A 57671-nucleotide genomic window follows, 5' to 3' on the forward strand; every position below is an offset into this window, starting at 1 on the left:
GCGCGTCGAAGAGCAGCTACGGCGACGAGGACGTCGAACTCTGGACGCCCGGGGCGGTGGGCGATCGCGAGATCACCGACAAGAACCTGCGCAAGCGCGCGCGGGAAGCAGCCAGGGCCGCGGAGGGCGCGCGTCTCGCCGCCGCATCGCGCGAATCGGAGTCCCCGACGGAATAGACTGGAGCGCGTGCGTAAAACGTCCGCCGTTCTGGCCACCCTCAGCCTCGCCGCCCTCGCTCTGACCGGGTGCGCGTCCGCCCCGTCGTTCGCGGGGGAGACCTGCGACCGTGCCGCGGACTCGAGCGCGATCCTCGATTCCGTGAACGTCGACGGAGAGCTGGGCGCGAAGCCCGATGTCGAGGTGTTCGGCCCGGTGAAGGCGTCGAAGACGTCGTTCGCCGACGCGGTGGTCGGCGACGGCCGCACTCTCGAGTCGACGTCTCAGCCCTTCGTCCTCGACCTGACGTTCTTCGCCGGCGACAGCGGCAAGCCCCTCTACGAGACCGAGTACAACGACGACCTGAGCCGCGTGCACAGCATCTCCTACTGGTCGCAGAGGTCGGCGGGGCTCGAGAAGGTCCTGGAGTGCGCGACCGGCGGCAGCCGCGTCGTCGCTGTCCTGACGCCGGAGGACTTCGGTCAGGCGAACGTCGAGGCGTTCGGGCTCGACGACGACGAGAACGTGGTCGCCGTCATCGACGTGCTCGACGTGTCGCTCGCCCGCGCCGAGGGTGCGCCCCAGTTCAACGACGCGCAGGGCATGCCCACCGTCGTGCGTGCCCCGGACGGCACGCCGGGAGTGATCGTGCCCGACAGCCCTGCGCCGAAGAAGTCGGTCACGCAGACCCTCATCAAGGGAGACGGCGCTGTCGTCGAGAAGGGTCAGACGATCATCACGAACCTCACGGCCGTCGGTTGGGACGACAAGAAGGTCGCGACGAGCACGTGGGGCTCCGAGCCGAACATCGGCCCGGCGGCCAACGAGCTCGTCGGCGCCACGGTCGGCTCCCAGCTGCTGGTCGTCGTACCGGAGGCCGACGGCAACAAGGCGACGGCGATCGTCGTCGACATCCTGGGGATCGTCCCGACCCCGGAGCAGTGATGGCGGCCCGTATTCCCGCGGAGGAGCGCCTGACGAACCTCGTCGTGGCGCTCATGGCCACGGAGATCGGGCTCACGAAGCAGCAGATCCTCGACAGCGTGTCGGGCTACCGCCAGCGCGCGGATGCCGGCGCACGCTCGGACGCGCTCGAGAAGATGTTCGAGCGCGACAAGGACGAGCTCCGCACGCTCGGCGTGCCGGTCGAGACGCTGGGGGACCAGTCCGACCCGAACGACCTCCGCGAGGCTCGTTACCGCATCCCTCAGGCGGAGTACGACCTGCCGGGCGACATCGAGTTCACCCCGGCCGAGCTCGCCGTGCTGCGGCTCGCGGGCAGCGTCTGGAGCGCGGAGTCGGCGTCCGGCGACGCCCAGGCCGGCGTGCGCAAGATCCGAGCACTGGGGATCGACGGCGACGAGCCGATCATCGGCTTCGCCCCTCGCATCACGGCACGAGATGAGGCGTTCCCTATCCTCCAGGAGGCGATCGAGAAGAGCCGCGTCGTCGTGTTCGACTATCTGAAGCCGGGGGAGGATGCGCCGCGACGACGCAGCATGCGTCCCCTCGCCCTGGTCGACTACGAGGCGCGCTGGCACGTCTTCGGGATCGACGTCGCGATCGAGGAGGACCGCATGTTCCTGCTCAGCCGCATCGTCGGCAAGGTGAAGATGACGGGGACAGCCTTCGACCCGTCTCTTCGGGATGGGGCGGGGGAGCGGGCCCTGTCGGGACTCGAGGCCGTCGCCGCCCAGAATTCCGCGCTGCTCGAGGTGACGCCGGGGACCGAGGCCTCCCTGCGGCTCGGGCGTCGGGCCACGCCGGCCACCCAGGGGATCCGTGTCCCGTTCGTCGATCTGCACATCCTCGCCGACGAGCTCGCCTCGTACGGACCCGAGGTCCGCGTCGTCGAGCCCTCGCCACTGCGCGAAGCTGTCATCGCCCGGCTCACCGCCGTGGTCGAGGCCAACACAGACGCGGAGGGCGGCCGATGAGCGCACAGACCAAGCCGCTGCTCGCCGCCGACCGCGTGCGGGTGTACCTGACGCTCGTGCCGTACCTGCTCGAGCACGGTCAGGTCTCGCTGCAGGAGGCGGCGACGGAGTTCGGGGTGACTCCGAACGAGATGCGCCAGATGGTCGAGAAGCTCACCGTGATCGGCCTTCCGGGCGACTCGGGCTACTGGCAGCAGCCGCAGGAGATGTTCGACATCAACTGGGATCTCCTCGACGAGGAGGACGTCATCGAGATCACGAACGACGTCGCACTGCGTCGGGTGCCGAGGTTCACGGCCCGCGAGGCCGCCGCCCTGCTCGCCGGTCTGCAGATGGTCGCGGCCGTTCCCGCGGTGTCCGACTCCGGCCTCGTGGCCGGTCTGATCTCCAAGCTCTCCCGGGGTGCCGCCGATGCGCCGGCCGAGGTCGTCGTCGCGCCCAGCGCCGTCGACGAGGTGCGCCGCGTCGTCTCCCAGGGCGTCCGCGACGGGGTCGCCGTCTCGTTCACCTACCAGGCGCCCGATGCCGCACCGACCACGCGCACCGTCGATCCCGTGCAGGTGCTGATCACGAATGCCCAGTGGTACCTGCAGGGCTGGTGCCATATGCGCAAGGCGATGCGGACGTTCCACCTCGACCGCGTCAGCGATGCACGGCTCACCGACATCCCGATCACCCACGCCGGCGATCACGTTCCCGAGGCCTTCGCCGCGGCCGAGGACGAGGGCGAGGTGCGGGTGCGCATCCCCGAGAGGATCGCCCCGCTGCTCCGCGGATTCCTCACCGGCGACGAGGTGGAGGCGAAGGACGGCGTCGTCACGGCTCGGCTGCATCTCGCCGACCCACGCGGCATCAAACGCCTTGCCGCGCGGTTCGGCGGCGTGATGGAGGTCGTCGAACCGGGCATCGCCCGCACGGCGGCCCGTGAGTGGGCCGCGGCCGGACTCGCACTGTATAGCCACCCGGATCGCCCTGACGCCGGTTAGACTGGGGAAAACGACGAAGGAGAATCATGGGCGCTTTCGGTTGGCCACATCTGCTGATCATCCTCGCCGTCATCCTGCTGCTTTTCGGCGCTGCGAAGCTGCCGGCGCTCGCCAAGAGCCTCGGGCAGTCGGCCCGCGTATTCAAGGGCGAGATGAAGGCGATGAAGAGCGACGACGCCGGTGACGCGACGGAGCCCGCGGCGACCGCCGCTCCCGCTCCGAAGGCATCGGTGACGGAGAACACGGTGATCCGCGACGCGGACCCGGGTCAGCCGCCTCGATCCGCGTAGGTCGTGTCGGCACTCGAATCCGCCGATCAGGAGACTCCCGGTCGCGATAGGCGGATGTCTCTGGGCGCGCACCTGATCGAGCTGCGCAAGCGCCTCGTCATCGCCGCGGCCGCACTCGTGGTCGGCATGATCGTCGCGTTCATCGTGACCGGACCGATCATCGAGCTGCTGTCGATCCCCATCCGGACCATCGCGGAGGAGGCCGGCCGCGAGTACACCGGCCTCAACTTCACGACGGTCACGAGCGGGTTCGACCTCCGCATGCGGATCGCCTTCGCCATCGGCCTCCTGATCTCGGCGCCGGTCTGGCTCTGGCAGGTCTGGGCCTTCGTGATGCCCGGCCTGACACGGAAGGAGACCCAGTACACCTGGGGTTTCCTGGGCGCTGCCATCCCGCTCTTCTTCGGCGGCTGCACCGTGGCCTTCTTCGTTCTGCCGCACGTCATCGAGATCATGGCGTCCTTCGTTCCCACGGGGATGGCGCAGTTCTACGACTATTCCGGCTACTACGACTTCGTCTTCAAATTCCTGCTCGTCGTCGGCATCGCGTTCGTCCTGCCGGTCTTCCTCGTCGCGTTGAACCTCGCCGGTGTCATTTCAGGTCGGGAGATCCTCAAGGGATGGCGGGTGGCCGTGCTCGTGTGCACCATCTTCGCGGCTGTGACGACCCCGCCCGCAGACGTCTTCTCGATGCTCCTCCTGATGGCATCCATGATCGTGCTCTACTTCGCCGCCACGTTCATCTCCATGCTGTTCGATCGACGCAAGCGCAAGCTCGCGAGAGCAGCCGGTATCGACCCGGCCACCGCATGAGCTCGCCCGCCGAGCGCTTCGCCGCCGCGCGCGAGGCTGCGGGTCATCCGCAGACGACCGCTTTCGCGGCCCGTCAGCGGTTCGATCTCGACCCGTTCCAGGTCGAGGGATGCCATGCGCTCGAGCGAGGCCACAGTGTGCTCGTCGCCGCTCCTACCGGTGCGGGAAAGACGATCGTCGGCGAGTTCGCGATCCACCTGGCCATGCAGACCACGCGCGACAAGGCGTTCTACACGACGCCGATGAAGGCGCTGTCGAACCAGAAGTTCCGGGAACTCGTCGAGGTCTACGGCCCCGACGAGGTGGGTCTGCTGACGGGCGACACGAACATCAACGGCAACGCGCGGATCGTCGTGATGACGACCGAGGTGCTGCGCAACATGATCTACGCGGATTCCGCGGCTCTGCGCGATCTCCGCTACGTCGTCATGGACGAGGTGCACTATCTGGCCGACCGCTTCCGCGGCGCTGTCTGGGAAGAGGTCATCATCCACCTGCCGTCGCAGGTGCGGCTGGTGTCGCTCAGCGCGACGGTGTCGAACGCCGAGGAGTTCGGCGACTGGCTCGACACGGTGCGCGGCGACACAGAGGTGATCGTCTCTGAGATCCGACCCGTCCCGCTCGAGCAGCACGTGCTCGTCCGCGACGACCTGCTCCCGCTCTTCGACGACCGGGCCGGCCTCGCGACAGCGCAGGTGAACCAGGAGCTGATGCGCATCCGCTCCTTCACCGGCTCGCACTACGACCAGAATCGCGAAGCGCAGACGTATCGGAGCAATCGCCACGCCGGCAGGCAGGCTCAGCGCCCTCCGCGCGGCGGGCGGCGACCGGTGCGCTCCGCGAACGTGCGTCGCATCGAGCGGATGGACCGTCCGGATGTCGTGCGGTTGCTGGAACGGTCGAACCTGCTGCCGGCGATCTTCTTCATCTTCAGCCGCGTCGGATGCGACGCGGCCGTGCAGCAGGTGCGTCGGTCGGGGCTGCGGCTGACGTCGACCGAGGAGCGTGCGGAGATCCGCTCGATCGTCGAGGAGCGTACCCGTACGCTGCAGGAGGAGGACCTCGGCGTCCTCGGGTACTGGGAGTGGCTCGACAATCTGGAGCGGGGAGTGGCAGCCCACCATGCGGGGCTGCTGCCCGCGTTCAAGGAGGTCGTCGAGGAGCTCTTCCAGCGCAAGCTCGTGAAGGCCGTCTTCGCGACGGAGACGCTGGCGCTCGGCATCAACATGCCCGCCCGCACCGTCGTCCTGGAGAAGATGGAGAAGTTCAACGGCGAGGCGCGGGTCGCGATCACGTCGGGGGAGTACACGCAGCTCACCGGTCGGGCGGGTCGGCGCGGCATCGACGTCGAGGGTCATGCCGTCGTCCAGTGGACCGAGGGAATGGATCCGCAGGCCGTCGCGGCGCTCGCGTCCCGACGGACCTATCCGCTGAACTCCAGTTTCCGTCCGACGTACAACATGGCCGTGAACCTCATCGATCTCTTCGGCCGCGACCGTGCGCGGGAGGTCCTCGAGTCGTCGTTCGCCCAGTTCCAGGCGGACCGGGCCGTGGTGGGTCTCGCGCGGAAGGTGCGTGAGGCGGAGGAGTCGCTCGAGGGGTATCGCTCGGCGATGGTCTGCGACCACGGCGACTTCATGGAGTACGCCGCGATGCGCCGGGAGCTGAGCGACCTCGAGAAGAAGAACCGGCAGGACTCGAACTCGCCGCGCGTGGCGCGCGAGAAGCGGATGAAGCAGATCCAATCCCTGCGCACGCGGATGCAGCGGCACGGATGCCATCGCTGCCCGGACCGGGAGAAGCACGCGCGCTGGGCCGAGCGCTACTGGAAGCTCAAACGCGAGACGGACCGGACACGACGTCAGATCGAGAATCGGACAGGCACGGTCGCTCGCGTCTTCGACAGGGTCAGCGAGGTGCTCGAGACGCTCGACTACCTCCGTCGCGAAGACGGCGAGACGCGACTGACGGATGCCGGACGCACCATGCGTCGCATCTACGGAGAGCGCGATCTGCTCATCGCGGAATCGCTCCGACAGGGACTGTGGAAGGGCCTCGACGCGCCGTCGCTCGCGGCGATGGCCTGCTGTCTCGTGTACGAGCCGCGCCGCGACGAGGCGAACTCGGGCGAACGCGGGCTCCCGCGCGGAGCTTTCCGCTCCGCGTACGACCGCACGACGACGCTGTGGGCCGAGCTGGACGACCTCGAGAAGGAGCACCACCTGCCCGGGACCGAGCCGCTCGCCGCGGGTCTCGCCGGCGCGATGCACACCTGGGCACGCGGCGGAAGCCTCGATCGGGTCCTGATCGACGCCGACATGGCCGCCGGTGACTTCGTGCGGTGGGCGAAGCAGACGATCGACCTGCTCGACCAGCTGTCGATCGTCGCCGAGGACGGGACTCTCGCACGGAACGCGCGCACGGCGCTCGACGGGGTACGCCGGGGCATCGTGGCGTACTCGTCGATGTGAGCGGGCGATCGGTGTCGGACTCCCCGGCGGCACCCTCCGCACCGCGCCCGCTCCTTCCTCTCTGGGCTGCCGTCCTCAGCGCGATCGCGGCCGCGATCCTCATGGATCTGTCGTACCCCGAGGCTGCCCTCTGGATCCTTGCGTTTCCCGCGGTCGCCCTCCTGCTTCTCGCTCTGATCGGTCGCCGCTCGGGCGGAGCCCTTCTGGTCGGCGCCGTCTACGGAGTGGTCTTCTTCGCTCTGCTCGTGTCGTGGACCTCGCGCTATCTCGGACCCGTGCCCTGGGCCGCGCTCAGTGTCGTCGAGGGCGGCCTGACCGCTCTCGCGCTCATCCCGATCACCCTGGCGTATCGGTGGCTGCCTCGAGCCTTCCCGAAGTCCTCTGCGCGCCTTCTGCTGCTCCCGGCCGTGATCGCCGCACTCTGGGTCGGCCGGGAGCTCTTCGTCGGCTCCTGGCCCTACGGGGGCTTCCCCTGGGCGCGGCTGGGGATGACGCAGGCGCAGAGCCCGCTCGCCCCGGTGACCTCGTGGCTGGGGGTGAGCGGTCTGAGCTTCGTGATGGTGTTCCTCGTGGCCGTCGTCATCGAAATGGTCCGTGCGCGGCGCGAGATGGGGCGCGTGGCACTCGTCGTGCCGGCGGCTCTCGTCGTCGTCCTCGCCTTCACGCCGCTGTACCCGACGACGGGCACCGGATCGATGCGCATCGCCGCGGTGCAGGGCAACGGCCCGAGCGGCTACTTCGATGAGCGAGAACCGTACTCGCTGGTCGACGCGCAGGCGACGGCGACCGCACCGCTGTTCGGGGAGGACGTCGACCTCCTCGTCTGGCCGGAGGGGTCGCTGGACTACGATCCGTTCCAGACCGACGCCCTCGCCCGGCGGATGAGCTTCGTGAGTTCACGCATCGGGGCACCGCTCCTGGCGAACGCCGCGACGGAGCGCGACGGCCGCTACTTCAACACCTCGATGCTGTGGAGCGAGGACGGAGCGGCGGAGGAGACGCACGACAAGCGGCATCCGGTGCCCTTCGGCGAGTACGTGCCCGATCGCGCGTTCTTCAATGCCCTCGCTCCCGACCTGATCGGATTGATCCAGCGCGAATACACCCCGGGCACGAACAGCTCCGTGATCGACGTCGACGGCGTGCGGGTCGGACTCGCGATCTGCTTCGACGTCATCTACGACGACGTCGTCGACCAGGGGGTGCGCGACGGCGCAGAGGTGCTCGTCTTCCAGACCAACAACGCCGACTTCCGGGGGACGGACGAGAACCTGCAGCAACTGGCCTTCGCGCGCATGCGCGCCATCGAGACCGGCCGCAGCGTGGTGAACATCTCCACCGTCGGCACCAGCCAGATCATCCGGGCCGACGGCACCACCGTCTCGAGCCTGGACGCAGATGAGGCCGGAGCGATGCTCGAGAACGTCGAGCTCCGATCCGGCCTCACGGCGGGTGTCGTCTTGGGCCCGTGGATCCAGCAGCTTCTGCTGTGGGGCGGGCTGGGCGCGCTGATCGTCGGGTGGTGGCGCGCCCGGAGGCGCTAGGCGCCGATCTTCTCGCGCGTGGGGTCTTCGCCCGCTCCGCGACGGGCGCGGATGAAGGCGAGGCGCTCTTCGAGGAGTTCCTCGAGCTCAGCGCGGGTGCGGCGCTCCATGAGCATGTCCCAGTGGGTGCGGGCGGCCTTCTCATCGGCCGTGTCGAGCGTGACGGCCTGGCCGTCGACGTTCAGGCGGGCCTCGGCTCCGCACGCACGGCACTCCCAGGTCTGCGGAGCTTCTGCATCAGCCGCGAACATGAGGGTCGTGACATGTCCGCACGTGTCACAGGTGTAGGTGGTCTCGCGGCGCTCCATGAAGACGACGCCCTCTTCGCTCTGTAGGCTCTGGGCGCCGAGTCGGATGCCGCGCAGGCTGCGATCTGCCATTGTGTGGTCCTCTCGTCTCTGCCAGGTATAACGTTCCGACCTGTGCGCTTCATCCACGCGAGCGCTTTCCCCGAGCGATTCACAGCGGAATCCCAGCGCGCTCGCGCCGCCTCGCGGCGGTGCTCAGCGGCGCAGCGCGGCGAGGGCGAGATCCGCGCGATCGGAGACGACGCCGTCGACGCCGAGTCCGACCAGCCGGACCATATCCGCGGGCTCGTTCACGGTCCAGACGTGCACTTCGACGCCATGTCGATGAGCGGTTCTGAGCAGTGCCGGTGTGAGCACGCGAAGGGCACCGTGGCGCTCCGGGATCTGCAGGGCGTCGATGTCCCGGAGCACCCGGCCGGCAGGGAGACGGAGAGCGGAGAGGGTGCGCAGCGCTGCGATCGAGCGACTGCCCCCCGAGGTCGCCGGCCGGAGTCCGGCCCCTGCCCGCAGCACGGAGGCGATCGTCGCGCGGCGATTCCGATCGTCGAAACTCGTCACGAGCACGCGATGCGTGTGCTCCACGAGGATGTCGCCGAGCGGGTCGACGGCCTCGGCGGTCTTGACGTCGATGTTGAAGCGCGTCGAGGGAAAGGCCGCGAGTGCCTCGCCGACCGTGAGCAGCCCGCCGTGGTCGGCGAACATGCTCGCGAGCTCTCTCGTGCGCACCTCGCGCACGAGGCGAGGGTCTCCGAGGAGCCGCTGCAGCGACGGGTCGTGGAAGAGCACGACATCGCCGTCCGCGGTGACCTGACAGTCCGTCTCGATGTACTCGGCCCCGGCGGCATGGGCGGCGGCGAAGGCCGCCGCTGTGTTCTCCCAGACGCCCGAGTCCTCGCCCTCCGCGGTGAGGAGGCCGCGGTGGGCGAGGACTCGCGGATGCGCGGCCTTGTCGAAGTAGGGGTGCGTCACGCGCCCGGCGTGCCGAGGGGCGGCTGACCGGGCTTCGGCGTGAAGGCGGTGCCGATGCCCTTCAGTGCCTCGGTGAGCTCACTCGGGATGATCCAGAGCTTGCTCGACTCGCTCTCGCTGATCTTCGGCAGCATCTGCAGGTACTGGTACGCCAGCAGCTTGTCGTCCGGCTGTCCCTGGTGGATGGCGCTGAAGACGTTCTGGATGGCCTCGGCCTCACCCTGCGCCCGCAGCACCGCGGCCTGCTTGTCGCCTTCCGCGCGGAGGATCTCGGCCTGACGACGACCTTCCGCCTCGAGGATCTGCGACTGCTTCGAGCCCTCGGCGGTGAGGATCGCGGCTCGCCGGTCACGCTCGGCGCGCATCTGCTTCTCCATCGAGTCCTGGATGGAGACGGGCGGGTCGATCGCCTTGAGCTCCACGCGTCCCACCCGGATGCCCCACTTGCCGGTCGCCTCGTCGAGCACGACGCGCAGCTGGCCGTTGATGTTGTCACGGCTGGTCAGCGCCTCTTCGAGGTTGAGTCCACCGACGACGTTTCGCAGCGTCGTGGTCGTCAGCTGCTCGACCGCGCCGAGGTAGTTGGCGATCTCGTACGTCGCAGCGCGGGCGTCCGTGACCTGGAAGTAGACGACGGTGTCGATGGAGACGACGAGGTTGTCCTCGGTGATGACCGGCTGCGGCGGGAACGACACGACCTGCTCGCGCATGTCGATCAGCGGTCGGAGACGGTCGATGAACGGCACGAGAATGTTGAGGCCCGGTGTGAGCGTCTTGTGATAGCGCCCCAGTCGTTCGACGACACCGGCCGTCGCCTGGGGGATGATCCGGATGGACCGGGCCAGCGTGACCACCACGAAGATGATCACCGCGACGATGAAGATCCAGAGGATGGCGGTCGGGATGAACGAGGTGTCGTCCACGGTCTCTCCTAGTCGTTGACGGGGCGAACGGTCGCGGTGGCGCCGTTGATGGCGAGGACGGCGACCGGCGAGCCCTGGGGGATAGGCATCGAGGTCGCCGTGCGGGCGGTCCAGGTGTCGCCGTTGCTGAGCTTCGCCTGCCCCGAGATCTGGGTGATGTCCTGCAGCGCGATGCCGCGGAGGCCGACGAGTGCCTCGACGTTCGACTTGGTCGGGTCTTCACCGCGATGGAGTCGCCGAAGAAGTGGCGGGCGAAGGAGAAGGATGAACGCGGCGGCGGCGACGGCAGCGATGATGATCTGCGCCCAGGCGGGGAGCCCTATGAGGTCGCCGACCAGTCCGATCGCGCTGCCGAAGCTCAGCATCAGGAACGTGAAATCGAGGGTCAGCATCTCGATCACGAGGAAGAGGGCGATGAGAACGAGCCACCCGATCCAGGCCCAGTTCTCGACGATGTCGATGAAGACGGAGAAGTCGTTCATGCAGCCTCCCTTTGCGGTCAACCTATCACGCGGCGGTCTGGCCGTCCCGCCCTGGATGGGCCCCCTTGATAGTCTGAGCGAGCCGTGCGATCACGGCGTTCCACGCACTTGAGGAGTCACCGTGACCGACGTTCTTCCCGCAGGTTCTCTCGACGGCAAGGTCGCCCTTGTCACCGGTTCGTCCCGGGGTATCGGAGCCGACACGGTGCGGTACCTCGCCGAGGCCGGCGCCGACGTCGTCATCAACTACCGCAACAAGGCTCCGCGCGCCGAGAAGCTCGCCACGCAGCTGCGGGAGCTCGGGCGTCGCGTCCTGACCGTGGGCGCCGACCTGACCGACCCCGCGTCGGTGGGGGAGATGTTCGAAGCCGTCAAGGCGGAGTTCGGGCGCCTCGACGTGCTGGTGCTGAACGCGTCGGGCGGCATGGAGTCGGGCATGGCGGAGGACTATGCCCTCACCCTCAACAGGGACGCGCAGCTCAACGTGCTCGACGCCGCGACCCCGCTGCTCGACGACGGCGCCCGTGTCGTGTTCGTCACGAGCCACCAGGCGCACTTCATCCGCACGACGCCCACCATGCCCGAGTACGAGCCGGTGGCGCTCTCGAAGCGCGCGGGAGAGGATGCTCTGCGCGAGCGCATCCCTGAGCTCGCCGAGAAGGGCATCGGCTTCACGGTGGTGTCCGGCGACATGATCGAGGGCACCATCACCGCGACGCTCCTGGAGCGTGCGAACCCGGGTGCGATCGCCGAGCGGCGCGAGTCGGCCGGCAAGCTGTACAACGTGTCGGAGTTCGCCGCCGAGGTCGCACGCGCGGCCGTCGATCCCGTGCCTGCCGACAACACCCGCCTGGTGGGCGACGTGAGCGGCTTCGCCGCCGAGTGACGCTCCTGATGTGAGAGAGGGCCCCGTCCGTGCGGACGGGGCCCTCTCTCACATGCGTGGCGGCCGGGGTGCGGTCGTCAGCTCACCGTCTCCGACCGGAAGGCGCCGGCAGCATCCTTCGCATCCTTGCCGATCGTGATCGCGCGGACGATCTGCACGATGCCCAGGGCGACGAGCGAGATGCCGAAGACGAGCCACAGCACCGCCGCCGCGTACAGCGGCGAGAACAGCACGACGATGCCGGCGATGATGCTCAGCAGAGCGTAGAGCAGCGTCCACACCCGGGATCCGTCCTGGCCGAGCAGCGACAGCGAGACGACGCCGTCGACGATCCAGCTGATGCCGATGAAGATGACGACGACGAGAGCCAGGGTCGCCGCAGCGACGCCGAGATTGGCGAACGCGATGACGCCCGCGGCGATGTACAGCAGCCCGAGGACGATGTGGCCGACACGCGCCCACCCGCCCTTGCGGTGCGAGAAGATTCCGAGGCCGATGTAGACGAGGCCGGCGATGATCAGGTACGAGGCGAAGATGCCCGTCACGATCACGGCCGACTTCACCGGCCACACGAGCAGAACGATGCCGGCGATGAGCGCGAGGGCGCCCGACACGGCGAGGGTGATGCGGATGGACTTGAACAGCGATTTCGCGTTGTTCGCGAGTGTTTCAGACATGGTTGGGGACCCTTTCTGAGAAAACCCTGTGAGGGGTGGTCACAGAATATCGCTGCCTGCTCGCAAATGGGGGAGGAGTCGTGGTCGGCGACGCGGGAGTTCACGCGGAGGCACACGGCGTCATGGCACTATCGAGAGGTGACTCACGATGAGGACGCCAGACTCCGCGAACTCGTCGTCATGCGCAGGGTACGCGACCGCATCGACAGGGAGTACGCGAAGCCCCTCGACGTCGAGGCGCTTGCACGCGGAGTGCACATGTCGGCCGGTCACCTCAGCCGACGATTCCGTGATGCCTATGGCGAGTCGCCGTACTCGTACCTCATGACCCGGAGGATCGAACGCGCCATGGCGCTGCTGCGCCGCGGCGATCTCACCGTCACCGAGGTGTGCTTCGAGGTCGGCTGCTCGTCGCTCGGCACCTTCAGCACGCGCTTCACCGAGCTGGTGGGTGTCTCACCCCGGGTGTACCGTGAACGCGCCGCCAACGTCGACGGCATCCCGACCTTCCATGCCAAGCAGGTCATCCGACCGATCAGGAATCAAGAAGCACCCCGCACCGACGCGAACCTAGCCTGAACCCATGAACATCAGCATCCACTACGCATTCCTCCCGCACACGGATGCCGAGGCGGCCCTCGGCTTCTACCGCGATGCCCTCGGATTCGAGGTGCGAGGCGACGTCGGCTACGACGGGCTCCGCTGGCTCACCGTCGGACCCGAAGGCCAGCCGGGGACGTCGCTCGTGCTGCACCCGCCTGCCACGGACCCCGGACTCACGGACGATGAACGCCGTACCATCAACGAGCTGATCGCCAAAGGCAGCTACGGCGCGCTCACGCTCGCGAGCGACGACCTCGACGGTCTGTTCGAGCGACTCGTCGAGAAGGGCGCCGATGTCGTCCAGGAGCCGATGGATCAGCCGTACGGCGTCCGCGACTGCGCCTTCCGTGACCCGGCGGGCAACCTGCTCCGTATCAACCAGGCCGGCTGAGCCCGCCCGACCGTTCGAGGAACCCATGACCCACGCCGCCGACGCCCACGACCTCATCCGCGTGCAGGGCGCACGCGAGAACAACCTGAAGGAGGTCAGCGTCGACATCCCGAAACGACGCCTGACCGTGTTCACCGGCGTCTCCGGCTCGGGGAAGAGCTCGCTCGTCTTCGACACCATCGCCGCCGAGTCGCGGCGCATGATCGACGAGACGTACAGCGCCTTCGTGCAGGGGTTCATGCCGTCGGTGCCCCGTCCCGACGTCGACGTGCTCGAAGGGCTGACCACCGCGATCATCGTGGATCAGGAGCGCCTCGGGGCGAACCCGCGCTCGACGGTCGGCACGGTGACGGACGCGAACGCCATGCTGCGCATCCTCTTCAGCAAGCTGGGGCAGCCGTACATCGGCGGACCGACCGCGTTCTCGTTCAACATCCCGACGCAGAGGGCCAGCGGGGTGATGACCGGTCCGAGCGGCGAGAAGAAGATCGTCAAGGATGCGATCTACCTCGGCGGCATGTGTCCGCGATGCGAGGGCAGGGGAGCGGTCTCCGACCTCGATCTCTCGCAGATCGTCGATGAGTCGAAGTCGCTCGACGAGGGGGCCATCATGGTCCCCGGGTACACGGCCGACGGATGGATGGTGAAGGGCTTCTCACAGTCGGGCTTCTATCCGGGCGACAAGCCGATCGCGGAGTTCACGGAGAAGCAGAGGCACCTGTTCCTCTACGGAGAGGTGACGAAGGTCAAGATCTCGGGGATCAACATGACCTACGAAGGACTCATCCCGAAGATCACGAAGTCGATGCTGTCGAAGGATCTCGAGGCTCTGCAGCCGCACGTCCGGGCGTTCGTCGAACGGGTCGCGACGTTCGCCACCTGCCCGGAGTGCGACGGTACCCGTCTCACCGAGGGAGCCCGGTCGTCGAAGATCGAGGGCATCAGCATCGCCGATGCGTGCCGCATGCAGGTGACCGACCTCGCGGAGTGGGTGCGGGGGCTCGACCTCCCCGGTGCCGGACCGCTGCTCGAGGCGCTGCAGGCCAATCTCGACGCCTTCGTCACGCTCGGACTGGGCTATCTCAGCCTGGAGCGCCCGTCCGGCACCCTGTCGGGCGGAGAGGCGCAGCGCATCAAGATGCTGCGGCATCTCGGCTCATCGCTCACCGACGTCACGTACGTGTTCGACGAGCCGACCATCGGGCTCCACCCCCACGACATCCAGCGGATGAACAGCCTTCTGCTGAGGCTGCGAGACAAGGGCAACACCGTACTCGTCGTGGAGCACAAGCCCGAGACGATCGCGATCGGCGACCATGTGGTGGACCTCGGTCCCGGCGCCGGAAGCGCCGGTGGAGAGATCTGCTTCGAGGGCACCGTCGAGGGGCTGCGGTCCAGCGGCACGCGCACCGGATCGCACCTCGATGACCGCGCGCAGGTGAAGGAGACCGTGCGCGAGAGGTCGGGGGTCATCGAGATCCGCGGTGCGAAGGAGAACAATCTGCGGGATGTCGACGTCGACATCCCGACGGGAGTGCTCACCGTCGTCACCGGAGTCGCCGGATCGGGCAAGAGCTCGCTCATCCACGGCTCGGTGTCGAAGCGCGACGGCGTGGTCTCGATCGACCAGTCGGCGATCAAGGGGTCGCGGCGCAGCAACCCCGCCACCTATACCGGACTGCTGGAGCCGATCCGCAAGGCCTTCGCCAAGGCGAACGGCGTGAAGCCCGCACTGTTCAGCGCGAACTCAGAGGGCGCGTGCCCGACCTGCAAGGGGGCCGGCGTGATCATCACCGAGCTGGGGTTCATGGACACCATCGAGACGCCGTGCGAGGACTGCGGTGGCAAGCGCTTCCAGGCCGCCGTGCTGGAGTACAAGCTCGCGGGCAAGGACATCACCGAGGTGCTCGCCCTGCCCGTTTCGGAGGCCAGGGCGTTCTTCTCCGACGGGGAGGCGAAGTTGCCGGCCGCTGCGGCGATCCTCGGGCGGCTGGAGGACGTGGGACTCGGATATCTCGCCCTCGGACAGCCTCTGTCGACCCTGTCGGGTGGCGAGCGTCAGCGCATCAAGCTGGCGATCCAGATGGGGGAGAAGGGCGACGTCTACGTGCTCGACGAGCCGACGACCGGGCTGCACCTGGCGGACGTGCAGAACATCCTCGGGCTGCTGGACCGGCTCGTCGAATCGGGCAAGACCGTCATCGTCATCGAGCACCACCAGGCCGTCATGGCCCACGCCGACTGGATCGTCGACATCGGCCCAGGGGCCGGGCACGACGGCGGACGCGTGGTGTTCGAGGGCACCCCCGCCGACCTGGTCGCGTCACGATCGACCCTCACGGGCCAGCATCTGGCCGAGTACGTCGGCGCCTGAATCCGCAGAAGGAGAACCGATGTCCCTGGTGCGCGTCCACAACTTCACGATCTCTCTCGACGGCTATGGGGCAGGGGAGGGGCAGACCCTGGATGCTCCCTTCGGCCACGCGGGCCCGCGCCTCATGCAGTGGGCGTTCGGGACGCGCACGTTCCGACGGATGGGGCTGCCCGGGGACGGACACGGTTCCGAAGGCGTCGACGATTCGTTCGCGCGACGGTGGAACGACGGGATCGGCGTCGAGATCATGGGGCGCAACAAGTTCGGTCCGCAGCGGGGACCCTGGACCGACGACGACTGGAAGGGCTGGTGGGGTGACGAGCCGCCGTTCCACACGCCGGTGGTCGTCCTCACGCACCACCCGCGGAACCCGATCGTCATGGGAGGCGGCACGACCTTCCACTTCCTGGATGCCGAGCCGGCCGAGGCGTTACGTCGGGCCCGGGAGCTCGCGGGAGACGCAGACGTGAGGATCGGTGGCGGCGTCGACACGGTGCGCCAGTTCCTCGCCGCCGACCTCATCGACCGCATGCATCTGGTCGTCGCGCCGATCGTTCTCGGACGAGGTGAGCGTCTGTGGGACGGACTGGAGGGACTCGAAGAGCGCTTCGAGATCGAGGCCACGCCGTCACCGCTCGGTGTCGTGCACCTCAACCTCTCCCGGCGCGAGCGCTGAGAGGCGTCCTCAGGCGCGATCTTTACGAGCGACGATCGTATACGTGGTCGGCACCAGGTCGCGCTCTGCTTCCGGCCAGGCGTATCCGCCGGGAACCTCGACCATACGCGGGCTGAACCGCCAGGGGAGAGTCCGGCCCTCGTCGAAGTGGACGAGGCGGAGTCCTGAGCGGAGCAGCGCGCCGAGGATCTCGCAGAGCGGATGCGGCCACTCGTAGGTGCGAGCGTGGGCGACGGTACCCTCGCCGGCGTACGTCGATGCGTCATCCCATTGCTGCGCATGACCGTCGCCGAAGTACGGGTATCGGATGGTCGGTCCTGGTGCGTTCTCATCCAGTGCGTACAGAGCCGGGTGACCGTCGCGGATGAAGAACGTGCCGCCTTCTCTCAACAATCCGGAGATCTGTTCGGCCCATCGATCCAGATCGTCGAGCCAGCAGATCGTGCCGATACTGGTATAGACCACGTCGAAGTCACCGCTCACGAGGGACCGGGCGTCGAGGACGTCCGTCTGCACCCAGGTGGCTGTGGTGCCCGTGCGTCGAGCGAGGTCTGCGGCGGCCGCCAGAGCCGGTGCCGAGAAGTCCACGCCGGTGACGTGCGCTCCGGCTCGCGCCAGAGAGATCGTGTCAGTGCCGATGTGGCACTGCAGATGGCAGAGATCGAGCCCGGACAGACTGCGATGCGGAAGGAACCGTTCCAGCACCGGGATATCGTCGCGGACGACGTCGCTGAGATGCGTCGGGTCATCGAACGCCTCGAGCCCGTAGGCGACCTGATGGAGAGGCACTCGGTCGTCCCAGTTCTGCTGGTTGGCGGTGCGGGCGTCAGCCCACGTCACGTCTACGGAGTCGCCGTTCACAGACCGAGCCTATCGATCGGCGTGCGCGAAGGGAGAGCAACCGATAATGCACATTATGTCAGATTACGGATGAACCGCTCCGTGGCTAGGCTCGGTCCATGCTCCGCCCCCGCTCCCTCGATCTGCACGTAGACCGTGACAGCGTCGCGATGGGAGACGACGCGATCCCGCACGCCGGTGTGCTCACCGTCACGCGCGGCACGCTGCTCAGCGCGGCCATCGAGCAGGCTGCACCCGAGATAAGATCTCCGGGATGGTCTTGGGTCGCTGTCGTCGACGGCGAGACCGCCGCGGTCTGGTCCGTCGACCACGGCGTACAGCTGCTCGTCGCTGACCGCCGACTCAGGCGCGGACCGGTCCGTGTCTTCTACCGCTACTTCGCTCAGATCGACCCGGCGTGGTTGTTCGACCGCCTCTCGGGCGGAGAGAGGCCCGACCGGCGGGCACTCGAGGAGCAGTACGCGCCGATCGCTCGCGAGAAGTACCGGGCAGAGCTGCGTCGCCGGGAACGCGAGCTCGACGGACGGCTGCTGAGCACCGCCTGCGTCGATGCCCTTCGCCGGTTCGGGGCCGACATCACCCTGCACGCCGATGTCGCCTGCGAGTTCACGCACGGCGATGACGACTGGGTCGTGCGTCGCGCCGACACCATGTTCCAGGTCTTCCGAGGGCGCGGTGGGCCGATCGCCTCTCTCCGACCCCACGCCTTCGGGGAGGTGTGGCTCGTCGGCATGCTCGGCGCGGCCGTTCGCGCCGCTGAAGGGTGGGAAGCCCTCCCCGACGCCCACGTCTCCCCCGACCTCGAACTCACCCGGTCCGGCGGCCGGTGGACGTCGAGCGGAGCGACGGTCGTGCAGGTGCACTCCGAGCTCGCCGCTCGTGTCGCACAGCTCGCCCACGGGCGTTCGGTCTCGCAGATGCTCGAAGTGTTCGAGGTCTGAGGCGGCGACCGGAGCCGTCTGCGACCAGGAGTAGCGTGGAGGGGTGACTTCGGCTGCCCACTCCCCTGCTTCGAGCCCGGGATGGAAGGCCTGGCTGATCTGGTCGGTGGGTGTCGCCGCCTACGTCCTCGCGATCACGAACCGCACGTCTCTCGGCGCCGTCGGCGTCGACGCGGCCGATCGATTCATGGCGGATGCCTCGACGCTCGCGCTGTTCGCCGTGGTGCAACTCGCGGTCTACGGCGGGATGCAGATCCCCATCGGCATCCTGCTCGATCGTTACGGCTCCCGACCGATCATGACCGCGGGCATGCTGCTCATGGCTCTGGGGCAGCTGACGATGGCCCTCTCCCCCAGCATCGGCATCGCGATCTTCGCTCGTATCCTGCTCGGCGCAGGCGACGCCGCCGTGTTTCCGGCCGTCCTGCGCCTCGTCGCCACCTGGTTCCCTGCGCAGCGCGGCCCGATCATGGTGCAGTTCACCGGGATCATCGGGCAGGCCGGTCAGCTCATCGCGCTCGTGCCGCTCGCAGCCCTTCTGCACGCGACGACGTGGACCGTGACGTTCGGCAGCATCGCGGGCCTCGGCGCGCTCTTCACGGTGCTGGTGGCCGTCGTCATCCGCAACCACCCGCCGGAGCGGGACGCCGATATCTCGGTCAACACCGACACCGGTGTGGTGCGGGTCGTTACGTCCGCGATCGACACCGGCGTCGGCATCCGCGCCGCATGGGCGCACCCCGGCACCCGCCTCGCCTTCTGGTCGCACTTCACGACGCCCTTCGCGGGCACGGCCTTCATCCTGCTCTGGGGCATGCCGTTCCTCACCGCGGCGCAGGGACTCGACACGTCCCACGCCGCCGGCATCATCTCGGTCTACGTCGTCGCGGGGATGGCACTGGGGCCGGTCATCGGAGAGCTGTCGCGTCGGTTGCCGAACCAGCGCTCCTATGCTCTCGTCCTCCCCGCTGTGGTGCTGCAGATCATCGCGTGGACGACCGTGATCGCGCTTCCCGGGCCGGCCCCGGTCTGGCTGCTCTACGTGCTGGCGGTGGCGCTGGCCACGGGCGGCCCCGCCAGCATGATCGCGTTCGACCACGCGCGTACACACAACCCCACGCACCGCCTGAGCACCGCGACCGGTGTGACGAACGCGGGCGGCTTCATCGCCGCACTGATTGCGATCTTCCTGATCGGTCTCGCGCTCGATCTGCAGGGCGCGGGTACGCCCGAGACGTACTCGCTGGAGGCGTTCCGCGTCGCGTTCCTGATGCCGATCCCGCTCTGGCTCCTCGGGGTGACGTTCATCCTCATCGAGCGCAAGCGCACCCGCATCCGGATGGGTCTGGATCCCGAACGTCGTCGCTGAGGTCCGTGCCCTTCTCAGCGGAGCAGGTGCTGGACCGTCTCGATGATGAGCTCGAGGCTGACCCGCTCCGGCACCTCGACGTCGCCGGCTTCGAACTCCGCCAGTTCGACGCCCTTCACGGCGTCGACCGGCAGGGCAGCGAAGATCGCGGCGATCTGATGAGGCAGAAGGCCGCCTCCGACGCGATACGCCGCGGGGATGTAGCCCGGCTCGAGCACGTCCCAGTCCACGTGGATCCACACCGGACGGCCGTCGACGAGTTCGAGCACGCGCTCCGGGGTGCTGTCCACCGGAGCGAGCACCGTCGCACCCGCATCCGCGAGGAGATCGGCCTCGGCGGGATCGATGTCCCGTCCCCCGACGATCACGACGCGTGACGGATCGATCCCTGCGCCGTGCCCGCTGTCCCAGAGACCGCTCGCGGCGGCGAGCACCATCCCGCCCAGGTACCCTGACTCCGTGGTGTCCGGGGTGTGGAAGTCGCCGTGCGCGTCGATCCAGAGCACGACGACATCGGGATACCGCTCGGCGACCGTGGGCAACGTGCCGAGGCTCGCGGCGCACGTGTTCGTGGCGAGCAACGGCAGCTGTCCCCCGTCGATCGCCGCGCTCACGGCATCCCGGAGTCCGTGCAGCGTCTCTTCGGCCTCGGGCAGCGCTCTCGTCCAGTCGTCCGTCCGCGCCGCGCTGGGAGAACCGATCGTCTGCGGCACCGTGCCGACGAGTTCGGCGAGCCGCTCCCCCACGAGACGGGCGCCCACGAGCGCGCCATCCGTGCGATCGGCGACGCGGCCCTGGGAGACGATGAGCGAGAAGTGGGAGGTCATCCCCTCAGCTTCGCACCTATCCGGTATACCGGGCAAAACGGCGCCGAGGCCGCCCCGGTCAGCCCTGGGAGCGTCGCAGCGGTGTCCAGCCGAAAGGGATCGGGCCGTTCGAGAACGATCGCTCTCGATCGTCCTGAGCCGACCACCCCTGTGCAGCCCGCGGGCCGTCGAACTCCCTCGCGCGACCCGGAACCCGATGTCGTCCTGGGCGGTGCGCGGAGATCCGCCGCGGCGCACGGAGGCCCGGACGCTCCATGCCTCATCGGCGAACCCGCCGCCGCGGAAGACCCGGTACTCGCCGTACCGCTCAGGATCGAGCAGGTCCCAGCACCACTCCCACGTGTTTCCGAGCGTGTCGAAGAGGCCGAAGAGGTTCGGGAGCTTGCCGCCGACGTCTCGTGGTGCGCGGATGCCGTCGGCAGTCGTCCACGCGGCATCCGAGAGCGGCGCATAGTGCGGTCCGATCGATCCCGCGCGGCAGGCGTACTCCCATTCCGCCTCGGTGGGCAGCCGGTAACCGCCCGCGGTGACGTCCCACTCGACGTCCTCGCCGTCGAAGTGATACACCGGGTCGAGCCCCTCCCACTCCGACGCCGCGTTGCAGAAGTGCACGGCTCGCAACCAGCTCACCTCGACGGCCGGACGCCGGGGATGCCGCGACGGCACGGGGAGGATCTCCGCCAGCTGCTCCTCGGTCACGGCGAACACGCCGATCTCGAAGCTCTCCAGTTCCACGGTGCGCTCCACCTTGCGTCGCGCGTCGTGCAGCGTCACGCGACCCGCCGGCAGACTCCGCATCTCGATATCGGTCACGCGCCGGGCGCCCGCTCGACCCAGGTCGGGTACTTCGCCGCACGCCCGTCGCCCGACGAGGTGCGCGTGAGGCGCCGACGCACCCACGGACCGACGAATTCACGGTAGTAAGCCAGTCCCGACGGCCCGGCCATCGCTGCAGCGGTCGGAGACCACCAGGCAGCAGGTGGCTCGAACCCCAGCGCGTGGAGCACCCGCGCCCCCACGCGATGGTGCCCGGCCGCATTCATGTGGAGGCGATCCTCCGACCAGTACGGCGGTCGGGCGAGCTCCCGGTCGGGCCAGTTGAGCGCGCGGACGACGTCGAGGCGGTCTTCGACACGCCGCAGGACAGCCTCGGAGAGCAGATCACCGCGGCGCTGGACGACGGTGCCCATGGGCAGCTGGCCGCTGGGGTTCGCTCCCGAGAGCAGGATGAGAGTGACGCCCTCCTCATCGCACCGACGCAGCACGCGGCTGAAGGCGTCCGCGATGTGCTCGAGGTCGGATCGCGGACGAAGCATGTCGTTGCCGCCGCCGTTGAACGAGAGGTGCGTCGGACGCAGGGCCAACGCCGGCTCGAGCTGCTGCTCGACGATCGGCCAGGCGAGCTTGCCCCGGATCGCGAGATTCGCGTACTGGATCGGGTGCCCAGCGGCATCCGCCCATCCCTGGGCGACGAGATCAGCCCAGCCGCGCTCTCGTCCGTCGGGCAGGATGTCGCCGACACCCTCCGTGAAGGAATCGCCGATAGCCACGTAGCGCACATCTGTCACCTCGCCAGCATATTGGCGGAACGACAGCGCGCGGCTCAGCGATCGTCGAGCGCGACTCCCCCACGGTCGGCCAGACCCCATGCTGCGGCGGCCGCGATCACGAAGCACGCTCCGAACACGACGAACAGGGTCGGCACTCCCCCGGAGACGAGCAGCACGGGGACGGCGAGCGGCGCGGCGATCGACGCGAGGCGACCGATGCCGGCCGCCCAGCCGGCCCCGGTTCCCCGCAGCGATGTGGGATAGATCTCGGGCGTCACCGCGTACAGCGCACCCCAGGCGCCGAGGTTGAAGAACGACAGCGCCGTCCCCGATGCGATGATCGCGACCTCGGTGGTCGAGGTGCCGAAGAAGACGGCGGAGGCCGCTGAGCCGACGAGAAAGACCGACAGCGTGATGCGGCGCCCCCAGACTTCGATCAGCCACGCAGCGACCGCGTAGCCCGGAAGCTGCGCGAGCGTGATGATGAGGGTGAAGCCGAACGAGCGCACGAGATCGAAGCCGGCGTCGACGAGGATGCTCGGGATCCAGATGAAGGCGCCGTAGTACGCGAAGTTCACGCACAGCCAGACCAGCCAGAGACAGGCGGTGCGGACTCGAAACTCCGTGCCCCACAGGGCAGACAGGCGCGCTCGCACGGTCACGGCGATCGGCTGCGTCGCCGGTTCCTTTCGGATCGCCGGGGTCCGCTCGATCTCCGCGTCGACCTCGAACGCCGAGACGATGCGGTCGGCCTCGGCGATGCGCCCCTTCGAGGCGAGCCAGCGCGGCGATTCCGGCAGTCCCCAGCGCACGACGAGAGCGTAGATCGCGGGGATCGCGCCCAGTGCGAACGCCCACCGCCACCCGTTCTCGGACGCCGGGATCACGACGTATCCGATGACCGCGGCCGCGGTCCACCCGAGCGCCCAGAACGCCTCGAGGAAGACGATGAGACGTCCGCGGATACGTGCGGGGGCGAACTCGCTCACGTACGTCGAAGCCACAGGCAGCTCCGCCCCGAGCCCCAGGCCGACGAGGAACCGCAGCACGAGAAGCGCCGCCAGACCGCCGACGAGAGCGCTGGCCCCCGTCGCGACGCCGTAGACGAGCAGAGTCAGGGCGAAGACCTGGCGGCGTCCGAATCGATCAGCGAGCAGGCCGCCGAGGGTGGCTCCGAGCGCCATGCCGATGAAGCCGACAGACGCCACCCACCCGGCATCCGTCTTCGTCAGGCCCCACTGCTGGGTGAGGGCGGCGAGGATGAACGAGATGAGCCCGACATCCATGGCGTCGAGCGCCCAGCCGACCCCCGAGCCCGTCAGCAGGCGCAGGTGCCGACGCGTGAACGGCAGGTCATCGAGACGGCCGGCGAGCGACTCACGGCTCGGCAGGACGGGTTGTGCCATGCCCCCATCGTAGGGGCGTCGGTGCGCCACTACGCCCGGTCGGGTCGGTCTCGGGGGTCCCGCCTCAGTCGTTCGCGGCGAGGAGCCTTCGCACGCGCGGCATGACCTCGGTGCCGTACAGCTCGACGCTCCGCATCAGGGCTTCATGCGAGATGGTGCCGGTGGAGTACTTCAGGTCGAAGCGTCCGAGACCGAGCGTGGTGACGGTGTCGGCGATCTTGGCGGCGACCCGATCGGGCGAGCCCGCGTAGATGGCGCCGGCGGGGCCGACGTCGTTCTGGAAGCGCGCCCGGCTGTAGGGCGGCCAGCCGCGCTCCGCGCCGATCGTGTTGTTCATGGCCTCGAAGCCGGAGTACGCGGCCTCCCAGGCCTCCTCGTCGGTCTCGGCGATGTGTCCGGGCGAGTGCACCGAGATCGGCTGTGCGGCGGTGCCGAACGACGCGACCGACCGGTGGTACAGGTCGACGAAGGGCTTGAAACGGCCTGCGGGGCCGCCGATGATCGCGAGCATGAGTCCGAGCCCGTGTCGAGCGACGCGTACCACGGACTCAGGGCTGCCGCCGACGCCGACCCAGGTGCGAAGTCCCTTCTCGGTCTTGGGGAAAACGTCGGCGTTCTCCAGCGAGGCGCGCATGCTCCCCGACCAGGTGACCGGCTCCTCCTCCAGGAGCTCGACGAACAGCTCGAGCTTCTGCTCGAACAACGCGTCGTAGTCGCGGAGGTCGTAGCCGAACAGCGGGAACGACTCGATGAACGAGCCGCGGCCGAGCACGACCTCCGCCCGCCCGCCGGACAGGGCGTCGAGGGTCGAGAAGCGCTCGAAGACGCGCACGGGGTCGTCGGACGAGAGGACCGTCACGGCCGTCCCGAGCCGCATCCGTTCGGTGCGCCCGGCGATGGTGGCGAGCACGATCTCCGGGGAGGAGATCGCGAACTCCTTGCGGTGGTGCTCCCCCACCCCGAAGTAGTCGACGCCCACCGAGTCGGCGAGCACCGCCTGCTCCACGACGTTCCGAATGGTCTGCGCGCCGGTGAGCAGCTCCCCCTCGGCGTCGCGGGTGATGTCTCCGAACGTGTCCAGCCCGAACTCGATGTCCATCTCAGCTCCTTCTATTCAGGTGAATGAACACCCGGCTGCGCGCGGACATTCCCGTCAGCGACTGAGCAGCGCCGTACGGAGAGTGTCGAGTCCGACGCCGCCCATGTCGAGCGCGCGCTTGTGGAACTCCTTGATGTCGAAGCCCGCGCCCTTCTCCGCCTGATACGCGTCGCGGACCTGCTCCCAGATCCGCTGACCGACCTTGTACGACGGGGCCTGACCCGGCCAGCCCAGGTAGCGGTTCACCTCGAACTGCACGAACTGATCGGACATGTTCACGTTCTTGCGCATGAAGTCGAGTGCATAGGCGGCGTCCCAGGTGCCTTCGCCATCGAGACGCGGCTTGCCGAGGTGCACGCCGATGTCGAGCACGACGCGCGCTGCGCGCATGCGCTGTCCGTCGAGCATGCCGAGGCGATCGGCCGGATCGTCGAGGTAGCCGAGCTGCTGCATCAGGCGCTCCGCGTAGAGCGCCCAGCCCTCGGCGTGGCCCGAGGTCCCCGCGAGCAGACGACGCCATGAGTTCAGTCCAGCGCGGTTGTACACGGCCTGCGCGATCTGCAGGTGATGCCCGGGGACGCCCTCGTGATAGACGGTGGTGAGCTCTCGCCAGGTGTCGAACTCGGTCACTCCCTCGGGGACGGACCACCACATGCGACCCGGACGCGAGAAATCGTCGGTCGGCCCGGTGTAGTAGATGCCGCCCTCCTGCGTGGGGGCGATCATGCATTCGAGTGTGCGGATGGCCTCGGGGATGTCGAAGTGCGTGGCGCCGAGCTCGGCCACGGCGCGGTCGCTCGTCTCCTGCATCCAGCGCTGCAGCGCCTCCGTGCCCACCAGCTTGCGAGCCGGATCCGCTTCGAGATGGGCGACGGCCTCCTCGACAGAGGCCCCGGGCAGGATCTCGTTCGCGATCGCGGTCTGCTCGGCGACCATGCGCTCGAGCTCTTCGCGGCCCCACTCATAGGTCTCGTCGAGGTCGATGGTGGCACCGAGGAATCGGCGCGAGTTCAGCGCGTAGAGCTCGCGCCCCACGGCGTCCTCCTCACCGGCGGCTGGGGCGAGCTCTTCCGCCAGGAAGCGTCGCAGCGCTCCATAGGCGACGCGTGCCGATGCCGAGTTGTCCGCGAGAGTGCGGGCGAGGGATGCCGGGAGGTTTCCGTCCTCCGGCGAGGCCTCGGCGACGAAAGCCGCGAAGAAACCGTCGTCGGCGATGTAACGGTCGATCTGCGTGGCGACCTCGACCACCTGGCGACGTGCGGGCGTCACGCCGGCGGCGATGCCCGCACGGAGGGTCTCGGTGTATCCCCGCAGCGCGTCGGGCACGGCGGCCAGGCGGGTGGCGATCACCGACCAGTCGTCCGCGGTCGCCGTCGGCATCAGGTCGAACGCGGAACGCACGTCCTGGGCGGCGGATGCGATGACGTTGAGGTCGCGAAGGTGCCAGTTCGCCTCGTGAAGCTCCAGATCGAGGGTGAGCTCCGCGGTGAGGTCGGCCTTCGTGACCTCGTCGATGGCGTCCACCGGCTCCAGCGACGACAGCGTGGCGAGCGTGGCACGCGTCGCTGCGGCGATGCTCTCGTGACCTTCGGGGCTCAGGTCGCCGAAACGGTCGTTGACCTCGTCGCGACCGATGTACGTGCCGAGCGTCGGCGCCAACTGCACCAGCGCGTCGACCCATTCATCGGCGACCTTGTCGATGGCGGTGGGAGTGCGGGGCTCAGAAGTCATCCCTTCAGCGTAGCTGGACGACGCCTGTTCCACCCACCCGGAGGCCGCCTCGTCCGTCAGTGCGCCGCCTCGTTCCAGTCCTGCCCGCGACCGACCTGCACGTCGAGCGGGACGGAGAGGTCTGCCGCGTCGCCCATGCGCTGGCGGACGATGCGCTCCGCTGCGTCCCACTCTCCGGGCGCGACCTCCACGACGAGTTCGTCGTGGATCTGGAGGAGTACGCGGGACGCGAGACCCTCGGAGCGCAGGTCGTCATGGATGTGGAACAGCGCGATCTTCATGATGTCGGCAGCGCTCCCCTGGATGGGTGCGTTGAGCGCTGCGCGCTCCGCGTTCTCGCGCAGCACACGGTTCGGCGAGGCCAGATCCGGGAACGGACGCCGGCGGCCGAAGATCGTTTCCGTGTACCCCACCTCGCGCGCCGCGAGCACCGACGCCCGGAGATAGTCGCGCACCGCTCCGAACCGGGCGAAGTACTCGACCATCAGCTGCTTCGCCTCTGACTGCTCGATGCGCAGCTGCTTCGACAGACCGAACGCCGAGAGCCCGTAGACGAGCCCGTACGACATCGCCTTCACCTTCGTGCGCATCGCTGCCGTGACGTCGGCGGGATCGACGCCGAAGACGCGCGCGCCGACGAACCGGTGCAGGTCCTCGCCGCTGTTGAAGGCCTCGATGAGCCCCTCATCGCCGGAGAGGTGCGCCATGATCCGCATCTCGATCTGCGAGTAGTCCGCGGTGAGCAGCGCCTCGTACCCTTCGCCGACCCGGAAGGCGCTGCGGATGCGACGCGACTCCTCGGTGCGGACGGGGATGTTCTGCAGGTTGGGATCGGTGCTCGAGAGCCGCCCTGTCTGGCTTCCTGTCTGCACGTAGGTGGTGCGGACCCGCTGGTCCGCACCGATCGCGACGTCGAGCGACTCGATGATCTGACGGAGCTTGGTCGCTTCGCGGTGCTGGAGCAGCAGACCGAGGAACGGGTGCGGATGCGATTCCTGCAGGTCGGCGAGGACCGCGGCATCCGTCGAATAGCCCGTCTTCGTCTTGCGGGTCTTCGGCAGCTGCAGGTCGTCGAAGAGCACCTCCTGCAGCTGCTTCGGCGAGCCGAGATTGAACTCGCGCCCGACGATGCCGAACGCCTCCTGCGCGATGCCGTCCGCACGCGTGGCCAGCTCGGACGAGAAGGTCGACAGCACCTCGTGCGAGACTGCGACGCCCGCGACCTCCATGTCGGCCAGGGTCAGCAGCGTCGGGAGCTCGATGTCGGTGAGCACGGTCGCGACCGACTCCGGGATGTCGTCACGCAGAGCAGCAGCGGCACGCAGTGCGAACCAGGCCTCCTGCGACGGCGTCGCGCCTTCGGTCTCGGGCACGAGCTGGGTGGGGTCCGCTTCCGGCAGCTTCTCGCCCAGGTACCGCTCGACGAGATCGCCGAGGGTCTTGTCGGGAAAGCTCGGACGCAGCAGCCAGCCGGCGAGGCTCGTGTCGTACGCGAGACCGGAGAGGCGGATGCCGAGCCGCAGGAGTGCCTTCACCTGCGGCTTGGCGTCGTGCATGATCTTCGGACGGTCGGACTCGAGCCAGCCGCGGAGCGCGGTCGCGGCGTCGTCGTTCCAGTGCAGCTCCCGCAGCTCGGTCTCCGTCGCGGCGCCGACCCGGGTCGGAGCGCCGCTCTGCAGAACCAGGCGAAGGGCCACTTCGCCCTGGGACTCCGCCCACGCGACGAACTCGGCGGCCGCGACCTCGACCGGGGCGGGCAGGTCGACGACGGTCGCCGGGTCGTCCGCGACCTCGCCGGCGCCGACGGCCTCGAACACCCGCGGCAGCAGGGTGCGGAACTCCAGACGGGCGAAGATGTCACGAACGGCCTGTGCATCGATCGGCGCGACAGCGAGGTCGGCCGGAGCGACGGGAAGCTCGACATCACGGAGCAGCCGGTTCAGCTTCCGATTCCGACGCACGTCCTCGATGTGCTCGCGCAGGTTGCCACCGACGACCCCCTTGATCTCGTCCGCCCGATCGAGGAGCTCATCGAGCGATCCGAACTGGGTGAGCCACTTGACCGCGGTCTTCTCCCCCACCTTCGGCACCCCGGGAAGGTTGTCGCTGGTCTCCCCCACCAGCGCGGCGATATCGGGGTACTGCTCGGGCCGAACGCCGTATCGCTCCTGGACCGTCGCCGGGTCGTACCGCTTGAGCTGAGAGACGCCCTGCACGTTCGGGTAGAGCAGGGTGATCTCGTCGTTCACGAGCTGGATCGTGTCGCGATCGCCCGACACGACGAGGACCTCGTACCCCTGCTCCGCTCCCTGAGTCGACAGCGTCGCGAGGATGTCGTCGGCCTCGATCCCCTCTTTCGTGAGCACCGGGATCGACATCGCGGCGAGGCAGTCCTGGAGCAGCGGGATCTGTCCGCGGAACTCCTGAGGCGTCTCGGAACGTGTCGCCTTGTACTCCGGGTACTCGTCGGTGCGGAAGGAGTGACGCGACGTGTCGAAGGCGATGGCCAGGTGCGTCGGCTGCTCGGCCTTGATGAGGTTCACCAGCATCGAGAGGAAGCCGTAGATGGCGTTCGTGTGCTGGTTGTCCTTGGTCGTGAAGTTGTCGACCGGCAGGGCGAAGAAGGCACGGTAGGCGAGCGAATGGCCGTCGACGACCATGAGGGTAGGCTTTGCGGAGTCCGTCACCCTGTCAGCCTAACGAGGACGACAGACACCCGCTGAGGAGGATTCATGAGCGACACCACCGCGACGAGTGAGGGACTCGACTGGGCGTCCGCTCGCGGCATGGGCGCCCTCGCCGAGAAGATGGGGATGGAGTTCCTCGAGTTCAGCACGGAGCGGTGCGTCGCGACGATGCCGGTCGAGGGCAACACGCAGCCGGTCGGCCTCATGCACGGCGGCGCGTACGTGGTGCTCGGCGAGTCCCTCGGGTCCATGGCCGCGAACCTGCACGCCGGTCCAGGACGCCTCGCCGTCGGAGTCGACATCAACGCCACGCACACCCGGTCGGCGACGTCGGGTGTGGTCACCGGTGTCTGCACGCCGGTGCATCTGGGCCGCAGCATCACCGTGCACGAGATCGTCGTCACCGACGATCAGGGACGCCGCTGCTCCACCATCCGGATCACCAACATGATCAAGGACGCACCCGCCTGACCCGGTCAGGTCGAACGTTCTCGGGCGTCACGCGAGTATCCGCTGGAAGAGGCGATGATCGCGCCACTCCCCCGCGATGTGCAGGTACTGCGGCGCCAGTCCGATCTCGGTGAACCCCGCGCTGCTGAGAACCCGCTGCGACGCGACGTTGTCGAGAAGCGTCGCCGCCTGGAGACGGTGCAACGACAGCTCTTCGCCGGCGAATCGGATGAGCTCCGCGACGCCTCGGCCGGCCAGACCGCGCCGCAGCCGTGATGCGTCGATCCAATAGCCGAGATCGGCGCTGCGGAAAGCGCCGCGCACGACGTTGTTGAGGTTCATCCGTCCGCGGATCTCTCCGTCATCCGACACGAGGACGAAGCGATACCCGCGCCCGGAGTCCGTGTCGGCGACGCTGTGCTCGACGTGCCGCTCCTGCCATGTCGCCGTGTAGAAGTCGACGCTCCGCACCGGCTCCCAGGGCGCGAGATGGTCCCGGTTCGTCGTATATGCGCGCGCGAGCGCCGCGCCGTCCCCCGGCTGAACGAGACGCAGGACGTGGTCCGCGTCGAGCCGGAGCACCGACTACTTCTTCGGAGCGAGCTGCTCGATGATCGCCTTCGCGACGTCCTGCATCGTGAGGCGGCGGTCCATCGACGCCTTCTGGATCCAGCGGAAGGCCTCGGGCTCCGAGAGTCCCATCTTCTCGTTCAGCAGGCCCTTGGCCCTGTCGACGAGCTTGCGCGTCTCGAAACGCTCCACCATGTCCGCGACCTCGGCCTCGAGCGTGATGATCTGCTCGTGACGTGCGAGCGCGATCTCGATCGCGGGCAGCAGGTCGTTCGGCGTGAAGGGCTTCACGACGTATGCCAGCGCGCCGGCCTCGCTCGCCCGCTCCACGAGCTCCTTCTGGCTGAACGCCGTGAGCAGGACCACCGGGGCGATGTTGCCCTTGTGCAGCTTCTCGGCAGCGCTGATGCCGTCGAGCTGAGGCATCTTGACGTCCATGATCACGAGGTCGGGTCGCAGCTCGGTGGCGAGAGCGACAGCCGTCTCGCCGTCTCCGGCCTCGCCGACCACATCGAAGCCGTTGTCGCGGAGGATCTCGACGATGTCGAGACGGATCAGCGACTCGTCCTCGGCGACGACGACGCGTCGGGGGGCGGATGCCGTGGGCTGCTCAGCCTGTTCTTGCTCTGTCACGCCCTCCATCCTAGTGGAGAGTCGCCCGGCCGACCCCGAAGGTCGCACGTCTGTGCACCTGCGCTGCGATACAGTCGTAGACGCGACACACGGGCCGGCGTGGCGGAATGGCAGACGCGGAGCACTCAAAATGCTTTGTCCGAGAGGGCGTGTGGGTTCGAGTCCCACCGCCGGCACCACGCGGGTCGCGCACCGTGCGGCGGGCTCTGTGCTCTGAAGCGCGCATGCGCTAGACAGGGTCCATGCGCGATCGCCCATCCGCCGACATCTGGAGACGCACCAGACCTCGTCGGCGAGGCCTCGTGATCGTCGTACTGCTCATCATGGCGATCGGAAGCGTCTTCGCCGTCGACGCGATCCGCCGGCACATCGAAGGCGAGGCCGACCTCGTCGGCGACAGGACCTTCTACCGGATCCCCGATCCGCTGCCCGAAGGCGAGCCGGGAGAGATCGTCCGCCTCGAGGAGATCGACAGCGCACCGCTCGGGTCCACAGCCTGGCGAGTGATCTATCACACGCGCGATCTCGCGGGATCCGACGTCGCGGCATCGGCGGTCGTGGTCGTGCCCGACATCCCGGCACCCGCGCGCGGGCGGGCCGTCATCGCCTGGGGGCATCCCACGACGGGTGCTGCGACGCAGTGCGCGCCGTCGCTCGACGTCGACCCCTTCCAGTTCATCGAAGGTCTGCACGAGTTCCTCCTCGAGGGGTACGCCGTGGTGGCGGCGGACTACCCCGGTCTCGGCATGGCCGGCGCGTCCTCGTACCTGCTCGGCGTCCCGGAGTCGAACAGCGTGCTCGACGCCGTCCGCGCGGCGCACGACATCGACGCCGCGAAGATCGGGACGGATGTCATCCTGTGGGGGCACTCGCAGGGTGGGCAGGCCGTGCTCTTCGCCGCAGAACGAGCCGACGGGTACGCCCCCGAACTCACGCTGCGCGGTGTGGCGGTCGCGGCTCCCGCGGCGGACCTCACCGAACTCATGAGCGATGACATCGTGAACGTCTCCGGGGTCACGATCGCCTCCTACGCGATCCCCGCGTATGAGGCGGCGTACGCCGAGCGATACGGCACCGCCGAGCTGACGGCGATCCTCACGCCGAGCGGAGCCGCGGCGACCCCGAAGATGGCCGACATGTGTCTGCTGTCGCAGAACAAGGAGATCCACGCGATCGCCGACCCGCTCATCGGCCACTACCTCACGAGCGACCCCGCGACGACCGAGCCGTGGAAGACGCTTCTCGAGGAGAACAGCGCCGGATCGTCGCCGATCCGTGTTCCGGTGTTCGTCGGGCAGGGCCTCGCCGACGAACTCGTGAAGCCGGCGGCGACCGAGGACTATGTGACCCTCCTCTGCCGACAGGACACGAGAGTCAGCTTCCATCGCTACCCGAGCGTGAATCACGGGTTGGCCGCCTACGCCGCTCTGCCCGACATGCTGGGTTGGCTCGCGGCGGTCAGTGCCGGAGAAGCTCCGCCGTCCACCTGCCGATGACCGGCGTTGGTCAGTGTTCAGCCATGGCTGCGATCTCCGCGATCACGCGCGGATCCGCCAGCACCCGGAAATGGCCTCCGGTGTCGAGCCGCACGTTGCGGCGCGCGCCGACGAGCTCGCTGCCCTCCGGGATGTGCGGGTCGAACCGGGCGTAGACGGAGACGATGCGCGAGTCCGCGTCGACGTGACGCGCGAGCGCCAGGATCGACGGGTGCGTGGGGGCGAGCGCGCGAAGGCCGCGTATCGGCATCCATCGCGCGTACCGCGATCCGCGGAAGGGCGTCGAGATCGCGACCATGCCCCGGATCCGTGAGCCGGCGCGTCCGATCATCGCGGTCTTCCCGGCCAATCCTCCCTTGCTGTGCGCGACCAGCACGACGTCGGTCGTCTCCGCCTCCTCGAGGAAGGCGGCGAGGATGTCAGCCGCCTCGTCGACCGGCCGTCTGTTGTGCCTCCAGGCGTCGAGCACATGAACCGGGTGTCCGCGAGCGTGCAGGGCGGCGATCATCGGCTGCATGAAGCGCCACGTCTCGTACACCCCGGGCAGGATCACGATCGGCAGGCCGGGCCCGTCTGCGAAGCCTCGGGGGTCCGAGCGGTCGAACGCCGCTCGCACCTGCCACGCCGCGGCGTAGGCATAGTCGGCGATCCACCAGGTCAAGCGCCTCACTGCGTCGATGTCGTCCGCCCCCTCTCGGACATCTCCGACGAAGCGCGACTGCCGATTCCTCGCGCGAAGCGCGTGATCTCCTCGGACACCTTCCGCGCAGCCGTGTACTGCACGTTGTGCGGCTGACGCGGGACCTCGACGATCTCCGCTCCTGTCGCAGCAGAGCGCAGGTGTCGCACCCACTGCTCCCCTGCCACGGGGTCGCGGCCGCCGCGCATCAGAAGAATCGGCTGTGCCGCTCGCGCGATGGCGGCTTCGGTCTCGTAGGAGGTCATATGACGCGCCTGCTTCAGATACCAGCGCGGCCCGCAGCGGAGATAGTCGGAGAACACGAGGGCGTTGGCCATCGGCGCCTCGCGGAGGGTGTCTACGGCAAGGGCGACGGCCTGCGACGGCAGGGATCGGTGCGCCTCGTCGACGACGGGACCGATCAGGACGAGGCCGTCGACCCGATCCGGCGCTGCCAGCGCCGCCTCCAGCGCCCACTGCACTCCCATCGAATGCCCTACGAGCACGACCCGGGTGAGATCGAGCACCCCGAGCGTCTGGGCGAGGATGTGCCCCATCGCGGCGACGTCGAGATCCTCTCTGGGAGTCGGGAGCCCGCCGAAGCCGGGGAGGTCGACGGTGATGACCCGGACACTGCGGCAGAGCGCGTCGCGCAGCGGCGCGAAGTACCGGTGCGACATGCCGATGCCGTGGACGAGGACGACCGTCGGCTGCGAGCGGGGTCCGCATGCGGCGACCCGGAGAGCATGACCGGCGATGACGATCCGCTGCCGGGCTGTGCTCATTCCCCCACGCTATCCAGAGAGGCGGAGGGCGGTGAAAGCCTTGACAACCGCGAGCATCGTCGGCAGACGACGAAGGGGTGGGACCGCAGTCCCACCCCTTCGTGACCGATGGATGCGGTCAGACCGTGGCTTCCTTGTAGATCGGAGCAGCGCCGTTCACGGCATCCCCGACCTTGTGCACGCGGATGTCGTTGGTGGATCCGACGATCCCGGGAGGGGATCCGGAGATCACGACCACCTTGTCGCCCTCGGCAGCGAGGCCGTTCGAGAGGAGGTAGTCGTCGACCTGCAGGTACATCAGGTCGGTGTGCTGCACCATGTCGACGAGCGTCGACTGGATGCCCCAGGTGAGGGCCATGCGACGACGGATGTCGGGCTCGGGCGTGAACGCCAGCATCGGGATGCGCGAGCGCAGACGCGACAGGCGGCGAGCCGAGTCGCCCGACTGGGTGAAGACGCAGAGGAACTTCGCCTCGACGAACTCGGCGACCTCGAGCGCTGCGAGAGTGATGGCACCACCCTGCGTACGCGGCTTGGCGGTGAGCGGAGCGATGCGCTCGAGACCGTGCTCCTCGGTGGACTCGATGATGCGAGCCATCGTCTCGACGACGACCACAGGGTAGTCGCCCACGCTGGTCTCGCCGGAGAGCATGACGGCGTCGGCACCGTCGAGCACGGCGTTGGCGACATCGGAGGTCTCGGCGCGCGTGGGCACCGGGCTGTTGATCATCGACTCCAGCATCTGCGTCGCGACGATGACCGGCTTCGCCATGCGGCGCGCGAGCTCGACGGCACGCTTCTGCACGATCGGCACCGCCTCGAGCGGCAGCTCGACACCGAGGTCGCCACGCGCGACCATGATCGCGTCGAACGCGTCGACGATCCCTTCGAGAGCGTCCACCGCCTGCGGCTTCTCGACCTTGGCGATGACGGGGACGCGGACGCCCTCCTCGGCCATGATCTCGTGCACGCGGGTGACGTCGGCCGCGTTGCGGACGAACGACAGCGCGATGAGGTCGGCGCCCGTGCGCAGACCCCAGCGCAGGTCGTCCTCGTCCTTCTCGCTGAGAGCCGGGACGTTGACGGCGACGCCGGGCAGGTTGATGCCCTTGTTGTTCGAGACGGCACCGGCCACGACCACGCGGGTGGTGACGGTCACACCATCGGTGTCGACGACCTCGACGCGGACCTTGCCGTCGTCGATGAGCAGGAAGTCTCCCGGTGTCACGTCCTGCGGCAGACCCTTGAAGGTCGTGCCGCAGATCTCGCGGTTCCCGATGATGTCCTCGGTGGTGATCTTGAAGATGTCGCCCACCGCGAGCTCGTAGGGGCCGTCCTCGAAGCGGCCGAGACGGATCTTCGGGCCCTGCAGGTCGACGAGGATGGCGACGGCACGACCGGCGTCCTCCGCAGCACGACGCACGTTGGCGTAGTTGTTCTCGTGCACGGAGTAGTCGCCGTGGCTGAGGTTCAGGCGAGCGACGTCCACACCGGCGTCGATGAGTGCACGCACGGTCTCATAGGTGGAAGTTGCGGGGCCCAGGGTGGCGACGATTTTCGCGCGTCTCAACTGATTCTCCAGGGGGAAGGGGGATAAAAATCGGGCGACGGTGCCTGGCTCAGCCTACGCGTGAGCGAGGCCGATCGCGACTTGATGCGGGCCCACCGGCTCGGGCAGCACGGTCTCTCCCATCAGGAAGCGATCGACGTTCGCGGCAGCGGCACGCCCCTCGGCGATCGCCCACACGATGAGCGACTGACCTCGACCCGCATCGCCCGCGACGAACACACCGGGGATGCTGGACTCATAGCCGCTGTCGCGCTGGAAAGCGCCGCGGTCGGTGAGCTGCGGACGGGTGTCGTCCGTGAAGCCGTCCTGCTCGGGGCCGGTGAAGCCCATCGCGATGAGCACCAGGTCCGCCGGGATCTCGCGCTCGGTGCCGCTCTTCGGCACACGGCGTCCGTCGATGTACTCGGTCTCCGCCACGCGCAGGGCGCGCACTTCGCCGACCTCGTTCGCGAGGAACTCGACGGTCGAGGCGAGGAACACGCGCTCACCGCCCTCCTCGTGCGCGGACGAGACCTCGAAGACCGTCGGCATCATCGGCCAGGGCTGGTGCGCGGGACGCTCGGTGCCCGGCTGCTTGCCGATCGCGAGGTTCGTGACGCTGAGAGCGCCCTGACGGTGGGCGGTGCCGATGCAGTCCGCTCCGGTGTCGCCGCCGCCGATGACGATGACGTGCTTGCCCTCGGCGGTGATCTGCTCGGGGACCTTGTCGCCCGCGACCGCGTGGTTGGACTCGACGAGGTACTCCATCGCGAAGTGCACGCCGTCGAGATCACGGCCGGGGATGGCCAGGTCGCGCGGAACGGTGGCGCCCGTGGCGATGACGACCGCGTCGTAGCGCGCCCGCAGGTCTGCCCAGGAGATGTCCTTGCCGATCTCCACGCCGGCACGGAAGCGGGTTCCCTCCTCCTGCATCTGACGCAGACGGGCCTCCAGCTGACCCTTCTCCATCTTGAAGTCGGGGATGCCGTAGCGGAGCAGGCCGCCGATGCGGTCGTCGCGCTCGAACACCGCGACCGTGTGGCCGGCGCGCGTCAGCTGCTGCGCGGCGGCGAGACCGGCGGGTCCCGAGCCGACCACGGCGACCGTCTTGCCGGTCAGGCGTGCGGGCGGCTGCGGCTCGACCCAGCCCTTCGCGAACGCCTCGTCGATGATCGAGACCTCGATCTGCTTGATCGTGACCGCGGGCTGGTTGATCCCCAGCACGCACGAGCTCTCACAGGGAGCGGGGCACAGACGGCCCGTGAACTCCGGGAAGTTGTTCGTGGCGTGCAGGCGGTCGATCGCCGCGCGACCCTCGCCGCGCCAGGTGAGATCGTTCCACTCGGGGATCAGGTTGCCCAGCGGGCACCCCTGGTGGCAGAACGGCACGCCGCAGTCCATGCAGCGGCCGGCCTGGCGCTTGAGCACCGCCTGATCGCCCGCCTCATAGACCTCTTTCCAGTCCATGATGCGCACGGGAACGGGGCGCCGCGCGGGCACCTCGCGCTCCGTGACCTTCAGAAAACCCTTGGGATCAGCCACCGGTCACCTCCAGGATCCGGTTCCAGACGACGTCGCCGTCGGGGTCGATGCCCTCGGCGACTGCTTCCTCGCGCATGCTCCGCACCGCGGCGTAGTCGCGCGGGAGCACCTTCGTGAACTGGCCGGCGACCTCGTCGAACCGCGCCAGGATGTCGGAGCCGAGCGGCGATGCCGTCCGCTCCACGTGCTCGGCGATCAGACTGCGCAAGACCTCGAGATCCGCCCGGTCGAGAGGCTCGAGCAGCAGCTCGCCGCTGCTGAGGGACTGCGCGTTGATCTTGCCGGTGTCGAGCGAGCGGATGTACGCCACTCCCCCGGACATGCCCGCACCGAGGTTCCGGCCCGTCGTGCCGAGAATCACCGCGACGCCCCCCGTCATGTACTCGAGCGCATGGTCGCCCACGCCCTCGACGACGGCCGTGGCACCGGAGTTGCGCACCAGGAACCGCTCGCCGACGACGCCCGACAGGAACATGGTTCCCGCGGTGGCGCCGTAGCCGATGACGTTGCCCGCGATGACGTTCTCCTGCGGGGCGATCTGCGAGCCCCGCGCCGGACGGATCGTGATGTCGCCACCGGAGAGACCCTTGCCGACGTAGTCGTTCGCGTCTCCCTCGAGACGCAGCACGATGCCGGACGGCAGGAACGCCCCGAGGGACTGGCCTGCCGTGCCGTGCAGCGTGACGTCGATGGTTCCGCGCGGGAGCCCGTCGGCACCGTGGCGGGACGTGACCTGGTGGCCGAGCATGGTGCCGACGGCGCGCTCGGTGTTCGCGATGGGGAGCTCCGCGATCACGGGCTCGCCGTTCAGCAGCGCCGGCCCGGCGATGTCGATCAGCTGGACGTCGAAGTGCTTGTCGAGCTCGTGGTCCTGCGCACGGCGGCTGCGGCGCGGCTCGCTCGCGGGGAATGCCGGCCCCTCCAGCACGGGGCTGAGGTCGAGACCCTCGGCCTTCCAGTGCTCCACGGCGGCATCCACCTCGAGCAGCTCGGCGCGTCCGATGATCTCGTCGAGCGAGCGGAAGCCCAGCTCGGCGAGGATCTCGCGCACCTCCTCGGCGATGAACTCCATGAAGTTCACGACGAACTCGGGCTTGCCCGTGAAGCGCTCCCGCAGAACCGGGTTCTGCGTCGCGACGCCGACGGGGCAGGTGTCGAGATGGCAGACGCGCATCATGATGCAGCCGCTCACGACGAGCGGCGCCGTCGCGAAGCCGAACTCCTCGGCGCCGAGCAGGGCGCCGATGATGACGTCGCGACCGGTCTTGAGCTGCCCGTCGACCTGTACGACCACGCGATCGCGCATGCCGTTCAGCATGAGCGTCTGCTGCGTCTCGGCCAGGCCGAGCTCCCAGGGAGTCCCCGCGTGCTTGAGCGAGTTCATCGGGCTCGCGCCCGTGCCTCCGTCGTGCCCGGAGACGAGGATGACGTCGCTGAGCGCCTTCGCCACACCCGCCGACACCGCGCCGATGCCCGACTGGCTGACGAGCTTCGTGTGGATGCGCGCCTCGGGGTTCGCCCTCTTCAGATCGAAGATGAGCTGCTTGAGGTCCTCGATCGAGTAGATGTCGTGGTGCGGCGGCGGTGAGATGAGCCCGACGCCCGGGGTGCCGCCGCGGGTACGAGCCACCCACGGGTACACCTTCTGCGGGGGCAGCTGCCCGCCCTCACCGGGCTTGGCGCCCTGAGCGAGCTTGATCTGGATGTCGTCGGCCTCGGTGAGGTACAGGCTCGTGACGCCGAAGCGACCGGAGGCGACCTGCTTGATCGCGCTGCGGCGCTCGGGGTCCATGAGCCGGTCGACGTCTTCGCCGCCCTCCCCCGTGTTCGACTTGCCGCCGAGGCGGTTCATCGCGATCGCGAGCGTCTCGTGCGCCTCCTTGGAGATCGAGCCGTAGCTCATCGCTCCGGTCGAGAAGCGCTTGACGATCGCCGAGACGGGTTCGACCTCGTCGATCGGCACCGGCTTGCGGGTGCCGGTGCGCAGGGCGAACAGACCGCGCAGGGTCTTCAGCTCGGCCGCCTGGTCGTCGACGAGCTTCGTGTACTGCCGGAAGATGTCGTATCGGCGCTCACGCGTGGAGTGCTGCAGCTTGAACACCGTCTCCGGGTTGAAGAGGTGCGGCGAGCCGTCGCGACGCCACTGGTACTCGCCGCCGCTCCAGAGGCGCTCGTGGGCGCGCGCAGCGGCATCCTCGGGATAGGCGTAGTCGTGACGCGCCTGGTTCTCGGCGAAGATCTCCTCGATCCCGATTCCGCCGAGCTTCGACTCGGTGCGCGTGAAGTACTTGTCGATGAACTCCTCGCTCAGGCCGACGGCCTCGAACACCTGCGCGCCGGCGTACGACGACACGGTCGAGATGCCCATCTTCGACATGATCTTCAGCACGCCCTTGCCGAGCGCGTAGATGAGGTTCTTGACGGCCTTCTCGGGGCTGATCCCGGTGATGTACCCGGTGCGCACGAGGTGCTCGACCGTCTCCATGGCGAGATAGGGGTTGATCGCCGAGGCGCCGTAGCCGATGAGGGTCGCCACGTGGTGGACCTCGCGGACGTCGCCTGCTTCGACGATCAGGCCGACCTTCATGCGGTTCTCTCGGCGGATGAGGTGATGGTGCACCGCCGAGACCATGAGGAGCGACGGGATCGGGGTGAGGTCCTTGTTCGAGTCGCGGTCGGACAGGATGATGAACTCCGCGCCGCTGGCGATCGCCTCGTCGACTTCCTCGCACATCTCCGTCAGGCGCTTCTCGAGCGTGTTCGATCCGACGTCGAAGTGGTACAGACCCTTGATCGTCACGCTCGACCGATCGGGCAGCGCCTTGTCGATGTGACGGATCTTCGCCAGCTCGTCGTTGTCGATCACCGGGAAGTCGAGTGACACGGTGCGGGTGTGATCCGGGCCCCAGCTGAGCAGGTTGCTCTCCGGGCCGAGACCGAGCTTGAGGCTCGTGACGACCTCTTCGCGGATCGAGTCGAGCGGCGGATTCGTCACCTGCGCGAACTGCTGCGTGAAGTAGTCGAAGAGCAGTCGCGGACGCTTGCTCAGCACCGCGATCGGGGTGTCGGATCCCATCGCGCCGAGCGGCTCGACGCCGGTCTGCCCCATGGGGGTCAGCAGGATGCGGACCTCCTCCTCCGTGTAGCCGAAGGTGCGCTGGCGACGGGTGATCGAGGCCGGCGGGTGCACGATGTGCTCGCGCTCCGGGAGGTCGGCGAGGCGCACGGCCCCGGCATCCAGCCATTCCTGCCACGGATGCATCGTGGCGAGGTCGTGCTTGATCTCCTCATCCTCGATGATGCGCTGCTGCGCGGTGTCGACGAGGAACATCTTTCCGGGCTGCAGGCGTCCGCGGCGCTTGATGCGCTCGGGCTCGAACGTGAGCACACCGGTCTCGGAGCCGATGACGATGAGGCCGTCGGTCGTCTCGGTCCAGCGCCCCGGTCGCAATCCGTTGCGGTCGAGGGTCGCCCCGACGAGCGTGCCGTCGGTGAAGATGAGGGCGGCGGGTCCGTCCCACGGCTCCATCTGGTTCGAGTGGTACTCGTAGAAGGCGCGCAGCTCGGGCGAGATGTCGGACTGCTTCTCGTAGGCCTCCGGCACCATCATCATGATGGCGTGCGGCAGGCTGCGGCCGGTCAGGGTCAGCAGCTCGAGCACCTCGTCGAAAGAGGCGGAGTCGCTCGCGCCGTCGGTGCAGATGGGCAGCAGCGGCGCGACGTCACCGAGCAGCTCGGACTCGAGCTGCGACTGCCGTGCGCGCATCCAGTTGCGGTTGCCCCCGACGGTGTTGATCTCGCCGTTGTGGGCGAGCATGCGCAGCGGCTGTGCGAGTGGCCACGACGGGAAGGTGTTCGTCGAGTACCGGGAGTGCACGACCGCGAGCTCCGACATGAACCGCTCATCCTGCAGATCGGGGTAGAACGGCTCGAGCTGCAGGGTCGTGACCATGCCCTTGTACCCGAGCGTGCGGGCCGACAGGGTGACGAAGTAGGCGCCGAGCTCGTGACCGGCGCGCTTGCGCAGACGATAGGCGACGCGGTCGAGGGCGATGCCCGTGAGCGGCGCGTCGGAGTGCGACGCTCCCCCGGCGCTGACGAAGAGCTGCTCGAAGGCCGGACGCGCCTCGTCGGCGAGCTTGCCCAGGTGCTCGTTGGCGGTCGGGACCTCGCGCCAGCCGAGCACGCGCAGCCCTTCGGACCGCGCGATCCGCTCGATACCGGCCTTCTGCTCGCGACGCACGCTGGAGTCGCGCGGAAGGAAGGCGAGACCGGCCGCGTACTCCCCCATGGGCGGGAGCTCGAAGTCGGTCACGGCGCGCAGGAACGCGTCGGGCATCTGGGTCAGGATGCCGGCGCCGTCTCCGGTTCCGGCGTCGGAGCCGATGGCGCCGCGGTGCTCGAGGTTGCGCAGCGCCTCGAGGGCGAGCGCGATGATGTCGTGACCCGCCTCACCGCGCAGGGTCGCGACCATGGCGAGGCCGCATGCGTCCTTCTCGAACGCGGGGTTGTACATGCCCTGCTTCGGGGGGTAGGCGCCGGAGGCGCCATGGGGAGGCTGAAAATACACCTGAACCGTCCTCAGATCTACGGATGACCCGGGGACGTCATTGGCCGGGCTGATGCGATGGGGTCCGCACGGACCGGTCGGCTATCGGGCGCCTGCCGTGTCCGTGGGAGCGGTGCTTGTGGCGCTGGCTCCTGCGGCGACTTCTTCGGACGGAGGCTCACTCAGGTCCACGAAGTCGGAGGGATTGTCCTGCGAGTCTACATCAGCGTCCAGATCCTTCCGCCCGCGACCCGGCTGGTACGGCGAGGGCTCCAGACCGAGGTGACGACGAGACTGCACGACGAGGATCGCGACGCCCACGACGATGCCGATGATCGCCGCCCAGACGTTGCTGCGCAGGCCGAGGATGATCTCGCTCGGATCGATGCGGATGGACTCCCACACCACTCGACCGGCGCTGTACCAGATCAGGTAGATGGCGAACAGGCGGCCCCACTGCAGGCTCGTGGCCTTGCGGCTCAGCCAGAGGAGGACGGCGACGCCGAGCAGGTTCCAGATGACCTCGTAGAGGAACGTCGGGTGGAACAGTGTCCCCTCGGGCAGGCCAGGGGGGAAGGCCGAGTTGTCCGACTCGATCTCGAGCCCCCACGGAAGATCGGTCGGCAGACCGAACAGCTCGTGGTTGAACCAGTTGCCGAAGCGACCCATGGCCTGGGCGAGCAGGAGGCCGGGTGCGAGGGCGTCGGCGAACGTCCAGAAGCGGATGCCGGTCCAGCGGCATCCGAGGTAGGCGCCGATCGCGCCGCCGATGAGGGCGCCGAAGATCGCGATGCCCCCCTCCCAGATCGCCCACACCGAGCCCGGCTCGAACGGGTTCCAGGTGTTCTTGCCCTCGCCGAAGTAGAACCCGGGGTGGGTGAGCACGTGGAAGATGCGTGCGCCGATGATCGCGAGCGGCACGGCGAGGATGGAGATGTCGATGACGACCCACGGCTCCGCTCCGCGCCGCGTCAGGCGGCGGTTCGTGAGCAGCACGGCCGCGATGATGCCGGCGATGATGCACAGCGCGTAGAAGTGGATGCGCAGCGGTCCGATGTCGAAATACGAGACGGGCGGACTGGGGATGCTGGCGAGCACGCCGCTGAAGGTGCTGTGGAGCGCGTGGGACATGAGTGCGATTCTAGTTCTCGTGTACGGGCCGCGCGGATGCGGTCCCGGCGGCCAGGGTGCGGGTGACCTCGGCGAGGGCGGGAATCCCACCGTCGCGGAGGGCTCGGACGAGTGCGGTGCCGACGATCGCGCCGTCGGCGTACTCCGAGACGCCGGCGATCTGCTCGGCGGTGGAGATGCCGATGCCGACGCAGGCCCGAGCGGAACCGGCCGCGCGCAGACGGCCGACCAGCGTGCGCGCCGCCCGGTCGAGCTCGGCCCGCTCACCCGTGATGCCCATGGTCGACACGGTGTAGACGAAGCCGGTCGACGATTCGACGACGAGCGACAACCGCTCGTCGGACGAGGTCGGGGCGGCGAGGAAGACACGGTCGAGGCCGGTGCGCTCGCTCGCCGCGATCCACTCCCCCGCGACGTCCGGCGTGATGTCGGGCGTGATGAGACCAGCGCCGCCGGCTGCGAGCAGGTCGTCGGCGTAGCGGTCGACGCCGTACTGGAACACCGGGTTCCAGTACGTCATCACGAGCACGGGGACATCGGTCGCCTCGGTGATCGCCCGCACCGCCGCGAAGAGGTCCTTCATCTTGAAGCCGTTCGCGAGCGCCGCGGTCGTTGCCTCCTGGATGACGGCGCCGTCCATGACCGGATCGCTGTAAGGCGGGCCGAGCTCGATGATGTCGACGCCGTTCTCCGCGAGGGTGATCGCCGCCTGGATGCTCGTCTCGAGATCGGGGAAGCCGGCGGGAAGGTAACCGACGAAGGCGCTTCGCCCGGCTGCGTGCGCTGCCTCGATGGCCTGTTCCACCCGGCTCATAGTTCGGGCTCCCCCTTCGACGCTGCGGCCTCCTCGGCGCTCTCCTGCTCGACGTCGTGCTCGAGAGCCGCGCGGTCGTACAGGTCGAAATAGCGCGCGGCCGTGTCCATGTCCTTGTCTCCGCGCCCGGACAGGCAGACGGCGAGCACGGCATCCGGCCCCATCTCCCGCCCGAGTCGCAGCGCGCCGGCGAGAGCATGAGCGGACTCGATGGCAGGGATGATCCCCTCGGTGCGGCTGAGCAGGCGCAGCGCCTGCATCGCCTCGTCGTCGGTCGCCGGGATGTACTCCGCCCGACCGATGTCGGCGAGCCACGCGTGCTCGGGACCGACACCCGGATAGTCGAGGCCCGCCGAGATCGAGTGCGACTCGACGGTCTGACCGTCCTCGTCCTGCAGCACGTAGGTCTTGGCGCCGTGCAGGATGCCGGGGCGACCCCGCTCGATGGATGCGGCGTGCTTCGGGGTGTCGACGCCGTCGCCGGCCGCCTCCACTCCGTAGAGCTTCACCTCGGCGTCGTCGAGGAACGCATCGAACATGCCGATCGCGTTGGATCCCCCGCCGACGCAGGCGATCACGGCATCCGGAAGACGACCCGTCACATCGAGAAGCTGCTGCCTGGCCTCTTCGCCGATGATCTTCTGGAAGTCGCGCACCATCGCCGGGAACGGATGCGGGCCCGCCGCCGTGCCGAAGATGTAGTTGGTCGTCTCGACCGACGCCACCCAGTCGCGATACGCGTCGTTGATCGCATCCTTGAGCGTGCGCGATCCGGACCGCACCGGCACGACCTCCGCGCCGAGCAGGCGCATGCGAGCGACGTTGAGCGCCTGGCGCTCGGTGTCGACCTCGCCCATGTAGATCGTGCAGTCGAGGCCGAACAGAGCCGCGGCGGTCGCGGTGGCGACGCCGTGCTGGCCGGCGCCGGTCTCGGCGATGACGCGGCTCTTGCCGAGGCGCTTCGTGAGCAGGGCCTGACCGAGCACGTTGTTGATCTTGTGCGAACCGGTGTGGTTGAGGTCTTCGCGCTTGAGGAACACCCGCGCTCCGCCCGCGTGCCCCGCGAAGCGCGCCACCTCGGTGAGGGGCGACGGGCGGCCGGCGTACGAGCTCAGCAGAGAGGCCAGCTCCGCCCGGAACCCGGGGTCGGCGATCGCCTCGTCGTAGGCGACGGTCAGCTCGTCGATGGCCGCGATCAGCGATTCGGGCATGTACCGCCCGCCGTAGTCGCCGAACAGCGGGCCGTGCTGGTCACGCAGGCTCATCACGCCTCCAGGAAGCTCTTGAGAGTGGCGATCGGGTCGCCCGTCACGAGGGCCTCACCGATCAGGACGACGTCCGCGCCCGCGGAGCGGTAGTGCGTGACGTCGGCGGGGGTCAGCACCGCCGACTCGGCAATCTTCACCGCGGAGTCGGGGATGCGCTCGACCAGGCGACCGAAGAGGTCGCGGTCGAGCTCGAGGGTCGTCAGATCACGGGCGTTGACGCCGATGAGGGACGCGCCGAGATCGATCGCGACCTCGAGCTCGTCGGCCGAGTGGGTCTCGACCAGCGGGGTCATGCCGAGCTCGAGCACGAAGTCGTAGAGCTCGCGGAGCACGGCGGGCTCGAGGCCGGCCACGATGAGCAGCACGAGGTCGGCACCGGCCGCCCGGGCCTCGAGCACCTGGTAGCGGGTCGCGATGAAATCCTTGCGCAGCACCGGCAGGGCGACGCGGGCGGTCACGGCCTCCAGATCGGCGAGACTCCCGCCGAACCGTCGCTCCTCGGTCAGCACGCTGATCGCGGACGCTCCGCCGAGTTCGTACAGCGAGGCCTGCAGAGCCGGGTCGGGGATCTCGGCGAGGGCGCCGCGAGACGGACTCGCGCGCTTGACCTCGGCGATGATCTTCACGCGCTCCGCCGGCGCGAGGAACGACAGCGCATCCTTCGCCGCAGGGCGCGCGAGAGCGACGCGCTCGACATCAGCCAGCGGCCGGGTGAGTGCGCGACGCTCGGCGTCTGCGACAGCGCCGGCCGTGAGGTCGGCGAGGACCACTAGTGCCCCTTCGGCGAGTACTTGGGACCCTTCACGCCGTAGCCGGCCCGGGCGAGCAGCCAGCCGACCAGCGCACCGATCGGGATGATCACGGCACCGACGTAGATCAGCGGCACCCAGAATCCGGCGAACTCGGCGAGGCAGAACGCCACCGTCGCGAGGGTGAACCCGAAGAGCATGATGATCACGGCCGTCCAGGCGGCAGGCGAGTGTCCGTGGCCGGGATCGGCGATCGGGTTGGTCATGTTCTCCTCCGGGGACGGCGTGCGGGATCGGGTCAAGTCTATCGGGGTCAGCGCGTGGGATCGGTTCCGCGCGACAGGTCGTCCCAGGAATCGATCGCGTCGACAGGACCCGCCGTCTCGGCTGCGTGCGGCGCATCGGTGCGGAATCGGCGGCCGCCGCTCTTCCAGCGGCGCCAGGTGACGAGCACCACGAGGGATGCCGCGAGCAGCACGATCCATCCGGCGAGAGCGATGGGCGGCCACGCGGATCGATCGATGCCGACGACGACGTCGGCGATCGCCGCGCTGCCTGCGAGACCGGTCGTCTCCGTCACGGTCGGGCCGACGGCCGAGAGCGGATCGGAGACGAGCAGCTGCAGTGTCGTCCAGCCGAGGAAGACGGCGGAAGCCGCACCGAGCACTCCGAGCACGAGCCGGAGCACCGGGCCGACGATCGACATCGCGAGTCCGAGAGCCAGCACGGCGAGGCTCAGGGGCGCGAGGAGCGGCAACGCGGAGGCCCCGGGGACGAGGATCGCCTCGCCGGCGTCCGCCCGTTCCACCGTCAGCCAGGTCTGGGTCGAGGAGATGATGCCGATCGCCCCGGCGAGAAGGAAACCGAGCACCGCGATCGAGCGCCCGCGACGAGCCAGGCTCATGCGCTCGCGCTCCCGTCGACCGCCTCGAGGTCGGTCGTGTCGAAGCAGGTGCGGGTGCCGGTGTGGCACGCGGGACCGGTCTGGTCGACACGCAGGAGGATGGCGTCGCCGTCGCAGTCCAGCCGCGCCTCGCGCACGACCTGGATGTTGCCGGAGGTGTCGCCCTTGCGCCAGTATTCGCGGCGCGAGCGCGACCAGTACACGGCGCGTCCGGTGGTGAGCGTGCGGCGCAGCGCCTCGGCATCCATCCAGGCGAGCATCAGGACCTCGCCTGTGTCCCACTGCTGGACGATCGCCGGCGTGAGACCGTCGTCGTTGAAGACGACCTGGGAGATGCGCTCCTCGATCGAACTCATCGGACGACCACTCCTTCCGCGCGCAGCGCGTCCTTGACGTCTCCCACCGTCAGCGCGCCGGTGTGGAACACGCTGGCGGCGAGCACGGCATCCGCTCCGGCCTTGATGGCGGGTGCGAAGTGCTCGACCGCACCCGCGCCGCCCGACGCGATCACGGGGACGGTAGCCACCTCGCGCATCAGGCCGACGAGTTCCAGGTCGAACCCGTCGCGGGTGCCGTCGGCGTCGATGGAGTTCACGAGCAGCTCGCCGGCGCCGCGCTCCGCCGCCTCGCGTGCCCACTCCAGAGCGTCGAGGGTCGTCTGCGTGCGTCCGCCGTGCGTGGTGACGACGAAGCCCGACGGGGTGGAATCAGCACGCTTGACGTCGAGCGACAGCACCAGCACCTGAGCGCCGAATCGGTCGGCGATCTCGCCGATCAGGTCCGGACGCGCGATGGCCGCCGAGTTGACGCCCGCCTTGTCGGCGCCGACCGCGAGCAGACGCGCCACGTCATCGACCGAGCGCACTCCCCCGCCGACCGTCAGCGGCACGAAGACCTGCTCGGCCGTCCTCTGGACGACGTCGTACGTCGTCGCGCGAGCGTCGACCGTGGCCGTGACGTCGAGGAAAGTGATCTCGTCGGCGCCCTGGGCCGCATAGTGCCGCGCCAGCTCGACGGGGTCGCCCATGTCGCGGAGGTTCTCGAAGTTCACGCCCTTGACGACACGGCCGGCCGCGACGTCGAGGCACGGGATGACCCGGCTCGCGAGCGTCATCAGAGCCTCGCGTTGTGGATCGCGGTCACGAGGATCGCCCGTGCACCCAGCGCGTACAGCTCATCCATGACGGGGTTGACCCGAGACCGCGCGACCATGACGCGCACCGCGACCCACTCCGGGTCGCGCAGCGGAGACACGGTCGGCGACTCGATGCCGCCGGCGACCTTCACGGCGTCGTCGAGGAGAGCCACGGGCAGGTCGTAGTCGATCATCACGAAGCGTCGGGCGACCATGACGCCGCGGAGACGGCGCAGCAGAGTCTCGGATCCCTCGGCGTCGTGAGGACCGGCGATCAGCACGGCCTCCGATTCGAGGATCACCGGTCCGAAGACGTCGAGGCCCGCCTGACGGAGCGTCGTGCCGGTCTCCACCACGTCGGCGACGGCGTCAGCCACCCCGAGCTGCACCGCGGACTCCACCGCGCCGTCGAGCGGCACGAGATCGACCGCGATGCCCCGCTCGTCGAGGAACGAGTCGACGAGACCCGGGTACGACGTGGCGATGCGCAGTCCGTCGAGCTGCGACACGTCGGTGTAGCGTCCCGACGGCGCAGCGAACCGGAACGTGGATGCGGCGAAACCCAGGGCCTCGATCTCGCGAGCGCCCGGCATGCGGGCATCGAGGAGCAGGTCACGCCCGGTGATCCCCACGTCGATCGCGCCGGAGCCGACGTACGTCGCGATGTCCTTGGGGCGGAGGAAGAAGAACTCGACGTCGTTCTCGACGTCGACGACGTGCAGGGTCTTGGTGTCGCGGCGGCCGGCGTAGCCGGCCTCCGCGAGCATCTCGGCGGCGGTCTCGGACAGAGACCCCTTGTTGGGAACGGCGATGCGCAGCATGAACGGCCTTCAGTTCGGAGTGGAGGGGACGGGGCGCATCACAGATGTCGGTAGACGTCCTGCAGGCTCAGGCCCTTCGCGATCATCATCACCTGCACGTGGTAGAGCAGCTGCGAGATCTCCTCCGCTGCGGCCTCGTCGGACTCGTACTCCGACGCCATCCAGACCTCGGCGGCCTCCTCGACGATCTTCTTGCCGATCGTGTGCACGCCGCCGTCGAGCTCCGCGACCGTGCCCGATCCCTCGGGGCGGGTCTCCGCCTTGTGGCTGAGCTCAGCGAACAGCTCGTCGAAAGTCTTCACGATTCCAGGCTAGCGGCTCGCGCGCGGTCCCTGAGCCGGGTGACGGCGGCCTCCACGTCATCCGCGCCGTAGATCGCCGACCCTGCCACGAACGTGTCGGCACCAGCGGCGGCCGCCTGTTCGATCGTCGCGTCGGAGATGCCGCCGTCGACCTGCAGCCACACGGTGGAGCCGCGTCGCTTCGCCTCGTCCGCCAGCGCCCGCAGCTTCGGCATGGTCTCGGCCATGAATCCCTGACCGCCGAATCCGGGCTCGACCGTCATGACGAGGATCTGATCGAACTCGTCGAGCACGGAGTACAGGCCGTCGGCCGGCGTGTCGGGCTTGATGGCGACTCCCGCCCTCGCCCCGATGCCTCGCAGCTGGCGCGCGAGAGAGATCGGGTCGGCCGCGGCCTCGAGGTGGAAGGTCACGCTCGCGACTCCGAGTTCGGCGTACCCGGGCGCCCAGCGGTCCGGGTCGGTGATCATGAGGTGCACGTCGAGCGGGATCGGGCTCGTCGCCTGGATGCGCTCGACCATCTGCGGACCGAAGGTGAGGTTCGGCACGAAGTGGTTGTCCATCACGTCGACATGGGCGAAGTCGGCCGCCGCGATCTTCGCGAGATCGCGCTGCATGTTCACGAAGTCCGCGGCGAGGATGCTGGGGTTGATGCGAGGGGCGTCAGGCAGTTCCACGGGTGTCGTCTCCTTCTGCGGCCGAGTCGCCGCGTGCGTCCGAGTCGGTGCGCTGCAGCAGCGCGAGGAACATGGCGTCCGTGCCGTGACGGTGCGGCCACAGCTGCACCCGGCCTGAGCCGTCCGAGCCGAGGTCGATCGGCGATCGAGCGACGCGCGAGACCACAGACCGGGCATCGAGCTCGGCGATGTCGGCGCGTGCCCGCAGGACCTCCTGCACGACCCCCGTGGTCTCGGCGAGGTGGGGCGAGCACGTGACGTACGCGACGATCCCGCCTGGCGCGAGCGCGTCGAGCGCCGCGGTCAGCAGCTCGACCTGCAGCGGGACGAGATCTGCGACGTCCGCCGGTGTCTTCCGCCATCGCGCTTCCGGGCGGCGACGGAGCGCGCCGAGGCCCGTGCACGGCGCGTCGACGAGGATGCGGTCGAACGTCGCCGGGTGCTCGGCGGCGAACACGCGTCCGTCCTCCTCGTGCACGACGACGTCTCCGGGGACGGATCGCAGCGCGTTGCGGACGAGGCCGGCGCGGGCGGGCACGACCTCGTTGGCCTCCACCGTGACGCCGTGCTCGCGAGCCACAGCCGCGAGGAGCGCCGTCTTCCCGCCAGGGCCGGCGCACAGGTCGAGCCACCGCTCCTCGGGACGGATAGGAGCAGCCTCGGCCAGCGCGAGAGCGACGAGCTGCGAACCCTCGTCCTGCACGCGCACCGTGCCGCGGGACTCGGTGAGCACCCGATGCGGGTCTCCTCCGGGAGAACCGTAGGCCGTTGGCGCGTACGGCCGTCGCGGCTCGCCCGGCTCCGCGAGACCGGGCAGCGCGACGAGGGTCACTTCGGGCGAAGCGTTGTCGGCGTCGAGCAACGCGTCGAGCTCATCGGCCCGGCCTTCTGCGGCGAGGGCACGTCGCAGCGCGCGGATGACCCACACGGGGTGCGCGGTGCGCAGCGCGAGCCGCTCGTCGTCGGACCGCGCCGCGTCCTCGATGCGCGTCTGCCACTCCCCCGGCGTCCCGCGGGCGATGCGGCGCAGCACGGCGTTCGCGAAACCCGCGGCGCCGCGTCCCTGGGCCGATGCGATGAGGTTGACCGACTCGTTGACGGCGGCGTGCGAGGCGACACGCGTCGCGAGCAGCTGGTGCGTGGCGAGCCGCAGTGCATCGAGGACTGCCGGGTCGATCTCGTCGACCGGGCGGTTCGCGGCGGCACGGATGATGGCGTCGTAGGTGCCCCTTCGACGGAGTGTGCCGTAGGCGAGCTCGGTGGCCAGGGCGGCGTCCTGCGGTGTCAGACCGGCGTCAGCGATCGCCGAGGGCAGCAGGAGGTTCGCGTACGCGTCCGACTCGGACACCGCACGCAGGACGTCGTATGCCACGCGGCGGGCGGGCTGCACCGTGCGCTGCGGTCCTCGACCTCCGGCAGTGCGCCGCTCGGACGGTCGCCGCTGGTTGCCGTGCGAACCGTCCCGCTGACCGCTCGAGCGACGATCCCCGTCCCGCGCGCTCACGCGCCCGCTCGCAAACCGTCGGTGTCGCGAAGCCCGCGCCACCAGTCGGTGGCGTTCATGGCCCCTTTGCCGGCCGGCTGCAGACGCGTCACGGCCAACGGGGCATCCGCGGTGCCGATGAGCAGCGCGGTCTTCGTCGCGGCGAGCTCCCCGGGCGCGAGATCCGCGCCGTCGGACGGGGCCGCCGCGAGGATCTTCACCCGCTGCCCCCCCACGGTGGTGTGCGCGCCGGGCTCAGGGGTCACGCCGCGGAAGCGCGCGAACACCTGCGACACCGACTGCGACCAGTCCAGAGCGCCATCGTCCAGCGTGAGCTTGGGAGCCAGGGTGGGATCCCCCGTCTGCGGTTCGGCGTGCAGAGTCCCCGCGTCGATGCCCGACACCACCTCGGACGTGAGATCGGCGCCGAAGACCGCGAGCGCCTCGAGCACTGCATCCGCCGTCGCGTCGCGCGGGATGTCCGCCTCGCGCACGGCGAAGACGTCGCCGGCGTCGAGTTCCGGCACGAGCTGGAACACGCTGGCGCCCAGGGTCTCGTCGCCGGCGATGAGCGCTCGCTGTACCGGGGCCGCGCCGCGCCACCGCGGCAACAGCGAGAAATGGAGGTTGATCCATCCGCGATCGGGTGTCGACAGCAGCTGCTCGCGCACGAGTCCGCCGTAGGCGACGATGACGCCGAGCTCGGGCTCCAGCGCGGCGATGCGTCGAGTGACCTCGTCATCGAGCCGCGCCGCCTTGATCACCGGCAGGCCGAGCTCCACGGCGGTCTCAGCGACGGGGGACGGCATCAGCACGCGTTTGCGGCCGAGAGGCGCGTCGGGCCGCGTGACGACCGCCAGGACCTCATGCTCGGCGGCGAGGCGCCGGAGGGTGGGTACGGCGGCCGACGGTGTGCCGGCAAAGACGAGACGCATCAAGGTGCTCCGGAGGGAAGGCGGGCGGAACGGGGGTCGGAACGGTCGGAACCGTTCAGAGCTCCGGATCGAGGATATCGAGGCGGACCGAGAGTGTGCTCCGAGAAGAGCGCCCCTTGCCGCGCCGCGCTGCGACGGCCTCGGCGACCACCGCGGCGCGCAGCGTCGTCGCGACGCGGCTTCCCGCGCCGTAGTCGAAGCGCACCAGGGCTCGAACCCGGGGCGGAACGTCGTCGGACTCCACCGGAACGGGGCCGAGGACCGCATCCGCGGGCAACGAGAGCTCGCGGAGACCGCTCAGCGCCCGCCCCACTGCCGCAGACGACCCCTCGACGAGCGCGACTCGTGCAGCAGGGGGCATGTGCAGCGGCGCCCGTTCGGAGAGTTCTGCGCGAGCGTAGCCCGCCTGGTTCCACGTCGCGAGGGCACGAGCCACGGCCCCGTCGACCCCCACGAGATGGATGGGCGCGCCGGAGGCCGCGAGGGCGGCGGCGTTCGACCACCAGCGCAGGCAGGCCTCGCCGATACGGAGATCCGGAGCCTGCAGCATCCGCGGACCGTCGAGCAGCACCACCGCCCGGTATCCGCCCTCCGCGATCGGCTCGGCTCCTCGCGTCGCCACGACGAGAGCGGGCTTGTCGGCGACCCGCTCCACGGGGTGCGCACTGTCGGCGACGATGACACGGATGCCGGGGAACGCCCGACCGAGCTCGTCGGCGGTGCGCTCGCTGCCCGACGAGGCGAGCCGCAGCTTCGTCGAGGAGCACACCGGGCAGCTCCAGGCCCGCGCGCCGCGACCGCACCAGCCGCAGACCGGCACGGCACCCCGATGCTTCGCCCCGAGCGGTCCCCCGCAGTGGGCGCAGCGAGCGGGCGCCCGGCATTCCGCGCAGACGAGGGACGGGGCGAATCCTGGACGCGACACCTGCACGAGCACGGGCCCCTCGGCCGCCGCGTTGCGCGCCGACAGGAACGCCGAGGACGGCATGCGCTGGGCGGTGGGCGCCTCCATCTCCTGCGGAGTGCTGAGGATCACTCGAGGCAGGACCCGCCTGCGGGCACGGACGTCCTGCAGCCACCCTCGCGCCACGAGGCGCTCGACGTCCGTGGTGCGCGTGTGGCCGACGAACAGCAGCGCTGAACCCTCCTGCTCCTGCCGGAGCAGCGCCGCGTCCCGTGCGTTCACGTACGGGGCCAGCGGCTCGCCGAGGAGCGGGTCGCCGTCGTCCCAGATCGCCACCAGGCCGGCCTGCACCGGTGCGTAGACGGCTGAGCGGTTGCCGACGACGATGCACGGGGACTCTTCGAGTGAGCGGAGGAAGGCGCGATAGCGGTCGGGATTCGTCTGTCGGGAGTCGTAGCGGACGACGGTGCCCTCCGGCGCGACGCTCGCGAGGGCTGCGAGCAGGCGATCGAGATCGCGATGGTCGGGCACGATCAGGATGCTGGAGGCGCCGCCGTCGAGCACGGTCGTGGCGGCCGCCGCGAGCAGCGATGCCCAGCCCTGCTCCTCCTCGCGCTGCTGCGGGATCGCCTCGACCGCCGCGCGCCCGTGCTGCTCCAGCACGGCATCGAGGCCGTCGTAGGCGTCGATGACTCCCCGAGTCGCCTCGCGCGCGGCATCCGATGGTTTGACCGCAGGCGCGTCGTTGGTCCACGCCTTCTCGACCCGCACCTGGCGCTTGGGGATCACGAGGCGGAGGATGTCGGAGGCCGATCCCGCAGCGCGGTCGGCCGTACGTCGAGCCAGGCGGTAGAGGCGATCCGGCAGCACCGCCACCGGGGAGACGACGCTCTCGACCTCCGACAGCGGCCGATCGGCGTCGTTCTCGACGTCGAGCTCGACGACGTAGGCGTCGACCACGCGCCCCGCTGTGCGCAGAGGCACCCGCACGCGGACCCCCGTGCCGACCTCGCCGAGCTCGTCGGGTATCGCGTAGTCGAACAGTCGGTCGAGCTGCGGCAGCGGCGAGTCGAGGAGCACGCGCGCGATACGCCGGCTCTGCGTCACCATCGCGCGCTCAGAGGCCGGCTGCCCGCCGCAGCTCCTCGGCGCGATCCGTCCGCTCCCAGGTGAAGTCGGGGAGCTCACGTCCGAAGTGCCCGTAAGCGGCGGTCTGCGCGTAGATGGGGCGCAGCAGGTCGAGCTGCTCGATGATGGCCTGCGGCCGCAGGTCGAAGACGTCGAGGATCGCCCGCGTGATCGCCTCGTCCGAGACCTTGCCGGTGCCGAACGTCTCGACGTAGAGACCGACGGGGCGCGCGACACCGATCGCATACGCGACCTGCACCTCCAGGCGGTCGGCGAGACCGGCGGCGACGGCGTTCTTCGCCACCCAGCGCGTGGCGTAGGCGCCCGAACGGTCGACCTTGGAGGGGTCCTTGCCGCTGAACGCTCCGCCGCCGTGACGCGCGGCGCCGCCGTAGGTGTCGATGATGATCTTGCGCCCGGTGAGCCCGGCGTCTCCCTTGGGACCGCCCGTGACGAAGGGACCGGCCGGGTTGATGTAGTAGGTGATGTCGTCGAGGTCGAGACCCGTGGTGGCGAGAACCGGGTCGATGACGTGCTCGCGCACCTGAGCCTGCAGCTCCTCCTGGGAGATGTCGGGGTTGTGCTGCGTCGAGAGGACGACCGCGTCGACGGTCTTCGGCGTGAAGCCGTCATAGCCGAGGGTCACCTGCGTCTTGCCGTCCGGGCGCAGGAAGGGCAGGACTCCCGACCGGCGGACCTCGGTGAGCCGTTCGGCGATGCGATGCGCGGTCCACGCCGCCATCGGCATCAGCTGCGGCGTCTCGTTGGTCGCGAAGCCGAACATGATGCCCTGGTCGCCGGCTCCGAGTCCGTCGAGCGGATCGATCGACGAGCCGTCACGGTGCTCCTGCGCGTTGTCGACGCCGTGCGCGATGTCGGAGGACTGCTCCCCCACCGAGACACTGACACCGCACGAGTCACCGTCGAAGCCGGTGTCGCTCGAGGTGTAGCCGATCCCGTTCACGACCTGGCGCACGATCGTGGGGATGTCGACGTAGGCGTCGGTGCGGATCTCCCCGGCGACGTGCACGAGTCCGGTCGTCACGAGGGTCTCGACCGCGACACGGGACCCCGCATCCTTCGCCAGGAGCCCGTCGAGGATGCTGTCCGAGATCTGGTCGCAGATCTTGTCCGGGTGCCCTTCGGTGACGGACTCGGACGTGAACAGACGCAGCGCGCTCATCGGTGCTCCAGAACGGGATCGATCGGATGAAGGGGTCGGACCCCATTCTGAACCGCGCCGCCGACATCAGCCGGCGGCGCGGTCACAGGAGGTCACTCTGCGTGACGCAGGCGGAGCTTGTCCTCGTTGATCTCGTGCAGAGCGATGGTCAGCGGCTTGTCCTCGACAGAGGAGTCCACGAGCGGGCCGACGTTGTCGAAGAGGTTGCCCTCGTGCAGGTCCGAGTAGTAGTCGTTGATCTGGCGCGCGCGCTTCGCCGCGTAAATGACGAGCTCGTACTTGGAGTCCACTCGGTCGAGAAGGTTGTCGATGGGGGGATCGATGATGCCCTTGTTGTGGTGTCCGGCCATGGTGACCTCCTGATCAGGCGACGGGTTCGTCGCGAAGACGGCGCAATGGGCGCGCGAGAAGACTCAGCGCGCAGAGCTTGAAGACAATTCTACGACCTCGGCGGCCGCAGCGGCGACGTCCTCGTTCACGACGAGGTGATCGAACTCGTTCTGAGCGGCCAGTTCGACCTTGGCGGTGCGCAGACGGCGGGCGCGCTCCTCCGGCCCTTCCGTGCCGCGCCCGACGAGTCGCTGGACCAGTTCGTCCCAGCTGGGCGGCAGCAGGAAGATCAGCGTGGCGCTCGGCTCCGCCTTGCGCACCTGGCGCGCGCCCTGCAGGTCGATCTCCAGCAGCACCGTCTTGCCTGCGGCCAGGGCGGCATCGATCGGCGCGCGCGGGGTTCCGTACCGGGACCGGTTGTGGACCACGGCGTACTCGAGCAGCTCCCCCGCGTCGATGAGGCGGTCGAACTCGGCATCGTCGACGAAGAAGTAGTGCACGCCGTCGACCTCGCCGGGGCGCGGCGCACGCGTGGTCGCCGAGACGGACAGGTGGATCTCGGGGTTGTGCTCGCGGATGTACGCGGCCACGGTCCCCTTGCCGACCGCCGTCGGGCCCGCGAGCACCAGGAGCCGACTGCGACCGCCGCGCGGCTCGATGACCGGGAAGCGCTCGTCGAGCCAGCGCGACAGGGCGGCGCGCTGTCGTACGCCGAGGCCGCCGAGTCGCTTGACCGGCGAGATCCCCAGGTCGTCGAGGATGCGGTCGCGCTTGCCCGCGCCGATCGCGGGGAGGGCGAGCAGGAAGTCGGTTATCCGCATCGACCCCTCGACCGAGTCAGGGCCGGCGGTCGCACGGGCTAGCACGGTCTGCGGCGGGGTGACGCGCATCGTGAGGTCGCGCTTCAGGGCGGCACGTGCGCGTCGACGCTCCACGGCCTTGCGGGCGGCGGCGGCCCGATCGACTTCGGGGACGGGGCGAGCCTCAGCCACGGCTGACCTCTCTGTACTCGGCGACGCGGGCGTCGATGGCGGCGGTGAGGTCGTGCGGACCCGCCTCGAGGATGCTGCGGCTCTCGCTCGCGATGACGGCGGCGCTCATCGAGCCGAAGCGACGGTGCACGTCGGCCGGCGAAGCGCCCTGCGCCCCGAAACCGGGGGCGAGGATCGGAGCGATCGGGGAGTACGCGGCGAGTCCGGAGTCCGTCCAGTCGACCGTCGCGCCGATGACGAAGCCGATGCTCCCCCACTCCCCCGTGCGGCCCTGCTCCGCGTTGCGCGCGGACACCACCGAGACGATGTCAGCCGACACAGAGCGGCCAGTCGCCGACTGGGATCGCTGCAGCGACTCCGCCTCGGGATTGCTCGTCGCCGCGAGCACGAACACGCCCTTGCCGTGCGTGTGCGCGAGATCGAAGGTGCCGTCGAGTGCACCGACTCCCAGGAACGGATTGACGGTCAGGGCGTCCGCTTCGAGCGACGAGCCCGGCGTGAGCCAGGCCGCGGCGTACGCATCCATGGTCGTGCCGATGTCGCCCCGCTTGGCGTCGGCGATCACGATCAGTCCCGCTGCGCGCGCCGCCGCCAGGACGTCCTCGAGCGCGGCGAATCCGCCGGACCCGAAGCGCTCGAAGAACGACACCTGCGGCTTGACGATGCCGACCCGGCCGGCGGCGGCCTCGATCGAGCGCAGACCGAACTCCCGCACGCCCGCGGCATCCTGTCCCAGGCCCCAGTCGTCGAGCAGCCCCGGGTGCGGATCGATGCCCACGCAGAGCGGGCCGCGCTCGTCCAGGACGGCGCGGACCCGCTCACCGAAGGAAGTGGTCACACCGCTGCCTTCCGGTCGAGCGCGTACTCCTGGAGGCTCTTCACCTCGAACCCCTCGTGCGCGGCATCCATACCGCTCACGGCGGCGCCGAGTACGGCCATCGTGGTGAACAGGGCCTTGTCGGCAGCCACAGCCGCGGCCCGGATCTCGTAGCCGTCCGCTCGTGCCGCACCACCGGAGGGCGTGTTCACGACGATGTCGATCTCGCCGTCGTTGATGAGGTCGACGATGTTCCGCGCGCCGGACTCCTGCGTGTCGCTGTACTTCTCGACCACGGTCACGGCGATGCCGTTGCGCGAGAGGATCTCGGCCGTGCCCTCCGTGGCGACGATCGTGAAGCCCAGCTGCTGCAGCCGGTGAGCCGGCAGGATGACGGCGCGCTTGTCGGAGTCGGCGACCGAGATGAACACGGTGCCCGACGTCGGCATGCCGCCGTACGCCGCGGCCTGGCTCTTCGCGAACGCGGTCGGGAAGTCGCGGTCGATGCCCATGACCTCACCCGTCGAGCGCATCTCCGGCCCGAGGACCGAATCGACGGTCTTGCCGTCGGCGGTGCGGAACCGCTTGAACGGCAGCACGGCCTCCTTGACCGACACCGGAGCGTCGAGGGGAACGCGCGATCCGTCCTGCTCGGGCAGCATGCCTTCGGCGCGGAGCTCGGCGATGGTCGCACCGGCCATGATGCGACTCGCGGCCTTCGCCATCGGGATGCCCAGGGCCTTCGACACGAACGGAACCGTGCGGCTCGCGCGGGGGTTCGCCTCGATGACGTAGAGCACGCCGGCGCTGATCGCGAACTGCACGTTGAGCAGACCGCGCACGCCGACGCCCTTCGCGATGGCGAGGGTGGCCTCGCGGACGCGGTCG

General features: G+C 69.1%; 55 protein-coding genes, 1 tRNA gene and 1 pseudogene (2 of these 57 only partly in view). 18 read left to right on the forward strand and 39 right to left on the reverse strand.

Annotation, left to right across the window (positions count from 1 at the left end; translation table 11 throughout):
- The 8 genes from RAC81_RS02720 to lnt form a co-directional block, all read left to right on the forward strand.
- On the forward strand, positions 1–176 hold the final stretch of the coding sequence (locus RAC81_RS02720) for a tRNA (adenine-N1)-methyltransferase (RefSeq protein WP_375080887.1). 844 nt of this gene lie to the left of the window's left edge; only the last 176 of its 1020 coding nucleotides appear in the window; its start codon lies beyond the left edge, outside the window; the stop codon is at positions 174–176.
- A gap of 10 nt (positions 177–186) precedes the next feature.
- Positions 187–1101, forward strand: coding sequence for a hypothetical protein (locus tag RAC81_RS02725; protein WP_375080888.1), 915 nt, complete (start codon positions 187–189; stop codon positions 1099–1101).
- Positions 1101–2093, forward strand: a complete 993-nt coding sequence (locus RAC81_RS02730; protein ID WP_375080889.1) for a helix-turn-helix transcriptional regulator — start codon at positions 1101–1103, stop codon at positions 2091–2093. The genes RAC81_RS02725 and RAC81_RS02730 overlap by 1 nt, the downstream gene beginning before the upstream one ends.
- Complete coding sequence (locus RAC81_RS02735; RefSeq protein ID WP_375080890.1) at positions 2090–3079, forward strand: helix-turn-helix transcriptional regulator; 990 nt, start codon at positions 2090–2092, stop codon at positions 3077–3079. The genes RAC81_RS02730 and RAC81_RS02735 overlap by 4 nt, the downstream gene beginning before the upstream one ends.
- A gap of 26 nt (positions 3080–3105) precedes the next feature.
- Positions 3106–3369 carry a Sec-independent protein translocase subunit TatA gene (tatA, locus tag RAC81_RS02740; protein ID WP_143740755.1) on the forward strand — a complete coding sequence of 88 codons (264 nt, stop codon included), beginning with the start codon at positions 3106–3108 and terminating at the stop codon, positions 3367–3369.
- A 54-nt stretch (positions 3370–3423) separates the two neighbouring features.
- Positions 3424–4182, forward strand: a complete 759-nt coding sequence (tatC, locus tag RAC81_RS02745) for a twin-arginine translocase subunit TatC (protein WP_375080891.1) — start codon at positions 3424–3426, stop codon at positions 4180–4182.
- Entirely contained in the window at positions 4179–6653 is a 2475-nt protein-coding gene (locus RAC81_RS02750) for a DEAD/DEAH box helicase (RefSeq protein WP_375080892.1), read from the forward strand. The genes tatC and RAC81_RS02750 overlap by 4 nt, the downstream gene beginning before the upstream one ends.
- A gap of 101 nt (positions 6654–6754) precedes the next feature.
- The gene (gene lnt, locus RAC81_RS02755; RefSeq protein ID WP_375080992.1) at positions 6755–8197 is read left to right on the forward strand and encodes an apolipoprotein N-acyltransferase; all 1443 of its coding nucleotides are present in this window, start codon (positions 6755–6757) and stop codon (positions 8195–8197) included.
- On the opposite strand, the gene RAC81_RS02760 is transcribed toward lnt, so the two are convergent.
- From RAC81_RS02760 to RAC81_RS02775, 4 genes are all read right to left on the reverse strand, one after another.
- The gene (locus RAC81_RS02760; protein WP_375080893.1) at positions 8194–8577 is read right to left on the reverse strand and encodes an RNA polymerase-binding protein RbpA; all 384 of its coding nucleotides are present in this window, start codon (positions 8575–8577) and stop codon (positions 8194–8196) included. The two genes, lnt and RAC81_RS02760, sit on opposite strands and share 4 nt — an antisense overlap.
- Before the next feature lie 123 nt (positions 8578–8700).
- The gene (locus RAC81_RS02765; RefSeq protein WP_375080894.1) at positions 8701–9474 is read right to left on the reverse strand and encodes a glycerophosphodiester phosphodiesterase family protein; all 774 of its coding nucleotides are present in this window, start codon (positions 9472–9474) and stop codon (positions 8701–8703) included.
- Entirely contained in the window at positions 9471–10397 is a 927-nt protein-coding gene (locus RAC81_RS02770; protein ID WP_375080895.1) for an SPFH domain-containing protein, read from the reverse strand. The genes RAC81_RS02765 and RAC81_RS02770 overlap by 4 nt, the downstream gene beginning before the upstream one ends.
- A gap of 8 nt (positions 10398–10405) precedes the next feature.
- A complete protein-coding gene (locus tag RAC81_RS02775; protein ID WP_375080896.1) occupies positions 10406–10879 on the reverse strand; it encodes an NfeD family protein in 474 nt (157 codons plus the stop codon).
- Between the two features lie 121 nt (positions 10880–11000).
- Between RAC81_RS02775 and RAC81_RS02780 the strand changes: the two genes are divergently transcribed.
- A complete protein-coding gene (locus RAC81_RS02780) occupies positions 11001–11765 on the forward strand; it encodes an SDR family oxidoreductase (protein ID WP_375080897.1) in 765 nt (254 codons plus the stop codon).
- Positions 11766–11842: 77 nt separating this feature from the next.
- On the opposite strand, the gene RAC81_RS02785 is transcribed toward RAC81_RS02780, so the two are convergent.
- Positions 11843–12442: an HdeD family acid-resistance protein gene (locus RAC81_RS02785; RefSeq protein WP_375080898.1), complete on the reverse strand. Its 600-nt coding sequence runs from the start codon at positions 12440–12442 to the stop codon at positions 11843–11845.
- 180 nt (positions 12443–12622) lie between these two features.
- Between RAC81_RS02785 and RAC81_RS02790 the strand changes: the two genes are divergently transcribed.
- Genes RAC81_RS02790 through RAC81_RS02805 form a run of 4 tightly spaced genes read left to right on the forward strand, consistent with a single transcriptional unit; the run spans position 12623 to position 16486 of the window.
- Complete coding sequence (locus RAC81_RS02790; RefSeq protein ID WP_375080993.1) at positions 12623–13021, forward strand: helix-turn-helix transcriptional regulator; 399 nt, start codon at positions 12623–12625, stop codon at positions 13019–13021.
- Between the two features lie 4 nt (positions 13022–13025).
- Positions 13026–13436, forward strand: coding sequence for a VOC family protein (locus tag RAC81_RS02795; protein ID WP_375080899.1), 411 nt, complete (start codon positions 13026–13028; stop codon positions 13434–13436).
- A 25-nt stretch (positions 13437–13461) separates the two neighbouring features.
- Complete coding sequence (locus RAC81_RS02800; protein WP_375080900.1) at positions 13462–15810, forward strand: ATP-binding cassette domain-containing protein; 2349 nt, start codon at positions 13462–13464, stop codon at positions 15808–15810.
- 19 nt (positions 15811–15829) lie between these two features.
- Positions 15830–16486, forward strand: coding sequence for a dihydrofolate reductase family protein (locus tag RAC81_RS02805; protein ID WP_375080901.1), 657 nt, complete (start codon positions 15830–15832; stop codon positions 16484–16486).
- A gap of 9 nt (positions 16487–16495) precedes the next feature.
- Here RAC81_RS02805 and RAC81_RS02810 read toward each other — a convergent pair whose 3' ends face one another.
- Positions 16496–17347 (reverse strand): class I SAM-dependent methyltransferase, encoded by an 852-nt coding sequence (locus RAC81_RS02810; RefSeq protein ID WP_375080902.1) that lies wholly within the window; start codon positions 17345–17347, stop codon positions 16496–16498.
- A gap of 98 nt (positions 17348–17445) precedes the next feature.
- On the opposite strand from RAC81_RS02810, the gene RAC81_RS02815 reads away from it, so the two are divergent.
- Together RAC81_RS02815 and RAC81_RS02820 are read left to right on the forward strand one after the other, a co-directional pair.
- Positions 17446–18288, forward strand: a complete 843-nt coding sequence (locus tag RAC81_RS02815) for a hypothetical protein (RefSeq protein ID WP_375080903.1) — start codon at positions 17446–17448, stop codon at positions 18286–18288.
- A gap of 43 nt (positions 18289–18331) precedes the next feature.
- On the forward strand, positions 18332–19657 hold the full coding sequence (locus RAC81_RS02820) for a nitrate/nitrite transporter (protein WP_375080904.1): 1326 nt from the start codon (positions 18332–18334) through the stop codon (positions 19655–19657).
- Between the two features lie 14 nt (positions 19658–19671).
- On the opposite strand, the gene RAC81_RS02825 is transcribed toward RAC81_RS02820, so the two are convergent.
- From RAC81_RS02825 to polA, 7 genes and pseudogenes are all read right to left on the reverse strand, one after another.
- Positions 19672–20484: an arginase family protein gene (locus RAC81_RS02825; RefSeq protein WP_375080905.1), complete on the reverse strand. Its 813-nt coding sequence runs from the start codon at positions 20482–20484 to the stop codon at positions 19672–19674.
- Positions 20485–20542: 58 nt separating this feature from the next.
- A pseudogene (locus tag RAC81_RS02830) lies at positions 20543–21282 on the reverse strand (formylglycine-generating enzyme family protein).
- A gap of 11 nt (positions 21283–21293) precedes the next feature.
- On the reverse strand, positions 21294–22043 hold the full coding sequence (locus RAC81_RS02835; protein ID WP_375080994.1) for an SGNH/GDSL hydrolase family protein: 750 nt from the start codon (positions 22041–22043) through the stop codon (positions 21294–21296).
- Between the two features lie 44 nt (positions 22044–22087).
- Positions 22088–23440, reverse strand: a complete 1353-nt coding sequence (locus tag RAC81_RS02840) for an MFS transporter (RefSeq protein ID WP_375080906.1) — start codon at positions 23438–23440, stop codon at positions 22088–22090.
- A 64-nt stretch (positions 23441–23504) separates the two neighbouring features.
- Positions 23505–24539, reverse strand: a complete 1035-nt coding sequence (locus tag RAC81_RS02845) for an LLM class flavin-dependent oxidoreductase (RefSeq protein ID WP_375080907.1) — start codon at positions 24537–24539, stop codon at positions 23505–23507.
- Between the two features lie 54 nt (positions 24540–24593).
- A complete protein-coding gene (locus RAC81_RS02850; protein ID WP_375080908.1) occupies positions 24594–26270 on the reverse strand; it encodes a DUF885 domain-containing protein in 1677 nt (558 codons plus the stop codon).
- 56 nt (positions 26271–26326) lie between these two features.
- Positions 26327–28957 carry a DNA polymerase I gene (polA, locus tag RAC81_RS02855; protein ID WP_375080909.1) on the reverse strand — a complete coding sequence of 877 codons (2631 nt, stop codon included), beginning with the start codon at positions 28955–28957 and terminating at the stop codon, positions 26327–26329.
- Positions 28958–29002: 45 nt separating this feature from the next.
- Between polA and RAC81_RS02860 the strand changes: the two genes are divergently transcribed.
- Positions 29003–29428, forward strand: a complete 426-nt coding sequence (locus tag RAC81_RS02860; protein ID WP_375080910.1) for a hotdog fold thioesterase — start codon at positions 29003–29005, stop codon at positions 29426–29428.
- A gap of 27 nt (positions 29429–29455) precedes the next feature.
- Here RAC81_RS02860 and RAC81_RS02865 read toward each other — a convergent pair whose 3' ends face one another.
- Together RAC81_RS02865 and RAC81_RS02870 are read right to left on the reverse strand one after the other, a co-directional pair.
- The gene (locus tag RAC81_RS02865) at positions 29456–29989 is read right to left on the reverse strand and encodes a GNAT family N-acetyltransferase (protein ID WP_375080911.1); all 534 of its coding nucleotides are present in this window, start codon (positions 29987–29989) and stop codon (positions 29456–29458) included.
- A gap of 3 nt (positions 29990–29992) precedes the next feature.
- On the reverse strand, positions 29993–30610 hold the full coding sequence (locus tag RAC81_RS02870) for an ANTAR domain-containing response regulator (protein WP_025103469.1): 618 nt from the start codon (positions 30608–30610) through the stop codon (positions 29993–29995).
- 93 nt (positions 30611–30703) lie between these two features.
- Between RAC81_RS02870 and RAC81_RS02875 the strand changes: the two genes are divergently transcribed.
- Together RAC81_RS02875 and RAC81_RS02880 are read left to right on the forward strand one after the other, a co-directional pair.
- Positions 30704–30789: transfer RNA gene (locus tag RAC81_RS02875), tRNA-Leu, on the forward strand.
- A 63-nt stretch (positions 30790–30852) separates the two neighbouring features.
- Entirely contained in the window at positions 30853–32106 is a 1254-nt protein-coding gene (locus RAC81_RS02880) for an alpha/beta fold hydrolase (protein ID WP_375080912.1), read from the forward strand.
- 10 nt (positions 32107–32116) lie between these two features.
- Here RAC81_RS02880 and RAC81_RS02885 read toward each other — a convergent pair whose 3' ends face one another.
- From RAC81_RS02885 to carB, 24 genes are all read right to left on the reverse strand, one after another.
- A complete protein-coding gene (locus tag RAC81_RS02885) occupies positions 32117–32776 on the reverse strand; it encodes an esterase/lipase family protein (RefSeq protein WP_375080913.1) in 660 nt (219 codons plus the stop codon).
- Positions 32773–33570 carry an alpha/beta fold hydrolase gene (locus tag RAC81_RS02890; RefSeq protein ID WP_375080914.1) on the reverse strand — a complete coding sequence of 266 codons (798 nt, stop codon included), beginning with the start codon at positions 33568–33570 and terminating at the stop codon, positions 32773–32775. The genes RAC81_RS02885 and RAC81_RS02890 overlap by 4 nt, the downstream gene beginning before the upstream one ends.
- A gap of 118 nt (positions 33571–33688) precedes the next feature.
- Entirely contained in the window at positions 33689–35140 is a 1452-nt protein-coding gene (gene pyk / locus RAC81_RS02895; RefSeq protein WP_375080915.1) for a pyruvate kinase, read from the reverse strand.
- A 54-nt stretch (positions 35141–35194) separates the two neighbouring features.
- A complete protein-coding gene (locus RAC81_RS02900; protein ID WP_375080916.1) occupies positions 35195–36661 on the reverse strand; it encodes a glutamate synthase subunit beta in 1467 nt (488 codons plus the stop codon).
- Positions 36654–41177 carry a glutamate synthase large subunit gene (gene gltB, locus RAC81_RS02905; protein WP_375080995.1) on the reverse strand — a complete coding sequence of 1508 codons (4524 nt, stop codon included), beginning with the start codon at positions 41175–41177 and terminating at the stop codon, positions 36654–36656. The genes RAC81_RS02900 and gltB overlap by 8 nt, the downstream gene beginning before the upstream one ends.
- A 135-nt stretch (positions 41178–41312) precedes the next feature.
- The gene (gene lgt, locus RAC81_RS02910; protein WP_375080917.1) at positions 41313–42341 is read right to left on the reverse strand and encodes a prolipoprotein diacylglyceryl transferase; all 1029 of its coding nucleotides are present in this window, start codon (positions 42339–42341) and stop codon (positions 41313–41315) included.
- 10 nt (positions 42342–42351) lie between these two features.
- Positions 42352–43155 carry a tryptophan synthase subunit alpha gene (trpA, locus tag RAC81_RS02915; RefSeq protein ID WP_375080918.1) on the reverse strand — a complete coding sequence of 268 codons (804 nt, stop codon included), beginning with the start codon at positions 43153–43155 and terminating at the stop codon, positions 42352–42354.
- Positions 43152–44420, reverse strand: coding sequence for a tryptophan synthase subunit beta (gene trpB / locus RAC81_RS02920; protein ID WP_375080919.1), 1269 nt, complete (start codon positions 44418–44420; stop codon positions 43152–43154). Before trpB ends, trpA begins: the two co-directional genes overlap by 4 nt.
- Positions 44420–45193 (reverse strand): indole-3-glycerol phosphate synthase TrpC, encoded by a 774-nt coding sequence (gene trpC / locus RAC81_RS02925; protein WP_375080920.1) that lies wholly within the window; start codon positions 45191–45193, stop codon positions 44420–44422. Before trpC ends, trpB begins: the two co-directional genes overlap by 1 nt.
- Positions 45193–45438, reverse strand: a complete 246-nt coding sequence (locus RAC81_RS02930; RefSeq protein ID WP_375080921.1) for an HGxxPAAW family protein — start codon at positions 45436–45438, stop codon at positions 45193–45195. The genes trpC and RAC81_RS02930 overlap by 1 nt, the downstream gene beginning before the upstream one ends.
- A 47-nt stretch (positions 45439–45485) precedes the next feature.
- Positions 45486–46076 (reverse strand): Trp biosynthesis-associated membrane protein, encoded by a 591-nt coding sequence (locus RAC81_RS02935; protein ID WP_375080922.1) that lies wholly within the window; start codon positions 46074–46076, stop codon positions 45486–45488.
- A complete protein-coding gene (gene hisI / locus RAC81_RS02940) occupies positions 46073–46432 on the reverse strand; it encodes a phosphoribosyl-AMP cyclohydrolase (protein WP_375080923.1) in 360 nt (119 codons plus the stop codon). The genes RAC81_RS02935 and hisI overlap by 4 nt, the downstream gene beginning before the upstream one ends.
- A complete protein-coding gene (gene hisF / locus RAC81_RS02945; protein WP_375080924.1) occupies positions 46429–47190 on the reverse strand; it encodes an imidazole glycerol phosphate synthase subunit HisF in 762 nt (253 codons plus the stop codon). Before hisF ends, hisI begins: the two co-directional genes overlap by 4 nt.
- Complete coding sequence (hisG, locus tag RAC81_RS02950) at positions 47190–48032, reverse strand: ATP phosphoribosyltransferase (RefSeq protein ID WP_375080925.1); 843 nt, start codon at positions 48030–48032, stop codon at positions 47190–47192. Before hisG ends, hisF begins: the two co-directional genes overlap by 1 nt.
- 38 nt (positions 48033–48070) lie before the next feature.
- Positions 48071–48334 carry a phosphoribosyl-ATP diphosphatase gene (locus tag RAC81_RS02955; RefSeq protein ID WP_096716093.1) on the reverse strand — a complete coding sequence of 88 codons (264 nt, stop codon included), beginning with the start codon at positions 48332–48334 and terminating at the stop codon, positions 48071–48073.
- A complete protein-coding gene (rpe, locus tag RAC81_RS02960; protein ID WP_375080926.1) occupies positions 48331–49011 on the reverse strand; it encodes a ribulose-phosphate 3-epimerase in 681 nt (226 codons plus the stop codon). The genes RAC81_RS02955 and rpe overlap by 4 nt, the downstream gene beginning before the upstream one ends.
- Positions 48998–50383, reverse strand: a complete 1386-nt coding sequence (locus RAC81_RS02965; protein WP_375080927.1) for an RsmB/NOP family class I SAM-dependent RNA methyltransferase — start codon at positions 50381–50383, stop codon at positions 48998–49000. The genes rpe and RAC81_RS02965 overlap by 14 nt, the downstream gene beginning before the upstream one ends.
- Positions 50384–50511: 128 nt before the next feature.
- Positions 50512–51429 (reverse strand): methionyl-tRNA formyltransferase, encoded by a 918-nt coding sequence (gene fmt / locus RAC81_RS02970; protein WP_375080928.1) that lies wholly within the window; start codon positions 51427–51429, stop codon positions 50512–50514.
- 55 nt (positions 51430–51484) lie between these two features.
- Positions 51485–53443 carry a primosomal protein N' gene (locus RAC81_RS02975; protein ID WP_375080929.1) on the reverse strand — a complete coding sequence of 653 codons (1959 nt, stop codon included), beginning with the start codon at positions 53441–53443 and terminating at the stop codon, positions 51485–51487.
- A 7-nt stretch (positions 53444–53450) separates the two neighbouring features.
- On the reverse strand, positions 53451–54644 hold the full coding sequence (metK, locus tag RAC81_RS02980) for a methionine adenosyltransferase (RefSeq protein ID WP_375080930.1): 1194 nt from the start codon (positions 54642–54644) through the stop codon (positions 53451–53453).
- Positions 54645–54736: 92 nt separating this feature from the next.
- Positions 54737–54994, reverse strand: a complete 258-nt coding sequence (gene rpoZ / locus RAC81_RS02985; RefSeq protein ID WP_045258544.1) for a DNA-directed RNA polymerase subunit omega — start codon at positions 54992–54994, stop codon at positions 54737–54739.
- A gap of 63 nt (positions 54995–55057) precedes the next feature.
- Positions 55058–55966 (reverse strand): guanylate kinase, encoded by a 909-nt coding sequence (gene gmk, locus RAC81_RS02990; protein WP_375080931.1) that lies wholly within the window; start codon positions 55964–55966, stop codon positions 55058–55060.
- Positions 55959–56804, reverse strand: a complete 846-nt coding sequence (pyrF, locus tag RAC81_RS02995) for an orotidine-5'-phosphate decarboxylase (RefSeq protein ID WP_375080932.1) — start codon at positions 56802–56804, stop codon at positions 55959–55961. Before pyrF ends, gmk begins: the two co-directional genes overlap by 8 nt.
- A protein-coding gene (gene carB / locus RAC81_RS03000; protein WP_375080933.1) for a carbamoyl-phosphate synthase large subunit crosses the window boundary here: on the reverse strand, positions 56801–57671 show its 3' end. 2417 nt of this gene lie beyond the right edge of the window; only the last 871 of its 3288 coding nucleotides appear in the window; the start codon falls outside the window, past its right edge; the stop codon is at positions 56801–56803. The genes pyrF and carB overlap by 4 nt, the downstream gene beginning before the upstream one ends.

The organism is Microbacterium sp. CR_7 (assembly GCF_041954755.1).
Taxonomy (GTDB): domain Bacteria; phylum Actinomycetota; class Actinomycetes; order Actinomycetales; family Microbacteriaceae; genus Microbacterium.

Coding starts and splice junctions, on each gene's coding strand:
- RAC81_RS02795 (WP_375080899.1), top strand. CDS start 13,026: ATGAACATCAGCATCCACTACGCATTCCTCCCGCACACGGATGCCGAG.
- RAC81_RS02800 (WP_375080900.1), top strand. CDS start 13,462: ATGACCCACGCCGCCGACGCCCACGACCTCATCCGCGTGCAGGGCGCA.
- RAC81_RS02840 (WP_375080906.1), bottom strand. CDS start 23,440: ATGGCACAACCCGTCCTGCCGAGCCGTGAGTCGCTCGCCGGCCGTCTC.
- RAC81_RS02775 (WP_375080896.1), bottom strand. CDS start 10,879: ATGAACGACTTCTCCGTCTTCATCGACATCGTCGAGAACTGGGCCTGG.
- RAC81_RS02880 (WP_375080912.1), top strand. CDS start 30,853: ATGCGCGATCGCCCATCCGCCGACATCTGGAGACGCACCAGACCTCGT.
- RAC81_RS02975 (WP_375080929.1), bottom strand. CDS start 53,443: ATGGTGACGCAGAGCCGGCGTATCGCGCGCGTGCTCCTCGACTCGCCG.
- RAC81_RS02825 (WP_375080905.1), bottom strand. CDS start 20,484: ATGACCTCCCACTTCTCGCTCATCGTCTCCCAGGGCCGCGTCGCCGAT.
- RAC81_RS02805 (WP_375080901.1), top strand. CDS start 15,830: ATGTCCCTGGTGCGCGTCCACAACTTCACGATCTCTCTCGACGGCTAT.
- RAC81_RS02860 (WP_375080910.1), top strand. CDS start 29,003: ATGAGCGACACCACCGCGACGAGTGAGGGACTCGACTGGGCGTCCGCT.
- lnt (WP_375080992.1), top strand. CDS start 6,755: ATGGATCTGTCGTACCCCGAGGCTGCCCTCTGGATCCTTGCGTTTCCC.
- RAC81_RS02760 (WP_375080893.1), bottom strand. CDS start 8,577: ATGGCAGATCGCAGCCTGCGCGGCATCCGACTCGGCGCCCAGAGCCTA.
- rpoZ (WP_045258544.1), bottom strand. CDS start 54,994: ATGGCCGGACACCACAACAAGGGCATCATCGATCCCCCCATCGACAAC.
- RAC81_RS02750 (WP_375080892.1), top strand. CDS start 4,179: ATGAGCTCGCCCGCCGAGCGCTTCGCCGCCGCGCGCGAGGCTGCGGGT.
- RAC81_RS02790 (WP_375080993.1), top strand. CDS start 12,623: ATGCGCAGGGTACGCGACCGCATCGACAGGGAGTACGCGAAGCCCCTC.
- lgt (WP_375080917.1), bottom strand. CDS start 42,341: ATGTCCCACGCGCTCCACAGCACCTTCAGCGGCGTGCTCGCCAGCATC.
- trpA (WP_375080918.1), bottom strand. CDS start 43,155: ATGAGCCGGGTGGAACAGGCCATCGAGGCAGCGCACGCAGCCGGGCGA.
- RAC81_RS02935 (WP_375080922.1), bottom strand. CDS start 46,076: ATGAGCCTGGCTCGTCGCGGGCGCTCGATCGCGGTGCTCGGTTTCCTT.
- gltB (WP_375080995.1), bottom strand. CDS start 41,177: ATGTACAACCCCGCGTTCGAGAAGGACGCATGCGGCCTCGCCATGGTC.
- hisF (WP_375080924.1), bottom strand. CDS start 47,190: ATGACGCTCGCGAGCCGGGTCATCCCGTGCCTCGACGTCGCGGCCGGC.
- RAC81_RS02850 (WP_375080908.1), bottom strand. CDS start 26,270: ATGACTTCTGAGCCCCGCACTCCCACCGCCATCGACAAGGTCGCCGAT.
- RAC81_RS02845 (WP_375080907.1), bottom strand. CDS start 24,539: ATGGACATCGAGTTCGGGCTGGACACGTTCGGAGACATCACCCGCGAC.
- RAC81_RS02730 (WP_375080889.1), top strand. CDS start 1,101: ATGGCGGCCCGTATTCCCGCGGAGGAGCGCCTGACGAACCTCGTCGTG.
- RAC81_RS02815 (WP_375080903.1), top strand. CDS start 17,446: ATGCTCCGCCCCCGCTCCCTCGATCTGCACGTAGACCGTGACAGCGTC.
- tatA (WP_143740755.1), top strand. CDS start 3,106: ATGGGCGCTTTCGGTTGGCCACATCTGCTGATCATCCTCGCCGTCATC.
- RAC81_RS02890 (WP_375080914.1), bottom strand. CDS start 33,570: ATGAGCACAGCCCGGCAGCGGATCGTCATCGCCGGTCATGCTCTCCGG.
- hisI (WP_375080923.1), bottom strand. CDS start 46,432: ATGAGTTCGATCGAGGAGCGCATCTCCCAGGTCGTCTTCAACGACGAC.
- RAC81_RS02785 (WP_375080898.1), bottom strand. CDS start 12,442: ATGTCTGAAACACTCGCGAACAACGCGAAATCGCTGTTCAAGTCCATC.
- RAC81_RS02930 (WP_375080921.1), bottom strand. CDS start 45,438: ATGACCAACCCGATCGCCGATCCCGGCCACGGACACTCGCCTGCCGCC.
- tatC (WP_375080891.1), top strand. CDS start 3,424: ATGTCTCTGGGCGCGCACCTGATCGAGCTGCGCAAGCGCCTCGTCATC.
- trpB (WP_375080919.1), bottom strand. CDS start 44,420: ATGAGCCTGCGTGACCAGCACGGCCCGCTGTTCGGCGACTACGGCGGG.
- RAC81_RS02735 (WP_375080890.1), top strand. CDS start 2,090: ATGAGCGCACAGACCAAGCCGCTGCTCGCCGCCGACCGCGTGCGGGTG.
- metK (WP_375080930.1), bottom strand. CDS start 54,644: ATGAGCGCGCTGCGTCTGTTCACGTCCGAGTCCGTCACCGAAGGGCAC.
- fmt (WP_375080928.1), bottom strand. CDS start 51,429: ATGCGTCTCGTCTTTGCCGGCACACCGTCGGCCGCCGTACCCACCCTC.
- hisG (WP_375080925.1), bottom strand. CDS start 48,032: ATGCTGCGCATCGCCGTTCCCAACAAGGGGTCTCTGTCCGAGACCGCC.